Below are 57,671 nucleotides of genomic sequence, written 5' to 3'. Positions count from 1 at the left end.
TTTTGTTTTTGTTTTTTATGAGGGTGTACAGCAGCAGAAATAAATGGGTAACCGTCAATATCACGAACGGGAAAATATTTCTCTTTTTGCGTTTCATTACATCCCTCACTCCTATGTTCATCCATATTGCTTAGCTTTTGAACAATGAAGCTAAAATATGCAAAAAGAATCACATAGTGATGAGGATAATATGCTAAAATATATGTATCATCTTTATGCTATTCACTTATTTTAAAGCGGAAGGAAAACTGTAAAATCAATGGAAAACATAAGTCATTTTTTTCAGAAAAACGGTGTAAAAAGAATCGTTATATTTGCCATAATTGTCCTAGCTTTAATCACTTTAAAAAGTATGATCAATGTTATTTTACTCACGTTTATCTTTTCGTTTTTAATGGACAGGCTAGTTGGACTTATAACCAGAAAAGTCACAATAAACAGGAATTTCACCGTATTATTCTCATACCTGACGATTATCGGGTTGTTATCATATGGAATTGCCAAGTACCTGCCGGTTATCTTATCGGAGATTACGCAGTTAATCGAACAACTTCAGGCATTTTATCTCAAACCACATGATAATGTATTTTTCAATTACTTAGTCAGAATGGTTGAAGAGAAGGGGTTAACAGATTATATTGAACAAAGCGTCAATTTTCTTTTTAAATCCTTTACGGACATTAGTACGATTGGTGTACAAGTCTTTATATCACTTATCTTGTCCCTATTCTTTTTATTAGAGAAACCAAGATTAATAGATTTCACAAAAAAGTTTAAATATAGCAAAGTGGCTGCGTTTTACAATGAAATTGAGTTCTTTGGAAGAAAGTTTGTTTTAACCTTTGGGAAGGTACTTGAAGCACAATTTATGATTGCTATTGTCAACTGCGCACTTACGACTCTAGCGTTATGGATTATGGATTTCCCACATTTATTGGGATTATCTCTTATGGTCTTTTTACTCGGACTTATCCCTGTTGCTGGAGTGATTATCTCCCTTTTTCCACTTTGTTTAATCGCATATACAGTCGGTGGATTCGTCTATATTATCTATATTCTCATTGTTATCATGGTGATCCATGCGATCGAAGCCTATATATTAAATCCAAAACTGATGTCATCCAAAACAAATCTGCCAGTTTTCTACACGTTCATTGTTTTGATTTTCGGAGAGCACTTTTTTGGAGTTTGGGGATTAATCGTAGGGATCCCAGTATTCGTTTTCCTCCTTGATATACTTGGAGTTAAAAGTGTTGGTGTAAATGAAGAGATGTCTCAGAAAGATTAGGCTTCTGAGACTTTTTTCTTTCATCTGAAATTAAATTACTCTTGTAAGCAAATACTGGGAATTGAAGAATGTTTTTTGTTAAGATGATGGTGTAACTATTCATCATAATAGGAGGGTATCAAAATGTATGATGTTCTAATTATCGGTGCAGGTCCTGCAGGTGCAAGTGCTGGACTAATTACGGCAAAGGCTGGGAAGAAAACATTAATACTTGATAATGACAAGAGTGTCACAAAACGCGCATGGGTCGAAAATCATTACGGTGTAGCTGAAATTTCAGGTCCTGATCTCCTTGAGACAGGGAAAAACCAAGCGAAAAAATTTGGCGCAGAAATTATCCAAGAAGATGCAGCAGAACTTCAATCAAACGAGAACGGTTTTACAGTGAAAACAGAAAATGGTGAATACAGTGCAAAGCATGTCATTCTTGCTACTGGGTTTTCAGTAGACCTTGGCGAAAAAGCTGGTGTCCAAACAAAGGACGGTACAGAACCAAGAGTGAAAACAATCTTTGATGTGGATCAGGCAGGCAAAACAAATATTAACGGAATTTGGGCTGCCGGAACATGTGCGGGGGTAAGCGTACATACCATTATTACAGCTGGTGATGGTGCGAAGGTTGCGTTTAATATTGTAAGTGAACTAAATGGTGAACGCTATGTAGATCATGATGTATTAAAATAAAAATAATAAGAGGAGAGGGCTCTGACCCTCTCCTTCGCTGTTTCCCCTGCACTATGTATTTATTTTTATCATAACGAATTTAATCAAACGATTGATCAAACTCTGATTCCTTCCTGAAACCACTGAATTTTCTCTCTCAATTTAACAACTTCTCCAACTAAGACGATCGCCGGGTGCGTTATTTTAGCCTCTTGAACAATGGATTCAATAGTAGCTAAATCTCCTACTACCGTTCTTTGCTCTTCCGTTGTTCCCCATTGAATCACGGCTGCTGGAGTATGTTTAGATCTGCCAAAGTTTATGAGCTGTGTACAAATATGCTTTAAGTTTCCCACTCCCATATAAAAAGCAATCGTATCGCTTCCTTTGGCCAGTGCTTCCCAGTTGATGTTATCCATCCCTTTTTCCTGTCTGCCGTGACCCGTTACAATCGTAAAGGAAGCTGCGTAATCGCGATGTGTCACAGGAATACCTGCATAAGCTGGTGCGGCTATTCCTGCTGTTATACCTGGAACAATTTCATATGGAATATCCGCTTCTGCAAGCACCTCAGCCTCTTCACCGACTCTTCCGAACACACAAGGATCTCCACCCTTCAAACGGGTAACGATTTTTCCTTCTTGCGCTTTAGAGATTAATAATTCATGAATTTCTTCTTGTATTAGCGCGTGTTTTCCCGGTGACTTTCCTACAAAAATTAACTCCGCATCACTTTTCGCGTGTTTTAATAATTCCTTATTAATTAACCGGTCATATGCAATCACATCCGCTTTTTGAATACACTCAAGCCCATAAACCGTAATTAACTTCGGGTCTCCAGGTCCTGCACCTACAAGATAGACGATTCCCTTTTCCATGTCTTTTCCCCTTCTTTTTATAAAATAAACCAATAATTAGCTTTGATCTTCTATTTTCTTTAACCAATTTTCAACCATTTCTGGGCATGAGGCAAAATGAAAATGCGTGTAACCTGCAATTAAATTAAAAAGCATACAGCCTTCCTTTTTCTCCCCTCTCATCCCTTTCGTAATATAGGCATGCGGTACAGAATCATCCTCAGCGTGAAAAGAGGAGTAATGAAACTCATGTCCCCTGGCCTTTGTTCCCTCAGGCAATAAATAATTGCCTTCTCCGCCGGTCACTTCTCGGTATCCAAGGGCGGCTAATGTAGTCTGCATTTTTACTTTTCCCGGCAGTATTCCTGCCATTTCATATATCTCTCCATCGGTCGTTTGGATCGAATCTGTTAGGTACATGAACCCCCCGCATTCTGCCAGCGTTGGAAGGCCCGCTTGAATCGCCTTCTCAATAGAACGTTTAACCTCTTCATTCTTTGATAAAATTTCAGCAAACTCCTCCGGAAATCCGCCTCCTAAATAAAGTCCATGTATGCCATCAGGCAAGCACTCACCATTCAAAGGAGAAAAATAAACGATTTCAGCTCCTTGCGCTTCCAGTATTTCTAAGTTTTCTGGATAATAAAAATTGAAGGCCGCATCCTTAGCAACAGCAATCTTAACGGCTGCCTCTTTCTTTTTTATAAATAGAGAAGAAGGCTCTTCAATACGTAAAGGCTGTGCTTTTGATATTTCTAATAATTGTTCAAGATCGATGGTCTCTTCAATAAGCTCTCCTAATTTATCAAAAAATGAGTCTAGTTCTCCTCTTTCAATAGATGGAATTAACCCTAAATGTCTCTCAGGAATCTCAATATCAGATTCTCTTTTTAAATACCCAATGACAGGTACTTGGCATTCCTGTTCAATCGCAGCTTTGACCAATTTAAAATGACCCTCACTGCCGACACGGTTAGCGATGACCCCCACAATATTAGGTCCGTCAGCAAGGGTTTGAAATCCCTTTACAATCGCAGCAGCACTGCGGGCCATACTTGCACAATTGACTACAAGTATGACGGGGCTTTCCAGGATCATACTAATTTCTGCTGTACTTCCTGCATTACTAAGTGGATTTTTTCCATCATAAAAGCCCATTACACCTTCAATAATCGATATATCCGCATCTCTTTTCCCTAATTGAAAAATCTCTTTAACGGTTTGTTCAGGGAGCATCCAACTGTCTAAATTACGAGAAGGACGTCCTGTAACAGCGGTATGATAGGTAGGGTCAATATAATCAGGACCACACTTAAATCCTTGAACAGTTAATCCTCTTTTTTTCAATGCTGACATTAACCCAATCGTTAAAGTTGTCTTTCCAACTCCGCTGCCGGTTCCAGCAATCACTAGTCTATTTTCTGTCATGTGTAAAGCTCCCCTTCCCACTAGGGTGATTAGATATCAAGCCGACAGATATCGTTACATTGCCAGACTTCTTTTTCACAAGATTCAGCCCTTCTGCACCACTGTAAAGAAGAGCAGCAGGCTCACTCACACCATACGCCCCTGTATACTTAAAAACCGTATCCGATGGCTGCTCAATATGTATACTGTTCAGTTCTTCCGGTGTATACGTAATGAATTCCCAGCCAAACTTCTGAACAGTTTCTAACAAACCTTCTTCGTCTTTCTTAAGGTCAATCGTGCAAAGGGCCTTTACACTCTTAGTTGAAAAATTCAACTCTTGTAATGTGTCCATTATAACAGACTGAATTTCTTCCGGCTTTGTACCTCTATTACAGCCCATGCCAATCACAATCACTTTCGGACGAAATACTACCCCGTTATGTAATATTTCTTGTTCCTTTTGGGACAACAATCGATGGGTAATCACAAGCGCAGCATCAAACTCATGATCTAGAGCTTCTTCTACACTGCCATACAGCGTCATATTTGGAGGCAGAGGGCGATCATAATGCCACCAGTCTTTTTCACCGGACTCTTGAACAATCGCTATTTGTTCTTCATTTACTACAGACGCACTTACAGGTGTTAATTTCTCTGCTGAATCCCAGACCCAGCCGAATTTTTTACCAAATAAATCAACAGGTATTGTTTTTTGCACATCAGAGGCTGTCGTAATAATCGGATTTGCCCCAAGCATTTCAGCCACTTCTATCGTTAACTCATTCGCCCCGCCCAGATGGCCTGACAGCACACTAATGACATTTTCCCCTTTGTCATCAATAACGACAATTCCAGGATCGGTCTTTTTGTCTATTAACAAGGGGGCAATCATTCTAACGACCGCTCCTAATGAAATGATACAAACGATTCCTTTGTATTCTTTGAAAAGACTTGGAAGTAACAAGCGGACACTGCCATCAAACATCCTAATATCGCGCTCGAGTTCGTCCCCTTTTTCAAACTTTTTCATATAATAAAGGTCTGCCCCCTGAAAAGAGCCAAGAAGCTTCCTCGCTATTTCCACTCCATGCTTTGTAATCGCGACAATTGCATATGCCCCATTTGCCCCAACAGAAATTTCCTTTCCCTCTTCAAGAACAAGAGTCATCCTGTCACTCCTTTTCTAAAGCCATGCGTGAACTCCTTATCATATAGCTTCGAACGATAATCCTTTTTATGAATATTCTCATCAAGAGCCCAGCCTGCAAGAATCATCGCCTGTTTCCTCATTCCATTTACCTTCATTTGTTCATCTAGATGCTCCAAAGTCGTCCGCAGAATTTTTTGATCTGGCCATGTCGCTTTATACACAACCGCAACCGGCGTCTCTTTACTCCAGCCTGCATCGAGAAATTCCTTCACTACTTTTTTCGTTAACGTCGCGCTTAAAAATAAAGCCACCGTGCAATGATGTTTCGCCAAATCTCTTAATTTTTCATGTTCCGGTACAGGGGTACGGCCTTCTGCCCTTGTTAAGATTACGGTTTGCGTTAAGTCTGGAATCGTTAACTCAGCTCCTACCGCTGCAGCCGAAGCAAACACCGAACTAACGCCTGGGACTATCTCAACATCTATTGATTTCTCTTTTAAAAGAACCATCTGCTCCATAATCGCACCATAGACAGCAGGATCACCTGTATGAACACGTACGACTTTTTTTCCTTCTCTTACGCGGTTTTCCATAATCTCTACCATTTCTTCTAAATGCATTCCCGCCGTTTTTAACACTTCGCTCCCTGGCTTTGCTTGATCTATTAATTCTTCACTCACAAGAGAATCTGCGTACATGACCACATCTGCTTCTTGTAAAAGTTTCAGTCCTCTGACGGTAATTAAATCGGGAGCTCCTGGACCAGCTCCAATGATATATATTTTCATTATTTTCTCACCACCATTAACGTTAAATATTCAAGCTCTGCATGCTCCAATTCTTCCATGTTCCAGATGACCTCTTCCTGCGAGGTGACTTTTGTGACAACAGATGCTTTATCAAGCAAATCTAGCTCGCGAAGAATAGAAAGCATGATATCCATTACCTTTGCCACCTTTATAAAAATGATACAGTCATTTTCAACGATCGCTTTTTTCATAGTTTCATAGTCATCTCTTGCAGGAATAATCGCCACATGATCGTCTCCTTCGGCAAGCGGAATCCCAAGTCTTGAAGCGGCCCCATTGATTGAAGAAATCCCCGGTACCGTTTTTATTACGGCCTCCGGATGACGTTCTTTCATCAGATTCATCATATGGATGAAGGTGCTGTATAATAAGGGATCCCCCTCTGTGACAAATGCTACATCTTTTCCATCCTTTAATTTCTCCCAGACTACTTCTACCGTGTTTGTCCATTCCCGTTCTAGCGTTGCAGCATCCTTTGTCATTGGGAACACGAGTCCAAGCATTTCCTTTTCTCCTGGATTAACATAGACATCAATAATTTGATGAGCGTAGCTTTTGCTGCCTTTTCGTTTTTTCGGGTAGGCGATCACCGGGGATTCCTTTAATGTCCGAAATGCTTTCACGGTAATCAATTCCGGATCTCCCGGACCTACACCTAGTCCATATAATGTTCCGATCACGATACTTCCTCCTTGCGTTCTGCAGTAATAATATAAACTGGATTCAATCCTTCAAATCTAGTTAAATGAAGGATCGGTTTGCTTCTCGATACTTGAACGAGATTGATAGATACTTCAAAACCTCTATCCTTAAATGCTGTAACAGCCTCCATTAAGTTTTCAATCGTGACCGCATTTAAGACGATTTTGCCTTTCTGTTTTAACCTTCCGCAGCACACATCCAGAATTTTTTCCATTCCCCCGGCAGTTCCGCCGATAAAAACAGCATTTGGATCAGGAAATTCATCTAAAAACTCTGGAGCAAGCCCTTGTTTAACGGTTATATCCGTTCTGAATTTTTTCGTATTCTGATGGAAATTCTCCAAGTCATGTTCATTTTTTTCAATGGCATAGACTGCACCTTCCCGGCAGATTCTCGCTGCCTCAATCGCAACAGATCCCGTACATGTCCCGATATCCCATACAACACTGTCCTTTTGAATAGACATGGAACTTAGACTTAACACCCGCACTTCCTTCTTTGTGATTAACCCCTTATCAGGTTTGCGCTGGAAAAATTCATGATCCTCAATTCCAATCGTCCATTGCGGTGAATCCCCGACTTTCTTAAGAATCACGACATTTAATGGAGAGAAGGTTTGATCAATCATTTGATCTAATTCATACCAGCCAAACCTTTCATCTTCACTGCCTAAGTTTTCAGCTACAAACGCTTTATACTCATGGATGCCGAACTCTTGTAAATAGCGGGCAATTCTTGCTGGTGTATTTTCCTGATCTGTCAGCAGGACGACTTTTTTCTGTCCATCGACCTTCTGTGCCAACCCGGACATACTTCTTCCATGAACACTGATAAATTTAGCATCCTGCCATGACTCCCCCATCTTTGCAAATGCCAATTGGATCGAACTCACATAAGGATAAATCTCAAGGTTCACTTTGGAAGACAAATAGCCCCCTATTCCATAAAAAAGCGGATCACCTGATGCAAGGATTACTACTTTTTTCGTCTCTCTCTCAAGCCGATCTAATAACGACTTTAAGCCGCCCTTAATGGCGACTTTCTCTCCTTGATATTCTGAAAAAAATAACAGCTGGCGTTCACCGCCAATTAATACTTCACTTTGTGCTATCCATTTTTCATAGATAGGCAGCAGACTGTTTCTGCCTTCAGCACCAATTCCTATCATTTTAATATTCGTCGCCATCTTCTATTACCGCCTTTCCTAAAAACAGCCCCTTCAGAGTATACAAGCTGACTTCAATGGTGAGACCACCATTTACCTCCCTCAGGCTTGAACGACAGCAATGTTCACAAAGCTTTTCAAAAAAAGCATCGTATCCATGCTCCAGCATGATATCGCCAACCTGTGAAGCCGTATTAGCACCTCTAACCTGTTCAAGAAGCTCCTCTGGAGCACCAACACTTTCCGCAATCTCTGACAGAAAATTAAAATCAACTGGAGCACTTTTGGAGTGAACCATCATGACCCCTTGAGCTATCTTTGAAAACTTCCCCATCATCCCGACCATTGAGACACGCTTCACACCGAGACGTTTACATTCCTTTAGGGTAAAACCGACAAAGTCACCCATTTCAATAAATGCCTCTTCTGGGAGCTCAGGATATTCTTTTATCCCGTATTTCTCACTTCGGCCCCCTGTCGTGATGACAACATGATCACCACCGTTTGAACGTGCCACTTTAATTCCATATACAATCGAGGCCTTATATGAGGAAGTAGAGAATGGGACCACAATCCCCCTCGTTCCGAGAATGGAGATACCGCCAATAATGCCAAGCCTAGCATTCAATGTCTTCTTCGCAATCTCTTCACCCTTCGGAACTGATATCACTACCTTGACTCCTCTGTTTATCCCGAAGTCATTAAGTACCTCCGCAACGACTTCATGAATCATTTTTCGCGGAACAGGATTGATGGCAGCATTCCCCACTTCAATTGGCAACCCAGGTTTTGTCACTCTGCCAACTCCAATACCACCGTCAAGGGATATTCCTGGTTGATCACACCAACTGACGGTTGCTGTAATTAAAGCACCGTGTGTGGCATCAGGATCATCACCGCCATCCTTAATGGTCCCTGCAGTTGCACAGTTACTCTTAATCTCGCATTCTTCGATTGTAAAACTAGCAAACTTCCCAACTGGCAGGAAAATCGTTGCCTCTGTCTGGACTTCCTTCGTAATCAGAGCGGTCAAGGCTGCTTTGGCTGTAGCTGTTGCACATGCTCCAGTTGTAAAGCCTGACCGCATTTTTTTTAACTCTTCAGGTGTTGGAGTCGGAAGCAATCATAACACCTTCTCTGCCATAATCGTTATGGCATTTAAAGCTGCAACCGTAACCGTGCTTCCGCCTTTCCGTCCAATATTTGTAATAAACGGGACATCCAGCTTGGCCAGCTCTTCTTTTGATTCCGGAGCAGAAACGAAACCCACAGGCAGTCCAATGATAAGCCCAGGCTTAGCTTCACCTTCTTTGATTAAGCGAATTAGCTCTAATAATGCTGTTGGAGCATTGCCAATCGCGTAGATTCCTCCATCTGCTTCCTTTATAGCCTTTCGCATCGAGATGATGGCTCTTGTTGTATTGAGACGCTTAGCTTCTTCCACAACATCCGGGTCTGAGATATAAACTTTGAGGTCTCCGCCATACTTTTCAATTCTTTGCTTGTTCACTCCGCTTTGAATCATTTGCACGTCAGCGACGACACGTTTTCCACTGCGAATTGCCTGGATCCCTGCTTTAATCGCATCCCTGTGGAACAGAAGGCTGCGTCCTAATTCAAAATCTGCTGAAGCGTGAATTACCCGCTGTACAACTGGATATTGTTCTTCTGTAAAGGAATGCTCCCCAATTTCTTCATCAATCATTTCAAAGCTTTTTACTTCAATCATCTGCGGCTGCACAGTAATAGGTTTAAATTCTGTACGAAAATCCATTTATACTTCCTCCTTTATGAATACTGTTTGTTTTAAGTGCGCGATAAGCTCTTTGAAACTTGAAAACTTTGTTCCATAATCAATGTTTGGCCGTTTAATGAGGATCGTCTCGATCCCTAGTTGCTTTGCGGCTTTCAGTTTTTCATCTACCGATCCAACTTTTCCACTTTCTTTTGTAATCATGAGGGTGACACCGTACTGTTTATAAAGCGCTTCATCAAATTCCTTTGTAAAAGGTCCTTGAATCGCAATAATATCCTTCTGCGATATCCCCAATTCTTCACACTTTTCCATGTTATCTTTACGTGGCAGCATTCGGGCAATCATTCTCGTTCCAGGAAGACCTAGCAGCTTTTCAGCAAAGATATGTAGAGTTTTACTTCCTGTTGTCAGCATGATTACGCCTTTTTTTTCCGCAGCCAGCTCTGCTGCTTCCTCATAACTTGAAACGAAAGTGATCGCTTCTCCCTCAAAGCTTTGAGTATCTCTCTCATAGCGAATATATGGTATATTTGTCTGTTTTGCCGCTTCCATTCCATTTTTACTAGCTTCCTCTGCAAAGGGATGAGATGCATCCACTACAGCTTGGATATGATGTTTATTGATCATATCCATCATCTGTTCTGCTGCCAGACGGCCAACATGAACATCCAGCCCCTGCCTTTTCAACTCAATCGAGGCGTTTTCTGTTACAACCGTTGTTAAGATTTCATAGCCTGCTTCCTTGATCTGAACTGCCAGCTCTCTTGCGTCACTAGTACCCGCCAAACATAAAATCATATTTTCTCGGCCTCTTTTTCATGGTCATGGACGTGATCATGGTGATGATGATGACCGTGATCATGATCATCATGATGATGGTGATGATGGTCAATATGCTCCATCGCAGCTATTCGGTACTGGCAAGTGTCACAATTCATTTTTACTTCACCTTGAAGTGCCTCCTGAATTCGATCGATAATAATAGTTTGCAATTTTGGATGAAAGCCGAAGTACTCTGCCAGCTTGAATTCAACCTGAGGGAATTCCCTCCCAAAATTAAAGATCATCTCTTCAAGCCGTTTAATTAGAATTCCTGTAAAAAGGAAATACGGCAAGATAACGACTTTTTTCGCTCCTAGCTTTATGCAGCGTTCTACTGCTTCCTTCACTAGCGGGTCTGTAACACCCATAAAAGCAGGTTCTACGATTTTGTAATTTACTTTTTCCCACAGCAATCTAGTAATCTTGTATAAATCACTATTGGCGTCCGCATCACTGCCGCCTCGGCCTAATAGAATAACAGCAGAATCTTTGTCAGGCTCATTTACAGCTTCTCCTGCTTCTTCAAGGCGATGGACTAGGATTTCAAGAACTTCTTCATGAATTCCTATTGGTCTGCCATATGTAAAGGAAACTTCAGGATAAAGCTCTTTTGCTTCATCTATTGCAGCTGGAATATGAATTTTTGAATGACCTGCCTGAAGCAGCATGATCGGTATCACCACAACATGTGTTGCTCCTTTAGTTACACATGTTTCTATACCTTGTTCCACTGTTGGTGATTCAAATTCAAGAAAACATGTTTCTACCATGAGCGATGCTGGCAGTTGTGGCTTTAGTTTTTTGATAAATTGTCTTACTTGTTCATTTCCTTCCTTATCGCGGCTCCCATGGCCGACTAATAAAACAGCTTTCATGTCCTTTCCCCTACTTTCCATTTAATCTCCGCACGGTGCTGGTTCTAATTCAATGACCGGCGCAATATCGCGATGCTGATATCCTTGCACTTCTCTGACACGTTTGAAATATTTAAAAAACCGTTCATTCGGGTGCCCTTTTTCCTTATACTCTTGAATGATTGTATCAATCACACCTACAATTTCTTCAGGAGGTATCCCTTCAGCTACAGCCTGCGCTGGATGAGCCGTTCTCCCAACCACTTTTCCACCGAGGAACAAATCAAATTTCCCTTTACGATAGACCACTCCAATATCTTCATTTACTGCCCCGTAACACGCCATGCCGCACCCATTAAATCCAAGCCTTAATTCTTTTGGCAATTCGAGACCGCCCAGTTTCTGCTGAATTTCCTCAGCATATGGAATTGGATCACTCTTTTCTCCATCACAGAAATCACAGGCTTTCAATTGAAAGACATCTCCCGTTGGTGATAGCAATAACCCTGTTTCTTGAAGTTTACTGGTAATATCACTTGGGTCCTCTGTTGGAATCCTTAAGATGATTTGATGATGTGGTGTATATTCCATTGTTCCACGTTCACCAACGACTTCAGCAATCGCAAGCATCTGCTTTGGAGTAATTCTTTTATTCGCGACTCCAGGGCTCACTGCTAATTCAAAAATGGACTCCACTTTCTCATGCATAGGATTCATAGGTTGATCGTCTGTACTTTTATTAGGTCCATCAAGCTTGATCAAAGCCTCCATCGCTAGATCCAATGGGCTATCAACGTTTATTGCCTTCTCTACAGTCTGTTCCTCTTTCCCTTCATGCAGCGCCCATGGTTCATTTTCCCTTCTCAATCTTTCATGGGGCTTAAGCCGTTGTTCAGCCGTATCAAGCGTATATTTTCGTTGATACCCTCTAGGAGTGATTAATTTGTTGTCATAAAGAAAGGTCGAGGAGTTTCCAATTACAACCGTTGTCAGCATGCCAATATCATGATCAAGCATTTTTTCTAAGGTTGTAATCACAACATGCTGGCTATCTCTGTATGCACTTTTCACCAAGCCCACTGGCGTATTAGGGGAACGATACTGTAAGAGAATTCTTTGCGCTTCTGTAATTTGTCTCGTTCTTTTTCCGCTTTTCGGATTATAAAGGGCAATGACAAAATCAGCCTGTCCTGCCGCATCTATCCTTTTTTCAATGATTTTCCATGGTGTTAGATGATCACTTAAGCTAATCGTACAAGCGTCATGCATAACAGGAGCACCTAATAGAGATGCGCACGAGTTTATGGCTGAAATACCAGGAATTACTTCCACTTCTACCCCTTTTTCCTCTGTCCATCCTTTTTCAATGAGCACTTCATATATAAGACCTGCCATTCCGTATACGCCGGCGTCACCACTTGAAATTACAGCAACTACTTTTCCTTCTTCAGCGAGGCGGACTGCAGCTTGAGCACGGCTAACCTCTTCTGACATCCCCGTACTAATGACTTCTTGATGGGTCAACAATCCACGAATAAGATCAACATACGTTTTATAGCCAATAATACAGTCGCTTTCCTTAATGGCGTCTTCTGCCCTTTTCGTTATATGTTCAAAACTTCCTGGGCCAAATCCTACTACGAGTAGTTTTCCTTTCAACGATAACTCCTCCCTTTCCAGACGATTTTTAGTAAAACCTTGATGTCATCGATCCTTTACCGTCGATAGCTCTTTAGTAATTGAAATAGTTCCTCTTTCGTTTTCGGATAGTTTTCCCTTCTAAGAGGGCATATTTAAAAACTTATAAATAAAACGGTTCCTAACCTGTTCCTGTTGGATGAGATGTACTCCCCGTTACTGAAGGAATCTTCAATGCCGATAAAACAAAGGCAAATACTCCCGCTAACCCCAGCATCGCTTTTAATTCAGGATTTACTTTTATTTTCCTTTGCAAGGAGCGCATTCCGATTACGATAAACGGGAGAGTTAGACACCACCAAAGGAGCGCCCAGCCAATTGGTAAAAATCCCTCCATAATGTGCATAGCGTGTACATGCTGGAACGAATTGTTCCAGAAAAATACTGTTAAGCTGCTTACCACAGCAAATGATAGCCATAGCGATTTTTTCTTCATGACTGATTACCCTCCAATCTTTACCGGCTTTTCAATCCCCGATATCGACTGTTCGTTCACTTTAATAAACTTTTCAAAATCATATTGATATAGCACCGATTCTTGCAGTTCCATCTCTGGTTTCATACACTTTTGAACAATTTTACGTCCGATCGCTGGGGTGACAGCCTTATACCAAGTTCCCTCTGGATAGACGATCACGACACAAGCATCTTTGCACCTGCCATTGCATCTTGTCCTTGTTGTATGAATCAATCCATCTAAATTCAAATGAGATATTTCATCCCTTATTGCCTGCGTCACTTCTTCCCCGCCTTTTCTCATACAGCTTGATCCATTACAAATTAATACGTGACTGTTCGTACCGTTTAAATTCCATGTCGTCACTTTTCGTCACTCCTTTTATTTTTCCCATTAAAAAAGCACCTCTATAGGAAGAGGTGCCTGGAAAAATGCAAAAACAACATTCTTACACGCATCTCTGCCTATAACCCGTAGACATTGATACTAAAAACTTAAGGCAGGTCTCCTGACTTAGGGTCAACATTTCACTGCGCCTTCCCAAAAAAATCAGTGGCATTAGCAGTGAAACTCTCCTTTACAGTGGCGGGACCGTGACGGATTTTCACCGTGCTTCCCTATTAAGTGCGGTCTTGTAACCACACACCTCAGTTTTACGTTATTTAGTTTTCAATCCAAATAAAAATCCCTTAACTTTTCATAGTTAAGGGAAATTAATATGAGCTAATAAAGATGTATTTTAACAAAAACATACAACCATAAAGTCCATATCATCCTTCCCTCCGAAAAATGAATACTGTCGTCATTTAAAAGCAGGTTTCCTGGCTCATGCCTTATTTTACTCTTGTCCCCTTCCCGGGTTAATCCAGTGGGTGAATGACAATTTCATCAGCATTTACAGTAGCGGGGGCTGCAACGGATTTTCACCGTCTTCCCTATTATCTTAAGCAATGAACTTAAGCACTTTTAAATGATTATTAAATTTTTAAAAATTCTATTTTCTATACTAAACTATTATTTTCCAATGAGCAAGGATATTTTTTAATAGAGTTGTTTCGTACACTTCACAATCAGCTGATTTTTCACTCTATTATCTTGCCTTTTTAACTGCCTTTACTTCGTATTTTCCGCCTTCAGAATCAATGATATATTCTGGTTTTGGCTGACCCAGCTTTGCCTTATGTCCGGCAATATGAGCATCACTTTTTTCCCAGTTTTTCCAGTCCTCTTCAGACTCCCAGCGAGTCAATATTACCACTTCTTCATCACCGCGGCGTACTTTCTTCACCATTACGGTCATATCAATAAATCCTTTTTGTGTTTCAACGATTCCTTCTTTGCTAAAACGTTGAACAACTTTATCGGAATGTCCTTCACTTATCACCATTTTTCTCATTTGCACAAACATCGCTACATCTCCCATCATCATGTATAAAACCATTATAAATGAAAACGATTATCAATTTCAATAGATGGTTTTCATATACAATAAAAGCACTGTTCAGCGAACAACGGGTTCTTTTGAAATACAAAATATGCATTAACATTGCTTTTACGATATTAATTCGCACCAAAATTAAAAAGCAATTTATAGATAAGCACCGGTTAGCGATTTCTAGTTCTTCAAGGATTGCCATAAATAAGCTACTAAAATAAGGGGCGAAATTCCTCTTATTAAGGAATTAGCACGAAAAATAAATTAAATAGAGGGAAAAATTCCGCCTATTTGCTCAAAAAACATGAAAATGGACCATTTTCCTATGCATTAACGGTAAAAAATCCCCTTATATCCCCCGAACAGAGCCCTATTCTATAGGCTAACGGGAAAAACTCCCCTTATTAAGCTAACAGAAGTTACTCAATTAAGGATAAGAAAGAATTTCCTGTTTCATTATCTGCCTCTCAGACATCATCCCCACCCCTGATAGTTAAATATCATTTATTAGCATGCGAATTTTCATGCCGACAAAAAAGGGGGGCGAAATTCAGGGCAATTTACCGTTTATTTTATTAAATCCCATATACATCAACAAAAAAAAGCAGTCTAATTCAGTTGCGAATAGGACTGCTAATAGGTATGCTAATTTAGTTTTTGTATTCGAAATCCGAACCCACTGTTCAAAGAACAATGCTTTCATCTATTAACAGCAGTTACTGTCGTTACCTAATAGTACTAGACCATTAGAAGCTTTACTATAGTCCAGTGTGGAGTTTTCAGCATAAGGTTCAATCATTGGATCAAACGCAACTTTAATTTCATTGATAACTTCCACTTTATCATTTTCTTCCGGCTCATCCAGAGCCAGCCCAATTTGTGGTCCGCCTCAGCCGTAACCTCCAAAATAAACACGAATGCTGTCCATGCCTTTTTCCGCAAGAATTTGCTTCAAAAGATCACGGGCTTCGTTTGTGATAACCATACCATTCAGCCCTTTCTTAATTCAATAAAGAAACTATTTCTCTGTACCCTACTTTATCATGCTCAAGCCATGGAAGAACAGCAATTTGCTTAGCTAACCTTTCCTCAATTTTGACCATCCACTGCTCTTCAGCTCTTGCAAAACGTACAGAACAGACGCCATAAGGCGTCTGCTCTGTGGGCAAATATTCTTAATCATCGTAGCGATCATCGTCGTCATAGCGATCATCATCATCTTCGTCATCTAAATCATCAAAATCCTTTTCAAGAATTGCTCCGTTCCTTGCGTCCATTTCAATCTCTACTTCGTATTTGTCAGTTAATAATTCTAATTCATATTCTATTCTGCCATCATCACGGTCCATTTCAAAGGAATAGACTTTACCATTTACTTCTTTCTCAGCAATGGCGATTGCTTCTTCACGTGAAATGATCTTTTCTTTTGAATCTAATGTTGTTTCCTTAGCTAGAACTCCCTTAGAATCCTTCACACCAGCTGTACTTTTGCTATTTACGTTATCATCATCTATGCTGCCTGTGTTTACAACTGACAAACCTAAATTAGCTGCTCCAGCTGCTACCGCTCCGCCGAACACTAAAACTGCCAATAAAGCTCCAAAAATCAATTTCTTCTTCATTTTGTTTTCCTCCTATATCCTATTTATGATGTCTTACAAATACAATATAGTCTTTCAAAATGAGAACACTCAGAGCGTAACATTAGAAATTAATGAGAATTTCATAGCATGAAATTTAATCTTCCTCATCCCATGTGATCGATTTAACCTCCCCAGTGATCGCATGGATTTGCACAAGGCCTTCCCTGTCATCACCGCTTTCAACCTCAACAAAATAATAGGCTGCTCCATTAATATTTCTTATCTCAACATCATCTATCTCACCTTGAATTTGCGTTAGAGCTATTTGAACCGCTTCATTCTCAGATAATTTCTTTGGAGGTTCTTCTGTTTTGATTGATTCAGTGACTTTCCCTTGATCACCAGGATTCTGTTGAACTGGCTCTTTTTCATTCGGTTTAGGAGGAGTTTCCTCTATTTGCTCTTTTGATGGCGAATCAGTCTTCTTACTATCAGCAGTCTCTTTATCAACAGTCTCCTTGTTTTGCAGCTTTTCCAAAGATAAAACCTCTCCGCTATTTCCATCAATTAATACTTTATAAATGACGTCTCCTCTTTCCAAGTCGACATTAAACTGTTGATCCTCCATCGTAATATTCAGCACTTTCCCTGAATATTTCTCTTCGACCATTCTTTGCGCTTCTTCTTTTGTTAAAGCCTCAGCAGCCACAGATCCTTCTTGCCATTTTTGGACCCCAATTAGAATGGCAATTAGAAGAACGCCTGCCCCGATCATGAACAACCAATTTTTTCTCCCCATCATGACACCTCCAAACTTTTACTCCATTATGAATGATGAACATGAGAATTTGATTAGAAAAGTATGATTTCCCTCCCATATTGGCAGAAATAGATGTCTTACTTATCCTTCTGATGAAGAGAAACCGTTACGGTGGTCCCGATCCCTTCGACACTATCAATCGTAATTTCTGCTCCAATACTGTCAGCTAATTCCTGTGCTAATGATAATCCTAGTCCGGATCCCCCTTGTTTACGGCTTCTTGCTTTATCTACACGATAAAAACGATCATATATTTTAGGCAGATCCTCTTTGGGAATGCCAATTCCCCGATCAGAAATTTTAATAAAAGCTTGTTCATCCTTTTTGCCTACTGTAACGAAGATCGTTTCCTCACTATACTTTCTTGCATTATCCAAAAAGATATAAAGAAGCTGTTTTAATTTCTGCGGATCGCTTTCAACGCTAACATCATTGTCAATTTCCAACTGAATTTCCCGATCAAACCCTTTTTGAAAAGTCTGGACCAACTGTTCTACTTCTTTTGATAGTTGAAGGTGCTGAAGCTGAATGGTCCATTTCTCATTCGGCCTCGCCAATAATAATAATTGTTCAGTCATCTCTCTCATTCGTATCGCTTCAGAGTGTATGGCATCAACGGCTTCATCAAAGATTTTCGGTTCATCTTTCCCTCGTCTTTTCAACAAACTTGCATAACTTTCAATGACCGTTAACGGAGTTTTTAGTTCGTGAGATGCATTCGAAACGAATTGCTCTTGTTTTTCCGAATTGGTCTCGAGGATGTCTATCATATGATTAAAGGTGTTTCCCATTTCTACTAGCTCGTCCTTTGACTTACCCTGTATTCGAATGCGCTTGAATTGCCCGCTTTTTTGAATTTCTGTCATTGTGTTAATCAAGGATGTGATCGGGGTCGTGATCAAATTACTCAACAGCCTGCTTGAAATCACAACTGGAATCATCGCAACAACCGTAACAATAATTAAGACAATCCGAAGAATGTTTAAATTTTCGATAACGGACTTTAAACTCTTCGTGACTTGCAGATTGGCTACTTGCCCATCCACCCAGATAATGGGGATCGATTCAAAGGAATAATCCCGATTATTATATTGAATACGTTCACTTCGTTCCTCTTTATAATACTGAACCTTCCTATCCATTAAATCTTGTTCCGAAGGAGATGTTACGGGGGCTGGATCCTTTTGATCTTCTAAAACAATTCGAATCATCCCATCTATTGGAACATAGGCTCTTAATAAATCTTCAGGAGGAACTAGATTAATCCCCTCATTTATTCCAATCACTATCTTTTCTGTTTCTGCTTTCGTCTGTTCCAGTTCACTATTTATCATTAATCTGCTGAATAAGTAAAAGATAAATAAATTCATTAAAATCAGTAGCACAATAAAGAGAACGGCAGTATAAAGATTAATGCGATTTCGAAGCTTCATGTCGACTCCTTCATCACATATCCGACGCCGCGGACGGTATGTATAAGAGGTGAATAATCTGGCATATCAATTTTTTTACGAATATAACGGATGTATACATCCACTACATTTGTGTCTCCAAAGTAATCATATCCCCATACAGCCTCTAGTATTTGGTCGCGGTTAAGGACTTGTCGCTTATTTTTCAATAAGTACAGAAGTAAGTCATATTCTCTAGGCGTTAGTTCAACTTGTAATGTACCTCTGAAAATTTCCCGCATTTTTTCATTGACCTTTAAATCTGCAAGTTGAATCCAGTCGTCCTCTTCCTCCCGCTTCGGCGATACAGTCCGATTGCGCAGAGTTGCACGGATCCTTGCCAATAGCTCTTCTATTTGAAATGGTTTTGTAATGTAGTCATTAGCTCCTAAATCAAGGCCTGATACTTTATCTTCAACCGAACTTTTGGCAGTTAACAAAATGACTGGAGTATGCTGGTCGTTAACGCGAATCCGGCGTAATAATTCAATACCGCTAATACCAGGCAGCATAACATCTAAAAGAATCAAGTCCCACGGCCTGCTTCGGTATACTTCCAAAGCATCCAATCCATTGTCAGCCTTTCCAATCTCATACCCTTCAAACTCAAGTTCTATTTCTAACAGCCTTAAGATTTTCTCTTCATCTTCGACAATCAATATGGATTCGTTCAACGAAGTTCCCTCCCGTTACTGGTATTTGCGGCAGGAGCGCAAAGTTTATAGATCCTTTCAATCAAGGTTAGCATATTTTTTTCAGACAAGCATAAGAATCTTCTTAGAGGTCCAAGACTTGATACAAATTAGGAACCTACAAAATAACAAGGAAAGGTAGACCAAATGACCGGATTAATTTTTATTTTACTATTAGTGCTCTTTCTTCCTTTTTCTTCAAAGTTAATTGAACGGAATCTTGAAGTTTTCTTATTCGTAATGGGGGTCTGTGCAGCATGGGCCAGCCATGTATTGGACGCTAGCTTGATTACGAAAGCACTTATTTCTCCTCTTAAAATCACAATCGCAGTTCTAGTTGCCAGTTTTCTTTTTAAATGGCTTAAACACCCATTGGAAAAATCAGTGAGGTTTATTAGCGATGCTATCCCCGTCCCGCTGTTTCTTTCCTTAGTTGTAATCATTCTTGGTTTTCTTTCTAGCATTATCACAGCCATTATTGCATCCTTAGTACTCGTCATCATCGTTTCTATATTAAAAATCGATCGTACTTCTGAGGTTAAGTTTGTGATCATATCCTGTTTTTCAATTGGCCTCGGTGCTGCATTAACCCCGATAGGCGAGCCGCTTTCTACCATTATTATCAGCAAGCTCGACCAGGATTTTCTTTATCTTTTTAACTTAATAGGCAGAGAAGTCATTCTTGGTATTTTCATGTTAGGAATTGTTGCGGCATTATTTATTCAGCCTAAGCCGAAAAAAAGAGGACTTTCAACTGAAAATGATGAAGAAACATATCTGGAAATATTCCTTCGTACAGGGAAAATTTATTTATTCGTTATGGCTCTTACTTTATTAGGAAAAGGTTTTGAACCATTCATAAACACCTATATTATTGGGCTTCCTACCGATATCCTTTATTGGCTGAATATCATTTCCGCTGTGCTCGATAACGCAACACTTGCAGCTGCAGAGATAAGCCCTTCCATGAGTGAAGGTACAATAAAAGCGATACTACTCGGTCTCATTGTCAGCGGAGGAATGCTCATTCCAGGAAATATCCCAAACATTATTTCCGCAGGGAAGCTGAAAATTACCAGCTCCGAATGGGCAAAATTCGGTCTTCCATTTGGCCTGATCACCATGCTTATTTTTTATTTAGCTATTCACGGCGCAAAGTATTTTTGATACCAGTCAAGCAGGCATCTCTTATAGAAGATGCCTGCAGCTGTTTTAAGATACTATGATCACTTTATCTTATTCACTCTTTCTATTAACTCTTTTGACCATTTCCAGTCGGCAGCTTTTAGAGCATCTGTAACATGATGAACCTTGCTTGCCCCAATAATGGCTGATGTAACAGCAGACTGACTCAACACCCAAGCTAGTGAAAATTGGGATAAGTTCACTTCATATTGTTGTGCTAAATCTTGGTACTGTTCCACTAATTTAAAATTTTCATCTGTAAAATATTTCTTGATCAGTTCTTCCCCGCGAGCCTTCCTACTTTCTGGCGGAGCATCTGAACGATTTTTATACTTTCCTGAGAGCACTCCCCTTGCCATTGGACTATAAATCATAACCCCGACCTTTTCGGACTCACAAAATGGCAATAATTCTTTTTCTATTCCTCTAGAAAGAAGATTATATTCTGATTGAACAGATACGAATTTTTCCATATTTAATCTTTCGCTGATTCCTTGAGCCTTAGCAATTTGCCAGGCAGCATAATTAGAACAGCCTATATAACGTACTTTTCCCTGTCGAACGAGATCATTCAATGCTGACAATGTCTCTTCCATTGGGGTATTGGGATCAAAATAATGAAGCTGATACAAATCAATATAATCCGTTTGCAAACGCCTAAGTGACCGTTCTACTTCCCTTATAATATGTACTCTCGAATGACCTCTGTCATTTCTTCCCCTTCCTGTCGGCAAACCAACCTTTGTCGCTAGGACGACATCCTCTCTTCTTCCTTTAAGTGCCCTGCCGATAATTTCTTCAGATTCCCCGGTTCCATACTTAAATTCTTCATCCTGTCCTTTACCGTAAAAATTCGCTGTATCAATAAAGTTGATTCCATGGTCCAAGGCTGTCTCTAAGATAACTTTTGAGGCACTCTCATCAATCCATCTGCCAAACGCCATTGTACCAAGACACAGAGACGAAACCTCTAAACCTGTTTGTCCTAACTTCTTATATTCCATCATCATCACCTACCCTTTTTACCTTATTTTAACATGCAGGCAGCCAAACAAGAAATATTGTCTGAATTTTTAAAAATGAAAAAACATTAATGATCACCACTTTATATATGGATAAGCAATTAATACTAAAAAATACATATATATAAGATTATTACTTTGTTTCATTAAAGTGAGAAATCCCACCAAGGGAGGGTTCTGTTATTTTTCAACCTGTGATTACCCCATTTGGAATGGCCCAATTCATACTCTTCTTTCAAGAGATACCAACATGGGCGTATGTAATCGTCGCGATTGTTCTGTTCTTACTTTTATACTTAAGTATTAAAAAGGCAAGAAAAAGACCTTTGAAAGATAATAATCCTGTAAGCCTCTCAAATGATGATCCCATCACGTTGCAAATCCCGAGGCCAATTGTAGTACCTGGAAATGCCCAGCACATTGGCAGTCGAACAGAACAGCAGGATGCTTTCGGTTTTTCCGAAGTAAGTGACGAAGAGTTTTCCAGCAAGTATGGGGTCCTAGCCCTTTTGGCTGATGGAATGGGCGGTCTTGTTGGCGGGAAAGAAGCAAGTCATCTTGCAGTCCAAGCATTTTTGGCACATTATTTGTACTCAACATCATCCACCTTCATTCCGGAAAGACTAGTATCTTCATTAAAAGCAGCTAACGAAGCTGTATTACAGTTTGCACGAGAACATGAAGCAGCAGGAAATATCGGAACTACTTTCATCGCGGCAGTGGTTCTTAATCAACAATTGTATTGGCTGTCTGTTGGAGATAGCCGAATTTATTTGAAACAAGGAGAATCTTTCATACAGTTAACAACCGATCATAACTACGGAATGGAGCTGGATGAAAAAGCAGCAAATGGAGAAATCACTTTGGAAGAAGCTGCAAATGATCCTCAACGGGAAAGCTTAACTAGTTTTCTAGGATTAGAGAGTCTAGAAAGAATAGATGTAACGATTGACCCTGTCCCTTTAAGTAAAGGGGACTGTATCATTCTTTGCAGTGACGGTCTTTATGGATCGTTAACGAATCATGAAATAGTTGAAATATGCAGCTCCTTCTCCACTCAAGAAGCTGCGGAAAAACTGGTTGAATTGGCAGTGTCAAAAAATAAGCCCAATCAAGATAATGCTACAGTCGCACTTTTGACAATTGAATAGAAAAGGGAAAGAGGGGAATGAACGATGATTCGTTCAGTAAAGGAAAAAGGCATTGTAGTGCTTAAAAAATCACTTATCCTATTGGCCATGATCTTACTTTTTTCAAGCTCAGCTCCTGCGTTTGCTGAAAGCAGGTCAATTGATGAACTCCGAAATAGTGTTGTTCGTATTATTTGTTATGGAGCCGATGGCGAAACGTATATTGGGACTGGATTTGCAGTCGGAAAAACAGAGCCTGTCCGCCATATCGTAACAAATTTTCATGTGGTTGAACCTAATCTCGACGGTGTTGCCATCCTTCTTTCTAAGGAAGATCAAATAAAAGCATCCGTTATCGCATTTGACAAGGTCAAAGACATCGCTGTCTTAGAATTATCACAGGATTTGTATCAAAGACCGCCAATGGAGCTGGGCGACAGTGACCAGGTAAAGCCCAGTCAAGGAGTGTATGCTCTCGGATTCCCGGGAGATGCTGATTTAATCGATGACACTCCTTCCGGTGACCCTGATGATGTCACAATTACAAAAGGAATCATTAGTAAAAGCTCCATCCAGGGCGGCAGAGGAATTTTTCAAATAGATGTGAGTATCAATCCTGGAAATTCCGGAGGTCCATTGTTGAATGAACAAGGCCAAGTAATTGGGATTAATACATTCGTCGTAACATCTGCTTCGGGCATTAGCGGTGCAGTCAAGATTGATGAGTTATTTCCCATACTGGAATCACGCGGAATTGAGTATTTGACAGCTTCTAATTCTGATAGTGGTTCTACTAAACTATGGTGGGTATTAGGGATTGCTGTTATCGGATTGATCCTTTTAATCATGGTCATTGTATTTGTCGTGATTCTTATTAAGAAGCAAGGGAAAAAAGCTCGCGGGGGAACTCCAATTACCCCAGTGCAAAGCTCCCCCCATTCTGCGGTATCTAACCAAAAACCAGTATTAAAAGGACTATCAGGTTATTTTGCAGGTCAAACGGTTGAATTAGATCAAGGTGATTTGGCAATCGGACGTGATGCAAGGCAATGCCAGCTTGTCTTTCCTTCTTCATTTGAAGAGATTAGCAGAAAGCATTGTACGATTCGCTACGATAAATTCAGCCAGACTTTTACACTTGAGGATAGCTCTTCAAACGGCACATATTTGCACTCAGGTGAAAAAATCCCTGCGGGGAAGGTGACGCAGTTACGTTCTGGGGATAAATTCTACTTAAGCTCAAAGGATTATATGTTTGAAGTCCGTTGGGAGCACCGATAAATGCGATACTTCACAGCGCTGCTTTCAGATAAAGGCGGCAGAGATGTAAATCAGGATTTCGCGGCCTTTTGTGAATGTGATCATGGCGGCTGTTGGGCTCTTGCCGATGGATTAGGTGGTTACCAAGGGGGAGAAATAGCTGCGAAATTAGCAGTAGAAACGATTCTACAAGAATACCAGCAGCATGAACACCTTCACGCAATTAAGAACGGGATTGAAAAATCGCAAAATCTTCTCCATGAACAACAGAGGAGCTCTCCCGTAATGAGATCGATGCGTACAACAGTTGTTGCATTATCTTGTTTTAACAGTTTTGCATACTGGGCCCACGTGGGCGATTCGCGCTTATATCACTTTAGAGGGTGTCAACTAATCGCCCAAACAAAAGATCATAGTGTATGTCAGGCACTTGTTAACGCTGGAGAATTACAGCAAGATCAAATTCGCTTTCATGAAGATCGCAACCGTCTTTATCGTGTGTTAGGTTCTGATGGAGCGGTAAAAGCAACATTCCTGAAAGAAAAAATACAGATCTTAAATGGTGACGCATTTCTGCTATGTTCTGATGGTTTTTGGGAATATGTCACTGAAGAAGATATGGAGACTACAAGAATTAGAGCTTCAACCCCTCTTCAATGGCTGCAGCTGATGGAAGAAATTCTAAAAATACGAATCTTAGAAAATCATGATAATTACAGCGCTTTGGCTGTATTTGTTTCTGAATAGAATACAAGAATATGAGGTGAAATCATGGAGAAATATGATCATCTTTGTCTAGGTTGTATGGAGGATAAAGGTGCTGAATCAGTTTGTCCACACTGCGGCTGGGTAACAGGCACAGGGCCTGCAGCACCACAGCACTTGCCACCCGGTACGATTTTACAAGAAAAATACCTGCTTGGAAGGGTTCTTGGTCACGGCGGCTTTGGAATAACTTACTTAGCGTGGGATTTGAACCTGGATACGAAACTTGCCATTAAAGAATATATGCCGCGTGATTTTGCAACAAGATCACCTGACCAAACGATGGTTTCTGTATTTACAGGGGATCTCGAGTCACATTTTGAATATGGCTTAAAGAACTTTTTAGACGAAGCTAAAACACTAGCGCAATTTAACAACCACCCTGGCATTGTCGGTGTACGTGACTTTTTTAAAGAAAATCGAACGGCTTATTTGGTGATGTACTATCTGGAAGGAATTGATTTTAAACAATATTTAGAATCACAAGGAGGAAAAATCCCCTTTCAAACAGCTCTTAGAATTATGCTCCCTGTTATGGATGCACTGAGAGAAGTCCATTCAACAGGAACTTTACATCGCGATATCAGCCCAGATAACATCTATATCACCGCTGAGGGCCAGGTTAAGGTATTAGATTTTGGAGCTGCCCGCCATGCGATATCGGAGTTTAGTAAAAGTATCTCCGTCGTATTAAAACCAGGATATGCACCTGAAGAGCAATATCGAAGCAAAGGCAAGCAAGGTCCGTGGACAGATGTATACGCTGCTGCCGCAACTCTTTACCGTGCGATCGTCGGTCATACACCGCCAGAATCTCTTGATCGGTTAGAAGAGGATTCACTCGTCCCGCCATCCTCTGCCGGTGTCGATATTCCTGAAAAGGCAGAAGCTGCTTTACTAAAAGCCCTGTCTGTTAGAGCCGCCGACCGCTATCAGACAATGGAGGAATTTCAACAAGATTTTTTAACAAATATCAATGTGAATGACGACCCTGTTGCAGATGGTTCAGCAAATGAAGGTGATTCCTCTACGAGTGAAAAGATACCTTCTAAAATGCCGCAAAAAAAATCAGTATCAAAGTGGCTATGGATTGGCGGCGGAGCGGCGGCTATTCTGTTCTTAGCCGCTAGTATCGTAGGAGCCTTTTTCCTATTTGACTCATTCGCAGGTGGCAAAGACCCAATAAAGCCCGTGGAAACCAAAACAACTATTCCTGAGGACAAGGACGTTCCGGATGATGTTATCAAAGAATTATCAGTTCCAAACCTGATTAATATAACAGAAGAAGATGCCAAGGTTTTATTACAAGAAGAAGGTCTGAAGCTTGGAGAGATTACGTATGTAGAGAACTTGTATGTTAAAAAAGGGATTGTCACAAAACAATCAGTAAATCCTGAAGAAACAGCGACAGAAAATGATGTAATTAATCTTGAAGTAAGTAAAGGCATTGCACTGCCGCTGGATGAACAATCGATTAAATCGCAGCATCTGCAAGTTGTCTATGATTACTGGGATAAAGGATATGAACTGAATCAACAAAAAAACTATAATGAAGCACTTAAGCTATACACCCAAGCAAGAGACATGGCCGTTATTATTTACGATAGTGATGGCAACTTTGATGCTCAATATTCAATGGGTGTATTAAACAGAAATATCTCATTAATGAAGCGGGTTTTGGGATATTACGAGTATGCTCTTATCGATATCCAAAGCAGTGTTGATATACTAGAAGATTTACTAACAAAAGACCCCCTCTTTCAACAGAATCATGCTGAATTAGCTAATTCATATGGAGAGATGTCCTATATCCAATTTTTAAATAAAGCTCCAAAAGATGCAGTTGTCTCAGCCGAAAAAGCGATTGAACTAGATCCTACTCCCCTCCTCTTTAAAGTCAATCTTGCACACGCCTATTTATTCTCAGATCAATATGATAAGGCCGCTTCCCTATATACGAATCACAAAGACGAAAAAGTAAATGAAGGGCAAACCTTTAAAGACTTTGTTTTGCAGGACTTCACGCACTTTAAACAAATGAAACTCACACACCCTGATATGGAAAAAATTGAAGAGATTTATTCTAATCCTGATGCCGACGTATACTCTGATGAAGAAGAAATTGAGATCACGATCTATGCTAATGGTTTGGCATATGAGGCAGAAGATATTGCAGGTTATATGAGTACCATTGATCCAAATTCACCTATTTATGCGTCAACCGAAGATGGAATTAAAGACTTCTTCGAGTACAGTAACAATATTCAACTAGATTTCGAAAGCATCGAAATTTTAGAGATAAACGGAAATAACGCAAGTGCAAAGGTTGTTCAAACCCTGAGCTATTCGGATGGCAAGCAAAATTACAAAGGAACTAGTACATTGATCCATCATATGGTCCGATCTGATGGAATTTACAAATGGCTCATCACAACGACAGAAATAGCAGGAGGTTAAGATATGAAGCGGTGTGCAAGCGGACATTATTATGATGAAACAAAACACAGTTTATGTCCACATTGTGGGATAAATATCGATTTAAATCTTGGCGTGACCATGCCGAAGCGTCCAAGAAGCGGCGATAGTCTTTCGCAAACACAAGCGATGATACCAAACCATAGTGAGGATATAGGAAAAACCGTTGCGAAGCTGCCAGATGGAATAAAAGGAAGCAATGGAAAAACGGTCGCTTTGATTCGTAAAGATATCGGCCTTGATCCTGTTGTTGGATGGCTCGTTTGCATTGACGGTCCTGATAAGGGAAAGGACTATAGAATCCGAAGTGAACGAAATTTCATCGGAAGATCAGATAAAATGGATATTTGTATAAGCGGGGATGACGCTATTTCAAGAGAAAACCATGCCATTGTAAGCTACAGTCCGAAGAACCGGCTGTTTCGTATCTACTCAGGTGATTCACGCGGTCTCGTCTACTTAAACGACGAAGAAGTCATTACCGCAGAGGAACTTAAACGTTATGATGTAATCGAACTCGGAAAAACAAAGTTGATGTTTGTACCATTCTGCAGTGATCAGTTTGATTGGGATGATAAATGAACGTATTTTTCCCAAGAATAGTTGAACAGCACATAAAATCCCTCCAGACAATGTCCTGGAGGGATTTTTTTGTATTTTTATGCTGCTTTGTCATGCAATTGGTTTTGTTTCAGTTTACTATACTTGTAGATTTGGACAGCATACCATGACACTACTAACGCTGTAATAATAAAACCAATGGTTAATGATATTCCGTATCCTAAATGGAAGCCTTCCGGCGCTAGGAATATATACATACTTACCGCAGCTGTCATGAACATCGCTGGAACTCCACAAATCCAATGAAATTTATTATTTCGTAATAAATAAACCGTTCCTGTCCACAGCATAACTGCCGCCGTTACCTGATTCGTCCAGCCAACATATCTCCATAAAAATGAGTAGTCAATCGTTGACAGATAAAAAGCTGGGGCTGTTACAAGGATTGAAACAAGTAATACTTTTACTTTCCCTTCCATATTGAAAAATTTTGAAAGAGTTTCCGTGATAATCATTCTGCATGAACGAAGAGCTGTATCACCAGTTGTAATAGGCAGGATAATAACACCAATTACTGCAAGTAACCCGCCAACTGTTCCTAGAAGCGTCATGGAAATCTCATTCACAACCCCTGATGGCCCGCCTGCAGCAAGAGCTTCCTGCAAACCTGCTGTGCCATTAAAGAAAGTCATTCCAGCTGCTGCCCAGATTAAGGCAATCACGCCTTCAATAATCATAGCCCCATAAAATATCTTCCTGCCGTCTGATTCTTTCATCATGGTTCGAGCAACAATAGGACTTTGTGTTGAATGGAATCCTGAAATCGCACCACATGAGATCGTCACCATTAACAATGGCCAAATTGGCAAGTCCCCAGGATGTAGATTTTCAAATGTAAGATTTGGTATTGGTTTCCCCGATAACAGTAACATAACGGCAATTCCTACAGCCATGAATAATAAAATCGCACCGAATAGAGGATAAAGTTTTCCAATCACTTGGTTGATCGGTAGAATCGTTGCTACTAGAAAATAAATAAATATAATAACTAATGCTGCTGTGAAGCTAGCAGGAGTAAGCTGCGCAATTAGCTGCGCAGGTGCTGCTGTAAAAGCTGCAGCAACCAAAAGCATTAATACAATTGAAAATAAGTTTATGAACAGTTTCATATAACGACCTAAATATTTTCCTACTAGTGTAGGGAACTGTGCCCCATTATGCCGCATGGACATCATCCCTGAAAAGTAATCATGAACTGCTCCGGCAAAAATACAACCAACTACGATCCAGATAAAGGCGACTGGTCCATATAAAGCGCCAGCAATAGCTCCATAAATTGGACCTGTACCCGCAATATTTAATAATTGAATTAAATTTCCTTTCCACCAGCTCATTGGCATAAAATCCAGATTATCTCTTTTTGTATAAGCTGGTGTCGGTGTTTCATCATTAATTACAAAGACACGTTCCACAAATTTAGAGTAAAAGGCATAGCCTAAAAATAATAATAAAAGTGCTCCGAAAAACGTAGCCATGTTGTTCCCCCCAGATGTATATAAGCTAAATATTATGAAAATTATTTTAACAGTTATTTTAGAAAAGTAAATATATTTTCTGAAAAAAATTAAAATTCTATTAATGTAAGTGCTTTCACTGTTAACTCTAAGTATTTATTGATTATTTATTTTATGAATATAACAATATCCTTTTTATATCTCCTTATTTTTGGAAATAAAAAAAATCCCCTTTCCTGAAAAAGAGGATAACAAAAATTATTTATTCTCCCGTAAAATCGGAAGTGTACAGCATCTAAAAGAGCCTCCAGACTTAATGATTTCTGTAATATCTACCTCAATAACCTCAAAGCCTCTAGCCCGTAATTCTTTGTTCACATTTTTATTAACAGGTAAACTTAAAATTCGCTTATTGCCAATCGCTAGGACATTTGTTCCTAGTGTAAACTGCTCTTCTTTAGAAACCTCGATCAGCTCATATCTTGAACTGAATAGCTCAATATCCTCTTTCGTCAGTGCCTCTGGATATATTAATGCAACTTCTGGTGAAATGACATTAAATACACAATCTAAGTGGAGATATCTTTCTTTAAATGGGATTGCTTTTACATCGAAGCTCGTAAGTAACTCCTTTAAATGATCTATCGCTTTCTGTTCCGTTCGATTACTTAAACCAATATAGATCGTATCACGATCTATTATGACGTCTCCGCCTTCAATCTGGTCTCCTACAATATTGTAATAGGAGAACCCTTCATCTTCTAACCATTGCCTAAGGACATTCTCCTCCCCTTTTCTCACATCACTTGCCATATCGGCAACAAAAACCGTTTTACCAAGTGTAAAGCCGATATCGCGGGTAAATACCTGCTCTGGATACTTTTTGTGATAAGGCAGCAAAATTACTTCAACGTTATTTTCTTTTAGAGTCCTGACAAATCCGTCATGCTGCTCAAGGGCTTTTTCAATATGTATTCCTTCATTCTTAAAATGCTTTTGTGTTTCATTGATCACATCTCGAATCGTCATATACTGAGGCTGACATAAGATCACTCTTTGTAATGTATCATATTCATTATTACACATTGTTAAATGGTCATCACTTACGCTTGTATTCATTAACCTTCCTCCTTCACTTCCCATCTGAACATATTATTTCCGTAACAAAGGGTTTTATGATGAAGGAGAATAAAACAAAACAGCGGTTCGTAATCACAAGTATTGCAAATACGAACCGCTGCTATTTACCCTAAATCCACTTTTTTCTGTTTTTCAACTTCAGGATCCATGTACAGCTTTCTGCTTGGAATCGCTACATACACTTCTTCACTATCGAGAATCTCCATAATCTTGAAATTGATACTTTCTTTAATCTTCAAAAATTCACCCCAGTTCGTGGTTTTTGTGAAGAAATATAAAAAGATCCCCAGCCCATTTTCCATGTATTGATCAAAAGTGACAAAGATCGTTTCTTGGTGAATATCAGGATGGTTTCTTAATAAATGATCAATTCTTTCTACAACATTTTGTAACTTCTCTTTTGGCGTGTCATGCGTAACTCTTAAATTAAAGGTGATTTGCCTTTTCCCCATCTTACTCCAGTTGGTGATCGATTCGTTTGCCAGTGTTGCGTTCGGTACAGTGACAAGCGCTTGGGCAAAAGTTCTTACTTTCGTGCTTCGAAATGAAATATCTTCCACTGTCCCTTCCACACTTGGTGTCATGACCCAATCACCAATAGAAAAAGGTTTTTCCGTAATTATGACGACTCCACCTAAAAGATTAGCTAAAGCATCTTTTGCAGCTAATGAAATGGCAAGACCTCCGATTCCGAGTCCTGCAACAAAACCGCTGATATTATAGCCAAACTCTTGAGCAATGATTGTAAATCCAATCGCCGCAATCAAAAATCTTAGCGCTTTTGAAAGGAATGGAATTAATATTTGATCAATTTCTATATCGTATCTTCGATTCACTCTTGCAAAAAGCAAGCCTGATGCTGATGATAAATTAAACAGCCCCCAAAAAACGAGGAAAATATAAGCTGAACTAATTATTTTCAAAAATAATGTGTTTTCATGATTAAAATATGGGAACACATCTAACGAGACATAAATCCCAATAATGATAAACGCCCACTGTATCGGCTTTTCAAATGCTAAAAAGACATTTGACAAAAATTCAGTTGGTGTTTTTCTACTTAACTTTAAAAGCAGAGCAAATACATATTTAGCAAAGATTTTCCTAAATAGTAGGAATAATAAAAAGATCCCCATCGAAATTCCAAGTTCTATCCAAAAATTATAATGAAGAGTTGATTGCCAGTTCATAAATCACTTCTGCCTCCTAACGACATTTATCATATCACACGAAAACTGATGACTCTAATAATTGCTATAGGAAGATTTATTCGATTTTTTGCAAGCTATTCTTTCAAACATTTAGCTAAAATTGACTATATGCACTTTTAATCACTATACTTAACATAGAAATTTTTTACGATAGAGAGTGAATATGATGTCTCAAACAAAAAAAGCTTTACCTATCCTTTTTGCAATTATGTTCCTGGTGATGGTCGGTTTTGGAATTATTATTCCCGTACTCCCCTTTTATGCTGAGGAAATCGGCGCTTCCCCAACAGAACTTGGATTACTCATGGCCGTTTATTCATTAATGCAGCTCCTCTTCGCTCCAATCTGGGGCAAGGTATCTGACCGGATTGGCAGAAAGCCTGTCATTATAATCGGAATAGCAGGACTTTCTCTTTCTTTCTTTTTAATGGGGGCGTCCTCAACACTTGGAATGTTATTTGCAGCTCGATTTATTGGAGGGATCCTATCTGCTGCTAATATGCCTACGGTGATGGCGTATGTTGCCGATATCACAACAGAGGAAGATCGAGGCAAGGGAATGGGAGTCATTGGTGCGGCTACCGGATTAGGATTTGTGTTCGGACCGGCTATGGGTGGTGTTTTTTCAAAGATAAGCTTAAGTATGCCCTTTTTTATTGCTGGTTTTTCATCTCTTCTCACCCTTCTCTTAGTCTGGTTTCTTTTAAAGGAATCCTTAACGGAAGAGGCAAAACAATCACAGAATAAACAAGGTGCTTCACTAAAGCAGGCATTAGGTGGATCCTATTCCATCCTGTATTTCCTGCAATTATTCATTTCCTTGTCGCTGTCAGGTTTAGAAGCGACTTTCGCTTACTTTGGTGCTCAGAAAGCTGGTTTGGGAACAGTAGAGTTAGGCTATATTTTCATGATTATGGGAGTTGCGAGCGCCTTTGTTCAAGGAGGTCTTGTCGGGAGAATGACCAAGCGTTTCGGAGAAGGTGCTGTGATTCAAATCGGAATTGTCATTTCCGCTATTGGATTTGGATTAATATTATTAGTGGATGATTTCGCAACAGCGGCCATCTTCCTAACGATATTTGGTATTGGAAATGGCGTGATTCGTCCAAGTGTATCTGCTTTGTTAACAAAAGCTTCAACAGCAGGACATGGCAGTGCGACTGGATTTCTATCGTCCTTTGACTCGCTTGGGAGAATTATAGGCCCGCCGCTTGGGGGCTGGCTATTTTCCATTACCATTGGACTTCCCTATATTTCTGGCATCCTCCTCTCGGGCGTCGCGTTTGTTTTATATCGTCTATACACCATTCAGTCAAGAAAAGCAGCATTAGCCTTTGATAATTAATCTCCAACAAAAAAGTACCAGGAAACCCAGCAAGGTTACTTGGTATTTTTTTTATCCATAAAATATAAAGGGAATAGTCGAAATTTAGCGAATTTATTATAGAGTATTTTTATACATAATTAAGGGAGGAAGACAGTTGACACATTCAGAATTACGCCTCGTTGCAGAAACAACTAAATTTCATATTAATAATGTTGAGATGTTTGGCTACCTGGAACAAGCAAGAAGACCTTGGTATGCACATTGCCTTTCAATTGGAGTTGAAGGGGTAATCGTACATGTGGAAGCAGATTTTAAAAAGGAAATCTTTAATCAAGAAAAACTGCTTATTACTACATGGTTGGAACATGTAGGAAATTCAAGTTTCACCCTAAAACAGAAGGTTATAAATGAACAAGAGGAGCTTATTGTTACTGGTAAAACTGTACTGGCAACAATTAATAGTGAAACCCGAACAAAAGTGCCTGTACCAAATGAATTTCGTGCACTTCTTGACAAAGATGTCGTCCTATCAGCAAAAAACTAGTCCCATGGAGAGGATGAAAAAGGGATTCAACCTTCTAATCCTCTTTCTTAAATGATAGCCCTTTACATTACATTTCTTTTAACTTCATAATCTGTGTTTTCAAACAATAACGGTGACAAAACCTTTCTTTCGTTCTAAGATAAAAGAAATAAGGAAAAAGGGGCGATATAGATATGCAGGTGAAGGTTTTTGCCAATCTCCGGGATATCTGCGGCGGGGTTGTAATTGATGTGCGGCCGGATGGAAACCGGGTAATTGATATTCTAAACAAAATGGTGGAAATGTTTCCTGAAATAGAAGAAGAAATTCTTAATTCTGACCAAACACTAAAACCTTTTGTCCATCTCTATGTTAATGGAAGAAATATTATACACGCTGACAATTTACAGACAATTGTCGAGGAAACAGACCAAATTGCATTGTTCCCTCCTGTGGCAGGTGGTTAGATGGAAAGCGAGACTCTTGAATTTCGTGGTATTAATATCAGCCATCTTAAGCAATATTTCATTGAACTTGGCGGACAACCGTCAAAAGAAAATGATAATAGATTTATAGGAGATGGTTGGTACGGAGAGATTTTAAGTGAAGGAGAAGTCATGTTCACACCTGTGTTCAAAGTGAATACAGTGATCATTCTCTTTACCGCTGAAAATAAAGATGACCTAAAAAGCCTTCTAAAGAATTATCGCTATAAAACCACTAGAGTTGGCGGGTAGTCCGGTTATTCTTTTGGAGAAAAATATTAGAAAACGACCAAAATCGCCACCAGCAAATTTGTGGTAGGATTTTAGGTCGTTTTCTTATTTATATCTTTTTAGAATCTGTCTTTTTTAAATTTGACTAGATTCAGAACCGCTTCCTTCAGCAAGAATACCTAATTCACGAAGCTTTTCTTCAGGAACGACTCCATCTTTCCAACCGCGCACTTGATAATATTCATCGAGCATAACATCCATACGGCTGACACTTCCAGCACTATTCCCCGTTGCTGGCTCCTCTGTAAATCGTTTTGGAAGGAAATCATCTTCCCTCTTATTGAAACCTGCTAAATTATTGTAATAACGCTCAAGGTTGTAAATACGTTCTCCAGCGAGCATCACGTCTTCTGCAGTCATCGGAATGCCAGTCATCGTGCTATATTGCTCTGCATAGTGCTCAGCATTTTCAGAAAATGAAGAAAATTTACAGATATCCATAGAATCAGAGAATGATAGAAGGTCTTGGAATATCTTAAGCAGCTCGCCTTTTCCTTCAGCCTTTAAGCGGTCTGTTGGTTCAGGAATTCCCGCAATTTCACTCGCAACCGTATATCCTCGTAAGTGGCAGGCACCGCGGTTACTAGTTGCATAACCAAGTCCAATTCCTTGAATTCCTCGCGGATCATAGGCAGGAATAGACTGCCCCTTTACCGACATTGACAGCTCTGGTGCTCCCCACTGAGCAGTTGCTCGAGCCGGTCCTTCTGCTAAGACGCCGCCAAACCCTTCACGAAATGCAATTTTCTTTGTTAAATCGATCATTGCATCGGCATCTCCCCATTTAAGGGTTTCATCAATAATTCCTCGTTCGCTGGCTTCCATCGCAACAGAAAATGCATGACCAAGTTCAATCGTGTCGAGACCATACTCATTACATTGGTCAATTAAATATGCGATTGCCTCTGAATTACTAACCAAACAGTTCGTTCCAAGCGACCAGGATGATTCAAACTCGAAGCTTTCTACTCTTGTTTTGTATTTACCTTCTTTAACTTCTACCTCAATTTTACAGCTTACAGGACAAGCATGGCATGCATTATTGGCAACACGAAGATGTTGATGGACGTATTCCCCGCTATGCTTTTCTGCTTCATCCCAGTTGGTTGCTTGAGAGTTCTTCGTTGGAAGTGCTCCAACTTCATTAATTAAGTTCGTTAAGACATTTGTTCCATAGACAGACAATCCGCCTTTCTTTGGAGCAGTTAATCCGCCTTCAAGAATCGCTTTTACCGCTTTCTTATTTGCAGTATTGTACTCATCCTTTTGTTTAGGTTCAGGCATATTTCCCTTTTGTGCAGCCTTAATGACAACCGCTTTTAAGAGTTTATAACCAGCAACCGCACCTGTACCGCCACGGCCTGCTGCACGATCATGCTCATTAATGAATGCTGCATAACGTACTTTATTTTCGCCTGCCTGACCGATTGTAATAACGCTTAAATCCTTTTCACCATACTTATCTTTCATTGCTTTTACCGTATCTCTTGTGCCTTTTCCCCAAACGTCAGAGGCATCACGAAGTTCTGCCTGACCATTTTCAATGTACAGATAGACTGGCTTATCACTTTTTCCTTTGATGATAACGTTATCAACTCCAGCCCATTTTAAACGAGCAGCTGTCCACCCGCCAATATGAGAATCTGTAACCGTTCCAGTTAGAGGAGACTTTGTTACCACTGCCATACGGCCGCTCATTGTAGACCGTGAACCCGTTACTGGTCCAGTCATGAAGCATAAAAGGTTTTCATCTGACAAAGGCTCAACTTCTGGTCCATTATCCAGCATATACTTTACTCCCAGTCCGCGAGCACCAATATACTTTTTGGCGTCTTCTTCGTTGATCCCTCTGTAACTGACCGTTCCACTTGACAAATCGACGACAACTTCCTTGTTCTTAAAACCACCAAGATTCATCTTCATTGACACCTCTTTCATTAGAGTAAAAAAACTTTCAACATTAATCAATTCAACATAGTATATGAAAATTCCTTTTATTTAGAAATATACAAATGAATTTTGTCTTATATATAATAGTAGATAAGAGAGAGGGGATTCTATGGAAAATTTAGACCGATACTCACGTCAAACATTATTTAAACCTATTGGGGAGGAAGGCCAGCGAAAGCTTTTAAAAAGCCGTGTTGTTGTCGTTGGAATGGGAGCACTTGGAACGGTCATTGCTAATCATCTTGTACGTTCCGGGGTTGGTTATGTCCGATTTATCGATAGGGATTTAGTGGAATTATCCAACCTGCAGCGTCAATCACTTTATGACGAAGAGGATGCCGCTAACCATCTGCCTAAAGTTATTGCAGCAGAACAAAAACTCCGAAAAGTTAATTCAACAGTGAAGGTCGAGGCAATCATTGCTGACCTTAATCTAGATAATGCCGAGGAACTTCTTGGAGGTTTTGACGTCATTGTTGATGGAACAGACAACTTTTCCACCCGTTATTTAATTAATGACATTGCTGTTAAATTAAATATCCCATGGGTTTACGGGGGCGCTGTTTCATCGAGGGGGATGTTTGCCGTCATTGTTCCTGGAAAAACCCCTTGCTATCGTTGTCTATTTCCAGAGGTTCCTGCAGGGCTCGGTGAAACCTGTGATACAATCGGTGTCCTTTCACCCATCACAGACATCGTCGGTTCGTTTGAAGCAGTAGAAGTATTGAAACTATTGGTGGGAGCAGAACATAATCCAAATCTTGAACAGCTGGATATTTGGTATTCTTCCTTTTTACAAATGGATATCTCTGACGGAAAAAATCCTGAATGCCCAGCATGCGTTCATCACCAATATGACTTTTTAGACCGCTCTTCCATACAGCAGACTACATTTGCCATCCTATGCGGACGCGACACCGTACAAATTAATCCGCGGAATGTCGATTCTATTAACTTAGAAAATCTCGCTAAATCATTAAAAAATAGTGGCAAGGTTTCCGTTAATCCTTTCCTATTACGCTTTTTCCCGGATGAAAAAGCGACTATGGTTTTTTTCAAAGACGGCCGCGTTCTTATTCATGGGGTAGAGGATATCACTGAGGCTAGAATGTACTATTCACGGTTTGTGGGAGCTTAGCTTATCTACCTTCCGTAGATAGGTGAACCGTAAAAGCCAATTGGCTTTTACGGAATTTCCTATCCTAATTCCTTTTCATCTAAGAAGTTCTCACCCCTGGGTATCCCCTGCTGTTCTAACAAATCAATTATTTTTATAAGATGCGCTGGATCATCTACTACTACATAATTATTGTGAAATAGATTTCCTTTTACATTAAGTGTTAGTTTATAAGCATTGTCCACCCGGGGATGAAGTCCATAAAGTTCATGCCAGCGAATTATTTTTTCAATTTCATAGGATTTTATTGAAGGTGCAAAAAAATACCTGCCATTCAGGATAATTCCATTAGGCAAAATAAACAGATTGCCACGATGCTTAACGGCACTAATGATAACAAAGAAAAGATAAGCAAAACTGAAAAAAGAAGTACCTAACAGATCGGTTGTAATAACAATCCACAACAGCAAGGTTAACAAAATTAAAGCAGCAACCGTTCCCCATTTTACAAATTGATAGGATCTGGAGCTTTTTTTAATAGGTTCCATCTCTTTCCACTCTGCCGGAATTAAAATACTTCTAAACTCGTCCTCTTCTAAAGGAAAAAGTGAACTTTTCGAGAGTTCAGCAGCTTTTTTTAAATTTAAACGATACCGTACTAAATGGTATACACCGAGGATGAACAGCAGCGTACACAAGAGATTGATGATCACTTTTTCTCCCCCCTTCTACAAACAACGAATCATCATATATAATATTTATTACGGACAAGAGTATGATATAGTTTCATTTCAAACATGATTATATCGATTTATACATATAGGAGAGGATAAGAATGATCGATCTGCGTAGTGATACCGTTACAAAACCTAGTGAGAAAATGAGAAAAGCAATGTATGAGGCAGAAGTTGGGGACGATGTTTACGGCGAGGATCCAACAGTAAATAAATTAGAAGAAACTGCTGCAGCAATTCTAGGGAAAGAGAAAGCATTATTTGTTACTAGCGGCACTCAGGGAAATCAAATTGCTGGATTAGTACATTGTAGAGCCGGACAAGAGGTGATTGTCGAATCTCAAGCACATATCTTTCTTTATGAAGCCGCTGCGATGTCAGCATTTGCAGGAGTACAAACTCGGACCATTACAGGGAAACGAGGTGCAATGAATCCGCTTGATGTAAAGGCGGCCATCCGCGGAGAGGATATACACGAACCGGAAACAGGCTTAATCTGTATAGAAAATACCCATAATAAAGCTGGAGGTGCGATCGTTCCCCTAGATAATATGAAGGAAATCTATCGAATCGCGCAAGAACACCACATTCCAGTTCATTTAGATGGAGCTAGACTATTTAATGCTTCTGTTGCATCAGGAATTCCAGTGAGTGATTTTGCAGCCTGCACCGATTCAGTTCAATTTTGTTTATCAAAAGGATTAGGAGCCCCTGTCGGATCAATTATTGCAGGGGCTGAGGAATTTATCGCAAAAGCCCGCAAATGGCGTAAACGCCTTGGAGGCGGCCTTAGACAAGTTGGAGTTCTGGCAGCACCAGGACTGATTGCACTGAATGAAAATATCGATCGCCTTTTTGAAGATCATGAAAATGCTAAGCTGCTTGCCGAAGGTCTTGTCAACATCTCAGGAATTGAGCTGGAAACAAAAGTAGAGACGAACATTATCATAATCAATATTACAAAGGCAAATAAAACAACAGAAGAACTATTGAATGCGTTATATGAAAATGGAATTGCAGCTGGCGCATTCGGTCCTAATTTAATCCGCTTTGTCACCAACAATGGAGTAACAAAAAACGATATTGATAAAGTACTAGCTGTCATTCATAACATACTTTAAATAGTTGATCACAAAATCCTGTCAAAACGACAGGATTTTGTTTTGTATGAGAACTAATTAAACATTTCTGCCCATAAAAAGGGTCGTAACCAACAGCAATGGTAAAATTGTTATAATTCTCCCATAAATGATTAGTATCTCTTTAATGGTTTCCATCATTTTCGTGCACCGCTTAACACTGCTTTTTTGAGTTCTTACATCTATACACCTCTGTTAACTAAACTGAAATAGTGTTAGTATTTGAAAGCTTTCCATCTATTTATACATTTCCAGTTACAGTTGATCCTTTTTTTGTAATATACAGTAACCCTGGTAAAAGGATGAACGATACGAATAAAAGGACAATCGTCATAATATCCTTATTGCCATCAGTGATCCCAGAAGTAAACACGACCCCAAATAAGCTTGAAGCAAAAATGTTTCCTAGAAATCTCGATGTCATCAGCAACCCCGAGGCAATTCCACTTTGCTCTTTTGTTACCAATGAGTATAGCAAATTTTGTGACCCAATGCTGAGGGCTCCGTTACTAATTCCTATAATCGCTAAAATCATAAATAACCAGATTAATAAAGAACTTTGATTGGCAGTAAATAACAGCCCTACCCCAACAATGCCTACAAACGCCCCAAACAGCAATGGAATTCTGAAGCCTGAAAACTCTGTCCATCGGGTGGCAATCGGCGTCATGAGCATCGCAAATACCGAAATGGATAACATCATCATTCCTGCTGTTTTTGAATCTAGCATTAATACATTCTGAAAATAGGTTGGCATGAATAGAAGCATTTCAAAAAAGATAATCGTCGCTAAAATATACTGAACATATATAAGTGATACATTAAGATTTTTGGTTAAAAACACTACATTAATAAAGGGTTCAGATCTCTTTTTTTCATAAAAGTAAAATAGGAAAGTGACTACGATTGAAATCATAAGCATCCATATATTCAAACCCTCTTCTAACGTTAGTAAAAATACCATCCAGCAGGACATTAGTGCTGCAAAAAGAAAGATCCCAATAAAATCCCATTTGTATGGTTTAGCTTCCCCTCTATTATCAGCTGGCACATACTTCATTGCTAGAAGAGCTGATGCGATAATAACTGGAAAATTCACATAAAAAATAACAGGCCAGCCTCCAAATTGAATTAATAAACCACTGATGGTTGGACCAAATGCTGCGGATGTGGTCGCAAATACTGATAGCGTTGCGATCACCCGATGTTGGTTTTTTTCGATATAATTTCGAACCATTCCAATCCCGCATGGATATAGAGCAGATGTACCAACCGCTTGTATTCCCCTCATCCCTAACAATAAAGGCATATTAGGTGATAACGGAGCTAAAAACGATGACACGCCTACCAATAACAATCCAATTAAAAAAAGCTTCTTTCGGCCGTAATAGTCACTGAGTCTTCCAATGATCGGTAAACAAACAGCACTGATAATAAAATAGGATGCAATTAACCAGGATATTTCCTTGGACGTTAATTGAAAATCATTTTGTATGGATGGCAGTGCCACCGTAATCATCGTCGTGTTCAGCGGATTTAAAATAACTCCTAGTGCAACAGCTACAATTAATAGTGTAGGATTTTTAACGGTGTGATTGCCTTCTGACATGTTATCTCCTCTTTTTCTAAATGTTCTGTAAAAAATACTTTTAGTATTAATTAAAACAATAAAAGCCGGTCTTAGCAAATTTATTTTTTCTGTTTCCAAAAAACACCCTCAAAAAACATGTATTACTTTTCGTAACTTATGTAATGTTTGGAATATTTTGTATAATATAGGAGGATGAACGAATGAAGGTTTCATGGAAAAAGAAAGTACTGCCATCCCTTCTTGCTTTAACATTGGCTTTTTCTTTCGGATCAGCGGTACAAGCAGAAAAGGGGAATAATGGTAAAGGACAAAACAAAGAGAAAGTGGAAGAGAAAAAGGAGGAGAAAAACGAACAAAAGCCGGTTACGAAGCTTGAGTCAGTTGTAGCGGTTATGAGCCTGCTAGAAGAAAAGCTGGACTTAGAACCTGAGGATGACAGTGACCTTGATAGTAAGATTCCTGACTGGGCAAAAGAACACGTTCAACTTGCACTAGATTACGAGATTGTCAGCACGGAGGAAATAAAAGAATATAAGAAACCAGCTGCACGTCTCTTTGTCACTAAACTCTTAGTTAAGGCAACAGGAACAGAAATTGACGAAGATGAAATCGGTGATCTTTCTTATCATGACATAAAGAAACTGAGTGATGAAGAAAAAGCATATTTATCGTTCGCTCTAGAGGAAGACCTCATTATGGAATATGAAAATGAGAAAGCTTTTAAGCCTAATAAACCTGTTACACATGGTGAAATGGAGAACTTTATTAAATCCTTGTCGGACAAAATAGATGACGATGAGTTTAATCTTAAAGATGTTGATTTCCAATTTAAACAATTGTCTGATGGTAATGATGAGGGGAAATTTAAAGAAGCAGTCATAACTGGAAAAAAGGTTAAGACCTCGATTCCAAACCTAAAAAATAAAGACCTTTGGATCATCTGGAACAATGATAACAAGAAGTTGGTTGACCTTGATAGATTAGATGGCACACAGGATGATGGATATGAAACGGCTAAATTATTAGAGAAGGCAATTGCAGATGCGCTAAGACAGGATCGCCGTGTTGAAGTGTCATATGATCGTTCTAATTTGCGATTCATCTTTGAAACGATTAGCAGAAGACCTTTTCAGAATGCTCCATCCCTTCAATTTGATGGCGATAAAGATGTACTAAAGGCTCTCGGGTTAGATAACTCTCGAGCTGTCGGGTCTTTAAATGGTAAGGAATCATGGGCTATTAGTGTAGAATCACACTCATTTAAAGATGAAATTTATTACCTTAAAATTCTATTAAATGACACTTACTTCACTGAAGTAGAAATTTCAGTTGACGAAAGAGACTCAGAAGGGGAAATTGCTGAAAAGCTATATGAAGCATTGAAGACTAACTACAAAACAAAATCAGATTTTGTTATCGATCTTGATGATGAAACGGTTATTCTCACCATGAAAAATGCCAAAGATGTTGAAATTGAGCTGGTTATTACTGAGGACTAATCTCTAAAAGGCTCTAATTATAATTCGCCTGCTTCCATAATGCATAAAACGAGGAAGAGGCTCATTCAGACAATTAATAGAATGAATGAACCTCTTCTTTTTACGATACATTATTGATACCTGAGTTCAACTTCAAGCGGCCTATACTGATCGAACGTACGGACCCTCGTCATATTTTCGATTGTCAAATAGTCTATCCTTTATTCTTCTCTTCCTCATATTTCTCATTTACCATACGGTTCAAGATATGGTTAATACCAATGGTACGTTCCACTTCTAGGACAAATGCTATTCCTTTTCCCGGCTTCTGCAATTCTCCTTCTACCATAATCGCTTTTAAGACATCATCTGTCTTTCCGCGGTCGATTAATGTTAAAACAATCTCTTTTTCTGGCTCAATTTGAATAGAAAATAGCTTCGCCTGCTCATGAATGCCTGTTCCACGTCCATTTAAGATGGTTCCGCCTTCAGCACCCGCTTTCTTTGAAGCTTCTATTACCTTCTCAGAATATCCTTTGTTTACAATGGTGACGATTACGTCATATAAAACTGAACTCTCCATGTGAACCCCCATAGCTTAATTATTGTCGTAGAATTTTAACATATGTGCTATACCGGCAACCTTTTTGACGTCAACTACAAAACCGATCCCGTGCGATGGCTTGGTTAAATTTGCCGCCTTTTCAACCGTGGAAAGTATTTCATCTAGTTTATCAATTGGTATTAATGTTAAAATAACTTCTTTTTCCGAATCTAATGTGAAACCTAAGAATTTTCTTTTCTCATGAATCCCATGTCCCCGGCCAAAGATAATAGTCCCGCCTTTAGCTCCAGCTTCTTTTGTGGCTTTAACCACTTTAGAGGCCAGTCCTTTTTTTACAATGGTTACTAAAATTTTATGGTTTTCAATGATGCTATCCATCATGTTCTTGTCGGAATTCTCGATCATTTTCTTTCTCCTTTCGCCCGTAGATTAACCCTAGTGTTAACACTGAGATGATTGGCGCAAGGGCAACCATAGCTACCATACCGAAACCATCTAGCAGAGGGTCACGTCCTTCTAACACAGAGGCCATCCCAATAAACAATGCTACTATAAATGTAGCTGTCATTGGACCTGTCGCAACCCCGCCAGAGTCAAAGGCGATAGCCGTAAATGATTTAGAGGAAAAGAAGGTTAGTGACAGGGCTATTATATAGCCTGGAATGATAAAATACCAGATAGGAATGCCCAATAATAGCCTTACCATCGCGAGAGCAACAGACACAGCGACACCAATGGATAGTGTGTATAGAAGGATCTTTTGCGGGATATACCCACCAGAGGCTTTTTCAACCTGCTGGATGAGAACAGTAACGGCAGGCTCTGCGAAAACTGCAACAAAGCCAAGAACAAATCCTATTGGGATTAATATCCACTTATATGGTATTTGCCCTAACGCCTCCCCCATAGCCGTACCAATTGGCAAGAAGCCAACATGAACACCTTGTAGAAAAAAGGCTAGACCCCAGAAGGTAAGAAACATCCCGATAAAAATATCTTTTAACTTACCAAAAGGCAGTTTTAATACAAAGAATTGGAAAAACAAAAAAAATATAATTATAGGTAGAAGAGCAAGTGCAACCTCATATAATACATCACCGAAGCCTTCAAAAATGGGAATCATCATCCGTACACCGTCCCTAAAATTAATACGGACATAATTGGACCAATCGATGCTAATGCCACTAAACCAAATCCATCAGTGGAAGCCGATTTTCCTTTTAATACCGAGGCAACTCCGACTCCTAGTGCAAGGATAAACGGAACGGTCATCGGGCCAGTGGTAACTCCGCCAGAGTCAAAGGAGATTGGAACAAAATGGGCTGGTGTGAACGCAGCTAATAAAAAGACCACTGCATAACCACCGATTAATAGATAATTAATGGGGATATTTAAGATGATTCGGAGCATGGCTAACCCTACAAAAATAGCAACACCTAATGCAACCGTATAAATTAACATATTGCTAGAAACTGCACCATTAGAAACCGTATCCACCTGAGTTGACAGCACTCGAACGTCAGGTTCCGCAACAGTTGCTACAAAACCTAAAATGAAACCGAATAATACGACAATCCAGGCTTTTCCCATTTTCGGTAATGAAGAACCTATCATTTCACCGACAGGCAAAAAACCTAAGTTTACACCTAATAGAAAGAGAATTAAACCAACTGAAACCATTAAAACACCAATAATAAACTGAAGAAACATTTCAAGATGCATTCCAATTACAGCAAACTGCAAAATGATAATAATGACCGATAAAGGAAGTATTGAATAAATCACTTCCTTAATTGTTTCTTTGATGTTCTCCATCCCATCCTCCTCAATTTACTAATTTTCATTGAAAACGTTTTCTGTTATACTATTAGTTTACCATTTGATCAGAAGTAACCAAAACACTTTATTTTTATAATATTACAAAAATTGAGATTGAATGCTAAATTTGCCCATAATTATCACATGAACATGGGGACTAAGCTAGTTTTCAGTTAAAACACCCAAATATAATGGTAGTACTTGCATTATCCTTATGCTTACCAGCATTAACAAATAAAAAAAAACCGAGAGAGCGTACTCAACGGTACGTTCTCCCGATTCTTTGATAATTACTCAACCGTTACCGATTTCGCTAAGTTACGTGGTTTATCCACGTCACAGTCTCGGTGCAGGGCAGCGTAATAAGAAATTAATTGTAACGGTATGACAGAGATAAGAGGTGTTAATAGATCATTTACTTCAGGGATGACAAAACTGTCTCCGTCCATTTCTAATCCCTTCATGGAAATGATACATGGGTAAGCTCCACGGGCAACTACTTCTTTTACGTTGCCTCGAATGCTTAAATTAACACTTTCTTGAGTTGCTAAAGCAATAACTGGTGTGCCCTCTTCAATCAGAGCAATGGTTCCATGTTTCAATTCTCCACCAGCAAAGCCTTCTGCTTGGATATACGAAATTTCTTTTAATTTTAAGGCACCTTCTAAACCTACATAGAAGTCAATTCCACGGCCAATAAAGAAACAATTGCGGGTAACCGTTAAGAAATCACGTGCAATTCCTTCCAGTTCTTCTTTTTCATCACATAGCACTTCCATTGCATTTGCGACAATTCCAAGTTCTTTCACTAAATCGAAGCTTGGTTCATAGCCACGACGTTTTCCAGTCACTTCCGCTAAAATAGCCAATACAGCTAACTGTGCTGTATATGCTTTTGTTGAAGCAACTGCAATTTCAGGACCAGCATGTAAAAGAAGAGTATGATCCGCTTCGCGGGATAAAGTCGATCCTGGTACATTCGTAATCGTTAATGCTTTATATCCCATCTTCTTAATTTGAACAAGTACAGCACGGCTGTCTGCAGTTTCACCACTTTGCGAAATAAAGATGAATAGCGGTTTTTCAGATAGCAGCGGCATATTATAGCCAAATTCACTTGAAATATGAACTTCAACAGGAATCTTAGCTAATTTCTCAATGAACTGCTTTCCAACTAAACCAGCATGATACGAAGTACCTGCAGCAATAATATAGATGCGGTCTGCATCGTTCATCGCATCAATGATATCCTCATCGATTGTTAAGTGTCCTTGTTCACTTTGATACTTTTGAACAATTTTACGAATAACAAGCGGCTGTTCATCAATCTCTTTCAACATATAATGAGGATACGTACCTTTTTCAATATCGCTTGCATCAAGTTCAGCTGTGAAAGGTTCACGGTTAATAGCTTCTCCATCAAGCGTTTGGATCGTCACTTCATTCTGCTTAACAATGACGATTTCCTTATCCATCAGCTCAACAAACTGATTTGTCACTTGAAGCATAGCCATCGCATCACTAGCAACAACATTGAATCCCTCGCCTAATCCAACAAGCAAAGGGCTCTTATTTTTCGCAACATAAATGGTATCACTGTTTTCAGCATCTAAAAGGGCAATAGCATAAGAACCTTTTAACAGCTTTAGCGTTTTACGGAACGCTTCCTCAACATTCAAACCATCTTTAATAAATAATTCAACGAGCTGCACAATGACTTCCGTATCTGTATCACTTTGTAATTCAACACCCTGCAAATACTCACGCTTTAACAGCTCATAATTTTCAATAACTCCATTATGAACAAGTGTTAATCTAGTTGTTGAACTTTGATGAGGGTGAGCATTAACCGTGCTTGGCACTCCGTGAGTCGCCCAACGAGTATGACCAATTCCTGTTTGAGCCGGCACATCTTCATTCACGATTTTGCGTAAGTCAGCGATACGACCCTTCTCTTTAAAAACATGGACACCGTTCTCGTTAACGACCGCAATCCCGGCTGAATCATATCCTCTATATTCTAGCTTTTCTAAGCCTTTTATTAAAATTTCCTTCGTATCCTGATTTCCAATATATCCTACGATTCCACACATAACTTCTTTTTCCTCCCAACGTGGGGGCAAGAAGCCTAAACTTTATAAGGGCATACTTGCCCCCTTATCTCTGTTTAACTCATAGTAAGCAATCATCCCTCTCTTTGTGCATTAAGTTGCCTTAATGTTTTAAAGAGGGACTTGCGGTTGTGCTTAACCAACCGGGAGGTATCCGCCGAAAAATCGATAAACCTCCTCCTCGTCAACTAGTTACATTGCCGTCCAGTAACTAGTTCAGGCGCTTTTAAAGTTTTCCCTCTCCTGCCCACCTTTCTCTCTTTTTTACTTACCCATTTTTTTCAGTAAAATACCTTAAAAAAACAGGATAAGCCTACAATACACTACTGTAAATCTTTTCGTCAACTGAAAACATATGGAAGGGAATACTGACATCCCTTACAAATAAAATATGCATAAGGGGCCAAAAAAGTCCCTTATGCATAGAATGTCCATTATTCTTCTTTCAAGCCCATTTCTTCTTCAACTACAGCAGCGATACGATCAACGAATGATACACACAATTCTTCTGTTGGTGCTTCAGCCATTACTCTTACAAGTGGTTCAGTTCCTGAAGGTCGTACAAGGATACGGCCATTTCCATTCATTTCTGCCTCTACTTCTTCGATAATATTTTTTACCTTTTCATTATCAGTTACATGATGCTTGTCCGTAACACGGATATTGACTAACTTTTGCGGAAACTTCTGCATTTCATCCGCTAACTCTGATAAAGGTTTTTTTGTTACTTTCATAATATTAACAAGCTGCAACCCTGTAAGCAGTCCATCTCCGGTTGTATTATAATCTAGGAAAATGATATGACCTGACTGTTCTCCACCAAGGTTGTAACCATTCTTTTTCATTTCTTCAACCACATAACGGTCTCCAACCGCAGTCTGAACACTTTTTACTCCGTTTGCTTCCAGTCCCTTATAAAAACCTAAATTACTCATCACTGTTGAAACAACCGTATTTTGTTTTAATCTGCCTTGTTCATTCATATACTTAGCACATATGTACATGATTTGGTCGCCGTCTACAATATTTCCATTTTCATCAATCGCAATTAAGCGATCACCATCACCGTCAAAAGCCAAACCTACATCCGCTTCCTTCTCTTTTAAAAAGGCAGAAAGGGCTTCAGGATGGGTTGATCCAACTCCATCATTAATATTTAAGCCGTTTGGAGATGCTCCCATTGTAGACAAATCCGCCTCTAGATCTGCAAATAGATGGGCAGCTAATGATGATGTGGCTCCATTAGCACAATCCAAAGCAATGTGAATACCCGTGAAGTCTTCATCGACCGTTTGCTTCAGATACTGAAGATACTTTTGACCGCCTTCAAAATAATCATTTACTTGTCCAAGATTTGCCCCAATTGGTCTTGGAAGCTCATCCTTTTCCAAGTCCATTAATCGCTCTATCTCAAGTTCCTGCTCATCAGATAGCTTAAATCCATCCGGACCGAAAAATTTAATTCCATTATCAGCAACTGGATTATGTGATGCTGAAATCATAACACCAGCCTGTGCTCCAAGAGCCTTCGTTAAAAAAGCAACTCCTGGTGTTGAAATAACCCCTAAGCGCATAACCTCTGCACCAATTGACAGCAAGCCTGCAACTAGAGCCCCTTCAAACATATGGCCTGAAATTCTTGTATCACGGCCAATTATCACTTTCGGTCTGTCTTGATCTTTCGTTAAAACGTATCCTCCAAACCGGCCTAATTTGAATGCCAGCTCAGGTGTTAATTCACTATTTGCAACTCCGCGTACTCCATCTGTACCGAAATATTTACCCATTGTCCCAATCGCTCCTTCTAAAAATAAATTACCATACTTACGCTTCTTTCTGAGTAATCGATATCCGTGCAGTCTCCCGATCCAATTGCCAAGATATATCCTCAGGACCATTTACATTGATATCAACGGTATGATCGCCCTCCTCTAAAGCAGAGACGTCAACAAACACCGTAAAATCTGATGAGTTAAGCTGTTGAAGAACCTCTCTCATTCCGCTCACTGTAAGACTAGATGAACCGCTTGATGGTTCTCGAAAAGTTGCCATGTATTCTTCTGCCAATCCCTCTATTTTAATAGGCAGATTTGAAATTGTCTTATCTTCTGTCTCACTTACACTAACACTGACTGTCAGTTTGATTGTTTTAGGATTAACCTCAACAATTCCTTCAGATATAATAACAGGCTGAGTCAGTACAGTATCTTCTTCAATTTTACTAACATCTAATTCAACACGGACAGAATCCGTCCTATTTAGCACCTCTTCCGGCGCTATAATGGTTGCTTCAGTTTGTTCAAGCGTTACTGACTCTATGGTCACACCATCAGGCGGTGTTCCTGATTGCTCTAATCTAATAGGAACTGTTTTACTCGCCGCCTTGATCGGAATCGTTACTTCCACTTGATTTGGTTCTACAACCACATTTAATTTATTCAACTCGTTATCTAACACTAATATATCTGCTTTTTGCTTAATCGTTTCCTTTATTTCCCCTTTAGTATCCAAGGCAGCCTTAACATAACCAATTTTATCAATAATATCCTTTGCGCCAGTAATCGTCACCTTTTTCGGCTCAATAATGGCTTGATCAGAAATATAACCATCAGCTAACTGGCTTCCGCTGAACTCTGCCTCCACATTGAACTCTTCAGTCACTTTCTCTTGAACCGAGACCGTGGCACTATCAGGATTGATCGTAACTTTTAGATTGTCGGATATTTCCCTAATTTGAATTGGTACCTTCTGCGTACCAATTTTGGCATCAGTTAAATCGACATATACCTCAAACCCTCTTTGTATCCTTGCCTGTTGAAGACTTGTTTTTGGCCCAGAAAGTGTTAAGGTAACCGTTTCTGGAACTCCAGAAACAACGAGTGTTTCTGTGTCATAATAAATGGTGACAGGTACTTCTTCAATCGTTTCTGATTGCTGATCCTGCGGTACATTAACTGCAGTTTCATTTCTTTCATCTTGCACATTTTCAAACAGGAGAAGAGCCACAACAAGGGCAACAATTCGGATAAACCAGGGATTCTCAATAAATTTATTGATATATTTATCCATCCTTCTTTCCCCTCCAATTCCACCGGACTGTATTAGCCTGTTTTGGTTTTGCTTGAGGAACTAATTCGACGGATAACATCTCCTTAAATGTATCCAGCTTTAAATCCCGGTGAAGCTCTCCATTTTTTGTAAGGGAGATAGCACCAGTTTCTTCTGAGACAACAACCGTTAAACTATCCGTTACTTCACTAATTCCAAGTGCGGCTCTATGCCTTGTCCCTAATTCTTTTGAGATAAATGGACTTTCTGACAACGGCAAGTAGCAGGCAGCTGCTGCAACAGTATTGTTCTGAAGGATCACGGCTCCATCATGAAGCGGCGTATTTGGAATAAAAATATTAATTAATAGTTCTGAAGAAATATTCGCATTAAGCGGAATTCCCGTTTCTATGTAATCACTCATTCCAGTCTCTCTTTCGATTGAAATAAGCGCACCTATACGCCTCTTCGCCATATAATCGGTTGCCTTTACAATCGATTCAACTATTTTCCCCTGATCATCTTCCTCTGAATAGCCAGTCCGAGAAAAGAACCTCCCTCTTCCAAGCTGCTCCAGTGCTCTCCTAAGCTCCGGCTGAAATATAATAACAAAAGCGATAACTCCCCATAGCAGTACTTGTTCCATCATCCAATTTAACGTTTGCAAGTGGAATTTATCACTAATCAAGGTCACGATTAAGATGACAAAAATACCTTTAAGCAATTGAACGGCTTTCGTCCCTTTAATCACCATGATAAGTTTATATATCACGTACGTAACTAGGAGAATGTCAACGGTATTAATTAAAAATGATAAAATATTGAAATCTCCAATTGACATATGGTACTTCCTCCATAAATATATTCATAAAAGCGGAAGCGCCGTTCCTCCCCCCCTCAGGCACACAATAGTACTCCAGGTATGGGGCAGGCGCTTTTGCTAGAAATTCAAAAAGCCATTTTACTTCATATTCCTTATAATCATAATAGTATATCATAGATTAAGGAAACACCAATTAGTTACCTGCAGTTCAACTTCTACTGTTATTTAGTTAATAAATGTAAGGATGAAAAACAGCCACATCAAGTGACTGTTCTTCGCCTTTTTCATCATTAAAAAGGTTAACTATTTCACGAGCACCGCTTTTTAAATGGTACCATATCCATTCAAATATGGCATTTACTTCTTTAATTTCTCCTGTTACCTCACCAGCTGATGCCATATATTTTTCTCCATTGATAATCGTTACATTTCCTTCAACCTGGCCCTCAATTCTTATAGTTCCATTGCGCACCACAATATCACCGGTTACGACCTCGCCTTCAGGAACGATCACTGTATCATTTCTAACAATAAGATTAGGTTGTTTGGAAACGGATAAATCTTGTTCAGCATTCCACGTAGAAACTAGACTTCCCATCATTAAAACCATAAATAGTGAAGCTGCTGTTAATAATGGATGATGCCTGAACCATCTTTGTAAACCAACCTTCTTCTTTTCCTTTGGCAGTTTACTCATTACATTTGCTGTGAAATCGGATGGTGCTTGTATATGGGCAATACTCTTAACTAGAGCCATTGACTTTTCTAATTCATGAAAGTGTGTAAAACACTCCTTGCATTGCTGTAAATGTTCTTTTAATTCTTTCTCATCTTCTGCAGAAATCTCTTCATCTAAATACTCATGCATGTAGGCGATCATTTTTTCATGATTCATTATTTTCACCTCTCATTAAACATTTCTTAATTGCTGTCTTAATGCTTCCCTGCCTCGATGGATTCTGGTTTTGACTGTTCCTAACGGCATATCAAGAATCTCACTGATTTCATTTAATGAAAGTTCTTCAATGTACTTAAGAACGATTACAGTACGATACTTTTCCGGCAACTTAGAAATTTCCCTTTGAATGGTATCTTGGAGTTCAATACTTTCTACTTCTTCCTCTGGTAAAGTAGTTTCAGCAGGAACCTGGGAATACATCGTCAGCCCATCAGTGCCCGCCACTTCGGCATCTAAATAAAAATCAGGTTTCTTCTTCCTAATTCGATCTATACAAAGATTTGTTGCTATTCGATAAAGCCAAGTTGAGAATTTCAAGTTAATATTAAAGCTGGTGATATTAACATATGCACGAATAAATGCCTCCTGTGCCATATCCTCTGCTTCATGCCGATTTCCAAGCATTCGATAACAAAGTTGAAAAATCTTGTCCTTAAAAATTTCAACGATTTCAGCATAGGCGTCTTGATCACCCTTTAATACCTGCTTTATCCTTTTCTTAATAATTGCTTCCATTCACTTACCTCCGCTCTACTGCGGCTAATCGATATACGAACCGATAGCAGAAAAGGTTTCATTTTATTTTAAAGTTTTTTTCACAGTATCTATTTTAACAAATAATTACAGCCTTTGTTTAAAAAAAGCACATATGGGAATAAAAATAATGAAGCATCTATTGTATGAAGAGCTCTATTCGAAGATTTGATATTTTTATAATAAGGAGTGCTTCAAAATGAGTGGACAAAATCTATTAAGAGAAATTGAGCTTTGCAGAAAAAAAATGATCACTCTAGCTTCATCTGTTCCATTAACAGATACTAAGGTAGTAAAAACGAGTGTTAGACTTGATAAACTTCTCAACGAATACAGTACATTAAAACAAGAAAATAACCGGTAGACCGATCTACCGGTTGTTAAACTCACTATTTATAGTAGTTTTTCCCCAAATAGTGATCCCATCAGGGCAACTGCAACGGAAGCAGTTTTGTTCTTTTCATCTAAGATCGGATTAACTTCAACAAACTCTGCTGACGTGATCATTTGGGACTCTGCTAACATTTCCATAGCCAAGTGGCTTTCCCGGTAACTAATTCCCCCAATAACGGGTGTACCAACCCCTGGAGCGTCGTTAGGGTCAATCCCATCTAAATCAAGAGATAAGTGAACACCATCTGTTTTACCTTTTAAGTAAGCAATCGTTTCTTCCATTACTTTCGTCATACCTAAACGATCAATTTCATGCATTGTATATACCTTTATCCCTTTTTCCTTAATGAGTTCTTTTTCCCCTTCGTCCAATGACCTTGCTCCGATAATGACAATATGTTCAGGTTTAACTTTTGGCTGAAATCCTCCGACTTCTGTCAAAAGCGGGTGTCCAATCCCCAAGCTGACAGCTAATGGCATGCCGTGGATGTTACCAGAAGGTGAAGTCTCTGCTGTATTCAAATCCCCATGAGCATCATACCAAATGACACCTAAATTTTTATAATGCTTCGATACCCCTGCTAATGTACCAATCGCAATACTATGGTCACCCCCGAGGACTAGTGGAAAAGATCCAGACTCAACGACCTCATCAACTTTTTCTGCAAGAGCCAGATTCTTTTCTGCTACTAATTCCAGGTTTCTCAAATTAGACTTTTCATCAATTTTCACTTCGGGTCTGCCAATGGGAATATCCCCAAGATCATGTATTTCATCAAACAATTCTTTTAATCTTTCATATACTCCTGCGTACCTTATTGCACTTGGGCCCATATCCACTCCACGTCTCATTTGTCCAAGGTCCATCGGCATTCCAATAATTGATATACTCTTCATCCAGTACTCCCCCTATTAGCAGATACTTCTATTTTAAGCGCTATCATTAAAATGGTTCAACTGGACAATCTTATGTATATATATGCGGCTCCCAGCACAGGTTTCAACCAATAAAAAAACTCTTAGGAAAACCCTAAGAGTTTATGAGCCATGAAGGACTCGAACCTTCGACCCTCTGATTAAAAGTCAGATGCTCTACCGACTGAGCTAATGGCTCCTCGTATTAAGACGACTAAATCTTGATAGTACGGTAACTTATGCTTCAAAGCCCTAAAGTCTTTGTCGCAGATTTTAAAAGCTTGCCATTCGAGAAGCAAGGGCTAAGGAGCTGCAATCTTTTAAAATCCTCTACCAACTGAGCTAATGGCTCAAATTAATTGGCTGGGCTAGCAGGATTCGAACCTACGAATGACGGAGTCAAAGTCCGTTGCCTTACCACTTGGCTATAGCCCAACTAGAAAATGTAAATTTTGAGCAAAATAAAAGGGACTAATTTTAGTTTGTCCCATTTTTACTGTTTTATGTATGGTGGAGGGGGACGGATTCGAACCGCCGAACCCGAAGGAGCGGATTTACAGTCCGCCGCGTTTAGCCACTTCGCTACCCCTCCGTATATAGTTAAGCACTTTTATTAATGAAATCTGGTGCCGGCCAGAGGACTTGAACCCCCAACCTACTGATTACAAGTCAGTTGCTCTACCAATTGAGCTAGGCCGGCATATATTATTTTCACTCTATGAAAAAATCATGGTGGAGGATGACGGGATCGAACCGCCGACCCCCTGCTTGTAAGGCAGGTGCTCTCCCAGCTGAGCTAATCCTCCGTTGCACAGGATGTGCGAGTGCATGCGTTGCAACAGGACGTTGCGCTTCTAGCATACCTTCATTTGAATGGTGACCCGTACGGGATTCGAACCCGTGTTACCGCCGTGAAAGGGCGGTGTCTTAACCGCTTGACCAACGGGCCATATAAATAAGAGAGCTTCCAACCGGGCTCGAACCGGTGACCTCTTCCTTACCATGGAAGTGCTCTACCTGCTGAGCTATGGAAGCATATCATTAAGCTCATTACAAATTATAATAATATGGCTCCGCAGGTAGGATTCGAACCTACGACCGTTCGGTTAACAGCCGAATGCTCTACCACTGAGCTACTGCGGAATATTTATTATTACTTCTTAAAATCTTTATAGCTTAAATACTGTGTTTCAAAGTCCTGCAGTCTTTGTCACAGATTTTAAAAGCATGCCATTCGATGATGATTTGCTTCGTAGCTGCATTCTTTTAAAATCCTCTACCACTGAGCTACTGCGGAAAAAAATATATTTGCCCGGCAACGTCCTACTCTCACAAGGGGACAGCCCCTAACTACCATCGGCGCTGAGAAGCTTAACTTCCGTGTTCGGTATGGGAACGGGTGTGACCTTCTCGCCATCGCCACCGGACTATTAACAACAAATATTATTATAATGATTTTTGATATTTTTTCAAGCAATAATTTAAAAATTTATTCCTTCAAAACTAGATAACTTGACAAGCATCATTTAAATTGTCCAGCTGCGGCTCCTAACTCTTCGGTCGTTTCAATCCGTCCATGCAAATCCAAAAGCAGGATTTGCCCGGCCGGCTCTCCAACGCCTCTCAGAGTTGAACAGTCGCCTTCGCTTTTCTTATTGGTTAAGTCCTCGATCGATTAGTATCAGTCAGCTCCACATGTCACCACGCTTCCACCTCTGACCTATCAACCTGATCATCTTTCAGGGATCTTACTAGCTTGCGCTATGGGAAATCTCATCTTGAGGGGGGCTTCATGCTTAGATGCTTTCAGCACTTATCCCTTCCGCACATAGCTACCCAGCGATGCTCTTGGCAGAACAACTGGTACACCAGCGGTGCGTCCATCCCGGTCCTCTCGTACTAAGGACAGCTCCTCTCAAATTTCCTACGCCCACGACGGATAGGGACCGAACTGTCTCACGACGTTCTGAACCCAGCTCGCGTACCGCTTTAATGGGCGAACAGCCCAACCCTTGGGACCGACTACAGCCCCAGGATGCGATGAGCCGACATCGAGGTGCCAAACCTCCCCGTCGATGTGGACTCTTGGGGGAGATAAGCCTGTTATCCCCGGGGTAGCTTTTATCCGTTGAGCGATGGCCCTTCCATGCGGAACCACCGGATCACTAAGCCCGACTTTCGTCCCTGCTCGACTTGTAGGTCTCGCAGTCAAGCTCCCTTGTGCCTTTACACTCTACGAATGATTTCCAACCATTCTGAGGGAACCTTTGGGCGCCTCCGTTACTCTTTAGGAGGCGACCGCCCCAGTCAAACTGCCCACCTGACACTGTCTCCCACCCCGATCAGGGGTGCGGGTTAGAATTTCAATACAGCCAGAGTAGTATCCCACCGACGCCTCCACCGAAGCTAGCGCTCCGGTTTCCACGGCTCCTACCTATCCTGTACAAGCTGTACCAAAATTCAATATCAGGCTACAGTAAAGCTCCACGGGGTCTTTCCGTCCTGTCGCGGGTAACCTGCATCTTCACAGGTACTATAATTTCACCGAGTCTCTCGTTGAGACAGTGCCCAGATCGTTACGCCTTTCGTGCGGGTCGGAACTTACCCGACAAGGAATTTCGCTACCTTAGGACCGTTATAGTTACGGCCGCCGTTTACTGGGGCTTCAATTCAAAGCTTCGCTTGCGCTAACCTCTCCTCTTAACCTTCCAGCACCGGGCAGGCGTCAGCCCCTATACTTCGCCTTGCGGCTTCGCAGAGACCTGTGTTTTTGCTAAACAGTCGCCTGGGCCTATTCACTGCGGCTCTTCAGGGCTATGCACCCTAAAAAGCACCCCTTCTCCCGAAGTTACGGGGTCATTTTGCCGAGTTCCTTAACGAGAGTTCTCTCGCTCACCTTAGGATTCTCTCCTCGCCTACCTGTGTCGGTTTGCGGTACGGGCACCTACTACCTCGCTAGAAGCTTTTCTTGGCAGTGTGGAATCAGGAACTTCGGTACTATATTTCCCTCGCCATCACAGCTCAGCTTACACGAGAAACGGATTTGCCAATTTCTCTGCCTAACTGCTTGGACGCGCATATCCAACAGCGCGCTTACCCTATCCTCCTGCGTCCCTCCATCGCTCAAACGGTAATGAGGTGGTACAGGAATATCAACCTGTTGTCCATCGCCTACGCCTTTCGGCCTCGGCTTAGGTCCCGACTAACCCTGAGAGGACGAGCCTTCCTCAGGAAACCTTAGGCATTCGGTGGATGGGATTCTCACCCATCTTTCGCTACTCATACCGGCATTCTCACTTCTAAGCGCTCCACCAGTCCTTACGGTCTAGCTTCAACGCCCTTAGAACGCTCTCCTACCGCGGACACGTAAGTGTCCACCCACAGCTTCGGTGATACGTTTAGCCCCGGTACATTTTCGGCGCGGAGTCACTCGACCAGTGAGCTATTACGCACTCTTTAAATGGTGGCTGCTTCTAAGCCAACATCCTGGTTGTCTAAGCAACTCCACATCCTTTTCCACTTAACGTATACTTTGGGACCTTAGCTGGTGGTCTGGGCTGTTTCCCTTTTGACTACGGATCTTATCACTCGCAGTCTGACTCCCACGCATAAGTACTTGGCATTCGGAGTTTGTCTGAATTCGGTAACCCGATGAGGGCCCCTAGTCCAAACAGTGCTCTACCTCCAAGACTCTTGATCGTGAGGCTAGCCCTAAAGCTATTTCGGAGAGAACCAGCTATCTCCAAGTTCGATTGGAATTTCTCCGCTACCCACACCTCATCCCCGCACTTTTCAACGTGCGTGGGTTCGGGCCTCCATCCAGTGTTACCTGGACTTCACCCTGGACATGGGTAGATCACCTGGTTTCGGGTCTACGACCACATACTCATTCGCCCTATTCAGACTCGCTTTCGCTGCGGCTCCGTCTATTCAACTTAACCTCGCATGTAATCGTAACTCGCCGGTTCATTCTACAAAAGGCACGCCATCACCCAT

The 57,671-nt window shown here is 40.1% G+C and carries 53 protein-coding genes, 8 tRNA genes, 2 rRNA genes, 2 pseudogenes and 2 riboswitches (1 of these 67 running past the window's edge); of the genes and pseudogenes, 16 read left to right on the top strand and 49 right to left on the bottom strand.

What is annotated here, in order from left to right:
- On the bottom strand, positions 1-97 hold the start of the coding sequence (locus tag CZ487_RS01635) for a hypothetical protein (RefSeq protein ID WP_077210561.1). It extends 752 nt beyond the left edge of the window; 97 of the gene's 849 nt are visible here — the first part of the coding sequence; the start codon lies at positions 95-97; the stop codon falls past the left edge of the window.
- A 162-nt stretch (positions 98-259) separates the two neighbouring features.
- On the opposite strand from CZ487_RS01635, the gene CZ487_RS01630 reads away from it, so the two are divergent.
- Complete coding sequence (locus CZ487_RS01630) at positions 260-1,288, top strand: AI-2E family transporter (RefSeq protein WP_077210560.1); 1,029 nt, start codon at positions 260-262, stop codon at positions 1,286-1,288.
- A gap of 123 nt (positions 1,289-1,411) precedes the next feature.
- Positions 1,412-1,972, top strand: a complete 561-nt coding sequence (locus CZ487_RS01625; protein ID WP_077210559.1) for an FAD-dependent oxidoreductase — start codon at positions 1,412-1,414, stop codon at positions 1,970-1,972.
- Between the two features lie 95 nt (positions 1,973-2,067).
- Here the strand turns inward: CZ487_RS01625 and cobA are convergent, their stop codons facing one another.
- The 19 genes and pseudogenes from cobA to CZ487_RS01530 all read right to left on the bottom strand — a co-directional run bounded on the left by cobA (position 2,068) and on the right by CZ487_RS01530 (position 19,594).
- Positions 2,068-2,829, bottom strand: a complete 762-nt coding sequence (cobA, locus tag CZ487_RS01620; RefSeq protein WP_077210558.1) for a uroporphyrinogen-III C-methyltransferase — start codon at positions 2,827-2,829, stop codon at positions 2,068-2,070.
- A 36-nt stretch (positions 2,830-2,865) separates the two neighbouring features.
- A complete protein-coding gene (locus CZ487_RS01615; RefSeq protein WP_077210557.1) occupies positions 2,866-4,236 on the bottom strand; it encodes a cobyrinic acid a,c-diamide synthase CobB in 1,371 nt (456 codons plus the stop codon).
- Complete coding sequence (locus CZ487_RS01610) at positions 4,223-5,386, bottom strand: cobalt-precorrin 5A hydrolase (protein WP_077210556.1); 1,164 nt, start codon at positions 5,384-5,386, stop codon at positions 4,223-4,225. Before CZ487_RS01610 ends, CZ487_RS01615 begins: the two co-directional genes overlap by 14 nt.
- Positions 5,383-6,156, bottom strand: a complete 774-nt coding sequence (cobM, locus tag CZ487_RS01605; protein WP_077210555.1) for a precorrin-4 C(11)-methyltransferase — start codon at positions 6,154-6,156, stop codon at positions 5,383-5,385. The genes CZ487_RS01610 and cobM overlap by 4 nt, the downstream gene beginning before the upstream one ends.
- Positions 6,156-6,857, bottom strand: coding sequence for a precorrin-2 C(20)-methyltransferase (gene cobI / locus CZ487_RS01600; protein WP_077210554.1), 702 nt, complete (start codon positions 6,855-6,857; stop codon positions 6,156-6,158). Before cobI ends, cobM begins: the two co-directional genes overlap by 1 nt.
- Entirely contained in the window at positions 6,854-8,065 is a 1,212-nt protein-coding gene (locus tag CZ487_RS01595) for a bifunctional cobalt-precorrin-7 (C(5))-methyltransferase/cobalt-precorrin-6B (C(15))-methyltransferase (protein WP_077210553.1), read from the bottom strand. Before CZ487_RS01595 ends, cobI begins: the two co-directional genes overlap by 4 nt.
- Positions 8,049-9,167, bottom strand: a complete 1,119-nt coding sequence (locus CZ487_RS01590) for a cobalt-precorrin-5B (C(1))-methyltransferase (RefSeq protein WP_272914181.1) — start codon at positions 9,165-9,167, stop codon at positions 8,049-8,051. The genes CZ487_RS01595 and CZ487_RS01590 overlap by 17 nt, the downstream gene beginning before the upstream one ends.
- Entirely contained in the window at positions 9,168-9,818 is a 651-nt protein-coding gene (locus CZ487_RS01585; RefSeq protein WP_077210552.1) for a precorrin-8X methylmutase, read from the bottom strand. It abuts the gene before it with no gap.
- On the bottom strand, positions 9,819-10,598 hold the full coding sequence (gene cobK / locus CZ487_RS01580) for a precorrin-6A reductase (RefSeq protein WP_077210551.1): 780 nt from the start codon (positions 10,596-10,598) through the stop codon (positions 9,819-9,821).
- A complete protein-coding gene (locus tag CZ487_RS01575; RefSeq protein WP_077210550.1) occupies positions 10,595-11,497 on the bottom strand; it encodes a sirohydrochlorin chelatase in 903 nt (300 codons plus the stop codon). The genes cobK and CZ487_RS01575 overlap by 4 nt, the downstream gene beginning before the upstream one ends.
- A 21-nt stretch (positions 11,498-11,518) precedes the next feature.
- Positions 11,519-13,135: a precorrin-3B C(17)-methyltransferase gene (gene cobJ / locus CZ487_RS01570; RefSeq protein WP_077210549.1), complete on the bottom strand. Its 1,617-nt coding sequence runs from the start codon at positions 13,133-13,135 to the stop codon at positions 11,519-11,521.
- Between the two features lie 163 nt (positions 13,136-13,298).
- Positions 13,299-13,610 (bottom strand): annotated as a pseudogene (locus tag CZ487_RS01565) (energy-coupling factor ABC transporter permease); the annotation flags it as partial.
- A 6-nt stretch (positions 13,611-13,616) separates the two neighbouring features.
- The gene (locus CZ487_RS01560; RefSeq protein WP_077210547.1) at positions 13,617-13,997 is read right to left on the bottom strand and encodes a (2Fe-2S) ferredoxin domain-containing protein; all 381 of its coding nucleotides are present in this window, start codon (positions 13,995-13,997) and stop codon (positions 13,617-13,619) included.
- A gap of 115 nt (positions 13,998-14,112) precedes the next feature.
- Positions 14,113-14,296: riboswitch (cobalamin riboswitch) on the bottom strand.
- Between the two features lie 129 nt (positions 14,297-14,425).
- A riboswitch (cobalamin riboswitch) is annotated at positions 14,426-14,614 on the bottom strand.
- Between the two features lie 107 nt (positions 14,615-14,721).
- Entirely contained in the window at positions 14,722-15,039 is a 318-nt protein-coding gene (locus CZ487_RS01555; RefSeq protein ID WP_077210546.1) for an antibiotic biosynthesis monooxygenase, read from the bottom strand.
- 1,028 nt (positions 15,040-16,067) lie between these two features.
- Positions 16,068-16,235: a hypothetical protein gene (locus CZ487_RS26465; RefSeq protein ID WP_154676002.1), complete on the bottom strand. Its 168-nt coding sequence runs from the start codon at positions 16,233-16,235 to the stop codon at positions 16,068-16,070.
- Between the two features lie 6 nt (positions 16,236-16,241).
- Entirely contained in the window at positions 16,242-16,688 is a 447-nt protein-coding gene (locus CZ487_RS01545; RefSeq protein WP_084783104.1) for a PepSY domain-containing protein, read from the bottom strand.
- Positions 16,689-16,803: 115 nt separating this feature from the next.
- Positions 16,804-17,451, bottom strand: a complete 648-nt coding sequence (locus CZ487_RS01540) for a PepSY domain-containing protein (protein WP_084783103.1) — start codon at positions 17,449-17,451, stop codon at positions 16,804-16,806.
- A gap of 95 nt (positions 17,452-17,546) precedes the next feature.
- Entirely contained in the window at positions 17,547-18,902 is a 1,356-nt protein-coding gene (locus tag CZ487_RS01535) for a sensor histidine kinase (protein ID WP_077210544.1), read from the bottom strand.
- Entirely contained in the window at positions 18,899-19,594 is a 696-nt protein-coding gene (locus CZ487_RS01530) for a response regulator transcription factor (protein WP_077210543.1), read from the bottom strand. Before CZ487_RS01530 ends, CZ487_RS01535 begins: the two co-directional genes overlap by 4 nt.
- Before the next feature lie 165 nt (positions 19,595-19,759).
- Between CZ487_RS01530 and CZ487_RS01525 the strand changes: the two genes are divergently transcribed.
- A complete protein-coding gene (locus tag CZ487_RS01525; protein WP_077210542.1) occupies positions 19,760-20,779 on the top strand; it encodes a DUF1646 family protein in 1,020 nt (339 codons plus the stop codon).
- A gap of 59 nt (positions 20,780-20,838) precedes the next feature.
- Here CZ487_RS01525 and CZ487_RS01520 read toward each other — a convergent pair whose 3' ends face one another.
- A complete protein-coding gene (locus CZ487_RS01520) occupies positions 20,839-21,801 on the bottom strand; it encodes an aldo/keto reductase (RefSeq protein WP_077210541.1) in 963 nt (320 codons plus the stop codon).
- Positions 21,802-22,145: 344 nt separating this feature from the next.
- Here CZ487_RS01520 and CZ487_RS01515 point away from each other — a divergent pair, with 344 nt between their 5' ends.
- Genes CZ487_RS01515 through CZ487_RS01495 form a run of 5 tightly spaced genes read left to right on the top strand, consistent with a single transcriptional unit; the run spans position 22,146 to position 28,031 of the window.
- Positions 22,146-22,970: a PP2C family protein-serine/threonine phosphatase gene (locus tag CZ487_RS01515; RefSeq protein WP_237562783.1), complete on the top strand. Its 825-nt coding sequence runs from the start codon at positions 22,146-22,148 to the stop codon at positions 22,968-22,970.
- A 24-nt stretch (positions 22,971-22,994) separates the two neighbouring features.
- On the top strand, positions 22,995-24,230 hold the full coding sequence (locus tag CZ487_RS01510; protein WP_077210539.1) for a trypsin-like peptidase domain-containing protein: 1,236 nt from the start codon (positions 22,995-22,997) through the stop codon (positions 24,228-24,230).
- Complete coding sequence (locus CZ487_RS01505) at positions 24,231-24,956, top strand: PP2C family protein-serine/threonine phosphatase (protein WP_077210538.1); 726 nt, start codon at positions 24,231-24,233, stop codon at positions 24,954-24,956.
- A gap of 24 nt (positions 24,957-24,980) precedes the next feature.
- Positions 24,981-27,431 carry a protein kinase domain-containing protein gene (locus tag CZ487_RS01500; RefSeq protein ID WP_077210537.1) on the top strand — a complete coding sequence of 817 codons (2,451 nt, stop codon included), beginning with the start codon at positions 24,981-24,983 and terminating at the stop codon, positions 27,429-27,431.
- Positions 27,432-27,434: 3 nt separating this feature from the next.
- A complete protein-coding gene (locus CZ487_RS01495) occupies positions 27,435-28,031 on the top strand; it encodes an FHA domain-containing protein (RefSeq protein ID WP_077210536.1) in 597 nt (198 codons plus the stop codon).
- 77 nt (positions 28,032-28,108) lie between these two features.
- On the opposite strand, the gene CZ487_RS01490 is transcribed toward CZ487_RS01495, so the two are convergent.
- The 3 genes from CZ487_RS01490 to CZ487_RS01480 form a co-directional block, all read right to left on the bottom strand.
- Complete coding sequence (locus CZ487_RS01490; protein WP_077210535.1) at positions 28,109-29,545, bottom strand: carbon starvation CstA family protein; 1,437 nt, start codon at positions 29,543-29,545, stop codon at positions 28,109-28,111.
- A 237-nt stretch (positions 29,546-29,782) separates the two neighbouring features.
- Positions 29,783-30,643, bottom strand: a complete 861-nt coding sequence (locus CZ487_RS01485; protein WP_077210534.1) for a dimethylarginine dimethylaminohydrolase family protein — start codon at positions 30,641-30,643, stop codon at positions 29,783-29,785.
- A gap of 125 nt (positions 30,644-30,768) precedes the next feature.
- The gene (locus CZ487_RS01480) at positions 30,769-31,854 is read right to left on the bottom strand and encodes a mechanosensitive ion channel family protein (protein WP_077210533.1); all 1,086 of its coding nucleotides are present in this window, start codon (positions 31,852-31,854) and stop codon (positions 30,769-30,771) included.
- 184 nt (positions 31,855-32,038) lie between these two features.
- Between CZ487_RS01480 and CZ487_RS01475 the strand changes: the two genes are divergently transcribed.
- The 4 genes from CZ487_RS01475 to CZ487_RS01460 all read left to right on the top strand — a co-directional run bounded on the left by CZ487_RS01475 (position 32,039) and on the right by CZ487_RS01460 (position 34,462).
- Positions 32,039-33,220 (top strand): MFS transporter, encoded by a 1,182-nt coding sequence (locus tag CZ487_RS01475; protein ID WP_237562782.1) that lies wholly within the window; start codon positions 32,039-32,041, stop codon positions 33,218-33,220.
- A gap of 136 nt (positions 33,221-33,356) precedes the next feature.
- Positions 33,357-33,746, top strand: a complete 390-nt coding sequence (locus CZ487_RS01470) for an acyl-CoA thioesterase (protein ID WP_077210531.1) — start codon at positions 33,357-33,359, stop codon at positions 33,744-33,746.
- A gap of 173 nt (positions 33,747-33,919) precedes the next feature.
- The gene (locus CZ487_RS01465; protein ID WP_077210530.1) at positions 33,920-34,192 is read left to right on the top strand and encodes a ubiquitin-like small modifier protein 1; all 273 of its coding nucleotides are present in this window, start codon (positions 33,920-33,922) and stop codon (positions 34,190-34,192) included.
- Positions 34,193-34,462 carry a MoaD-like domain-containing protein gene (locus CZ487_RS01460; protein ID WP_077210529.1) on the top strand — a complete coding sequence of 90 codons (270 nt, stop codon included), beginning with the start codon at positions 34,193-34,195 and terminating at the stop codon, positions 34,460-34,462. It abuts the gene before it with no gap.
- A 114-nt stretch (positions 34,463-34,576) separates the two neighbouring features.
- On the opposite strand, the gene CZ487_RS01455 is transcribed toward CZ487_RS01460, so the two are convergent.
- Entirely contained in the window at positions 34,577-36,418 is a 1,842-nt protein-coding gene (locus CZ487_RS01455; RefSeq protein ID WP_077211817.1) for an aldehyde ferredoxin oxidoreductase family protein, read from the bottom strand.
- Positions 36,419-36,560: 142 nt separating this feature from the next.
- On the opposite strand from CZ487_RS01455, the gene CZ487_RS01450 reads away from it, so the two are divergent.
- Positions 36,561-37,589, top strand: a complete 1,029-nt coding sequence (locus tag CZ487_RS01450) for a ThiF family adenylyltransferase (RefSeq protein ID WP_077210528.1) — start codon at positions 36,561-36,563, stop codon at positions 37,587-37,589.
- A gap of 59 nt (positions 37,590-37,648) precedes the next feature.
- Here CZ487_RS01450 and CZ487_RS01445 read toward each other — a convergent pair whose 3' ends face one another.
- On the bottom strand, positions 37,649-38,281 hold the full coding sequence (locus tag CZ487_RS01445) for a hypothetical protein (protein WP_077210527.1): 633 nt from the start codon (positions 38,279-38,281) through the stop codon (positions 37,649-37,651).
- 122 nt (positions 38,282-38,403) lie between these two features.
- Here CZ487_RS01445 and ltaE point away from each other — a divergent pair, with 122 nt between their 5' ends.
- Positions 38,404-39,423, top strand: coding sequence for a low-specificity L-threonine aldolase (ltaE, locus tag CZ487_RS01440; protein ID WP_077210526.1), 1,020 nt, complete (start codon positions 38,404-38,406; stop codon positions 39,421-39,423).
- A gap of 66 nt (positions 39,424-39,489) precedes the next feature.
- On the opposite strand, the pseudogene CZ487_RS27385 reads toward ltaE, so the two are convergent.
- Positions 39,490-39,579, bottom strand: a pseudogene (locus tag CZ487_RS27385) (DUF421 domain-containing protein); the annotation flags it as partial.
- A 103-nt stretch (positions 39,580-39,682) separates the two neighbouring features.
- On the bottom strand, positions 39,683-41,050 hold the full coding sequence (locus CZ487_RS01435; protein ID WP_139339511.1) for an MFS transporter: 1,368 nt from the start codon (positions 41,048-41,050) through the stop codon (positions 39,683-39,685).
- A 182-nt stretch (positions 41,051-41,232) separates the two neighbouring features.
- On the opposite strand from CZ487_RS01435, the gene CZ487_RS01430 reads away from it, so the two are divergent.
- Entirely contained in the window at positions 41,233-42,531 is a 1,299-nt protein-coding gene (locus CZ487_RS01430; protein ID WP_077210524.1) for an S-layer homology domain-containing protein, read from the top strand.
- A gap of 193 nt (positions 42,532-42,724) precedes the next feature.
- Here the strand turns inward: CZ487_RS01430 and CZ487_RS27380 are convergent, their stop codons facing one another.
- From CZ487_RS27380 to sigW, 10 genes are all read right to left on the bottom strand, one after another.
- Complete coding sequence (locus CZ487_RS27380; protein ID WP_237562781.1) at positions 42,725-43,093, bottom strand: P-II family nitrogen regulator; 369 nt, start codon at positions 43,091-43,093, stop codon at positions 42,725-42,727.
- A gap of 15 nt (positions 43,094-43,108) precedes the next feature.
- Entirely contained in the window at positions 43,109-43,480 is a 372-nt protein-coding gene (locus CZ487_RS27375; protein ID WP_237562780.1) for a P-II family nitrogen regulator, read from the bottom strand.
- Positions 43,446-44,201 carry a DUF1538 domain-containing protein gene (locus tag CZ487_RS01415; protein WP_077210522.1) on the bottom strand — a complete coding sequence of 252 codons (756 nt, stop codon included), beginning with the start codon at positions 44,199-44,201 and terminating at the stop codon, positions 43,446-43,448. The genes CZ487_RS27375 and CZ487_RS01415 overlap by 35 nt, the downstream gene beginning before the upstream one ends.
- On the bottom strand, positions 44,198-44,890 hold the full coding sequence (locus tag CZ487_RS01410) for a DUF1538 domain-containing protein (protein WP_077210521.1): 693 nt from the start codon (positions 44,888-44,890) through the stop codon (positions 44,198-44,200). Before CZ487_RS01410 ends, CZ487_RS01415 begins: the two co-directional genes overlap by 4 nt.
- A gap of 293 nt (positions 44,891-45,183) precedes the next feature.
- Positions 45,184-46,986: a glutamine--fructose-6-phosphate transaminase (isomerizing) gene (glmS, locus tag CZ487_RS01405; protein ID WP_077210520.1), complete on the bottom strand. Its 1,803-nt coding sequence runs from the start codon at positions 46,984-46,986 to the stop codon at positions 45,184-45,186.
- A 452-nt stretch (positions 46,987-47,438) separates the two neighbouring features.
- Positions 47,439-48,791 carry a phosphoglucosamine mutase gene (glmM, locus tag CZ487_RS01400; RefSeq protein WP_077210519.1) on the bottom strand — a complete coding sequence of 451 codons (1,353 nt, stop codon included), beginning with the start codon at positions 48,789-48,791 and terminating at the stop codon, positions 47,439-47,441.
- A gap of 37 nt (positions 48,792-48,828) precedes the next feature.
- On the bottom strand, positions 48,829-50,073 hold the full coding sequence (locus CZ487_RS01395; protein ID WP_077210518.1) for a CdaR family protein: 1,245 nt from the start codon (positions 50,071-50,073) through the stop codon (positions 48,829-48,831).
- Positions 50,066-50,893: a diadenylate cyclase CdaA gene (cdaA, locus tag CZ487_RS01390; RefSeq protein WP_077210517.1), complete on the bottom strand. Its 828-nt coding sequence runs from the start codon at positions 50,891-50,893 to the stop codon at positions 50,066-50,068. The genes CZ487_RS01395 and cdaA overlap by 8 nt, the downstream gene beginning before the upstream one ends.
- A gap of 211 nt (positions 50,894-51,104) precedes the next feature.
- Entirely contained in the window at positions 51,105-51,770 is a 666-nt protein-coding gene (locus CZ487_RS01380; RefSeq protein WP_077210515.1) for an anti-sigma factor family protein, read from the bottom strand.
- A gap of 15 nt (positions 51,771-51,785) precedes the next feature.
- Positions 51,786-52,349: an RNA polymerase sigma factor SigW gene (gene sigW / locus CZ487_RS01375; protein WP_077210514.1), complete on the bottom strand. Its 564-nt coding sequence runs from the start codon at positions 52,347-52,349 to the stop codon at positions 51,786-51,788.
- 217 nt (positions 52,350-52,566) lie between these two features.
- On the opposite strand from sigW, the gene CZ487_RS01370 reads away from it, so the two are divergent.
- Positions 52,567-52,731, top strand: a complete 165-nt coding sequence (locus tag CZ487_RS01370; protein WP_077210513.1) for an aspartyl-phosphate phosphatase Spo0E family protein — start codon at positions 52,567-52,569, stop codon at positions 52,729-52,731.
- Positions 52,732-52,760: 29 nt separating this feature from the next.
- Here the strand turns inward: CZ487_RS01370 and rocF are convergent, their stop codons facing one another.
- The 11 genes from rocF to CZ487_RS01315 form a co-directional block, all read right to left on the bottom strand.
- Positions 52,761-53,657 carry an arginase gene (gene rocF / locus CZ487_RS01365; RefSeq protein WP_077210512.1) on the bottom strand — a complete coding sequence of 299 codons (897 nt, stop codon included), beginning with the start codon at positions 53,655-53,657 and terminating at the stop codon, positions 52,761-52,763.
- Positions 53,658-53,801: 144 nt separating this feature from the next.
- Positions 53,802-53,874, bottom strand: a tRNA-Lys gene (locus CZ487_RS01360).
- A gap of 161 nt (positions 53,875-54,035) precedes the next feature.
- A tRNA-Gln gene (locus CZ487_RS01355) sits at positions 54,036-54,110 on the bottom strand.
- 73 nt (positions 54,111-54,183) lie between these two features.
- Positions 54,184-54,267, bottom strand: a tRNA-Tyr gene (locus CZ487_RS01350).
- Between the two features lie 32 nt (positions 54,268-54,299).
- Positions 54,300-54,375 (bottom strand) — tRNA-Thr (locus tag CZ487_RS01345).
- Positions 54,376-54,405: 30 nt separating this feature from the next.
- Positions 54,406-54,481 (bottom strand) — tRNA-Val (locus CZ487_RS01340).
- Between the two features lie 68 nt (positions 54,482-54,549).
- A tRNA-Glu gene (locus CZ487_RS01335) sits at positions 54,550-54,624 on the bottom strand.
- Positions 54,625-54,637: 13 nt separating this feature from the next.
- Positions 54,638-54,710 (bottom strand) — tRNA-Thr (locus CZ487_RS01330).
- A gap of 33 nt (positions 54,711-54,743) precedes the next feature.
- Positions 54,744-54,818 (bottom strand) — tRNA-Asn (locus CZ487_RS01325).
- Between the two features lie 167 nt (positions 54,819-54,985).
- A 5S ribosomal RNA gene (rrf, locus tag CZ487_RS01320) occupies positions 54,986-55,102 on the bottom strand.
- Between the two features lie 234 nt (positions 55,103-55,336).
- Positions 55,337-57,671, bottom strand: a 23S ribosomal RNA gene (locus CZ487_RS01315).

Source organism: Robertmurraya dakarensis, from assembly GCF_900156875.1.
GTDB classification, from domain to species: Bacteria; Bacillota; Bacilli; order Bacillales; family Cytobacillaceae; genus Robertmurraya; species Robertmurraya dakarensis.
The sequence above is the reverse complement of the archived record's forward strand: the minus strand, read 5'-3'. Positions and strand labels throughout refer to the sequence as shown.

Excerpts from the sequence above, each read along its gene's own strand:
- CZ487_RS01630 (WP_077210560.1), top strand. The coding sequence starts at position 260 with ATGGAAAACATAAGTCATTTTTTTCAGAAAAACGGTGTAAAAAGAATC.
- CZ487_RS01625 (WP_077210559.1), top strand. The coding sequence starts at position 1,412 with ATGTATGATGTTCTAATTATCGGTGCAGGTCCTGCAGGTGCAAGTGCT.
- cobA (WP_077210558.1), bottom strand. The coding sequence starts at position 2,829 with ATGGAAAAGGGAATCGTCTATCTTGTAGGTGCAGGACCTGGAGACCCG.
- CZ487_RS01615 (WP_077210557.1), bottom strand. The coding sequence starts at position 4,236 with ATGACAGAAAATAGACTAGTGATTGCTGGAACCGGCAGCGGAGTTGGA.
- CZ487_RS01610 (WP_077210556.1), bottom strand. The coding sequence starts at position 5,386 with ATGACTCTTGTTCTTGAAGAGGGAAAGGAAATTTCTGTTGGGGCAAAT.
- cobM (WP_077210555.1), bottom strand. The coding sequence starts at position 6,156 with ATGAAAATATATATCATTGGAGCTGGTCCAGGAGCTCCCGATTTAATT.
- CZ487_RS01595 (WP_077210553.1), bottom strand. The coding sequence starts at position 8,065 with ATGGCGACGAATATTAAAATGATAGGAATTGGTGCTGAAGGCAGAAAC.
- CZ487_RS01585 (WP_077210552.1), bottom strand. The coding sequence starts at position 9,818 with ATGGATTTTCGTACAGAATTTAAACCTATTACTGTGCAGCCGCAGATG.
- cobK (WP_077210551.1), bottom strand. The coding sequence starts at position 10,598 with ATGATTTTATGTTTGGCGGGTACTAGTGACGCAAGAGAGCTGGCAGTT.
- CZ487_RS01575 (WP_077210550.1), bottom strand. The coding sequence starts at position 11,497 with ATGAAAGCTGTTTTATTAGTCGGCCATGGGAGCCGCGATAAGGAAGGA.
- CZ487_RS01555 (WP_077210546.1), bottom strand. The coding sequence starts at position 15,039 with ATGTTTGTGCAAATGAGAAAAATGGTGATAAGTGAAGGACATTCCGAT.
- CZ487_RS01545 (WP_084783104.1), bottom strand. The coding sequence starts at position 16,688 with ATGAAGAAGAAATTGATTTTTGGAGCTTTATTGGCAGTTTTAGTGTTC.
- CZ487_RS01540 (WP_084783103.1), bottom strand. The coding sequence starts at position 17,451 with ATGATGGGGAGAAAAAATTGGTTGTTCATGATCGGGGCAGGCGTTCTT.
- CZ487_RS01535 (WP_077210544.1), bottom strand. The coding sequence starts at position 18,902 with ATGAAGCTTCGAAATCGCATTAATCTTTATACTGCCGTTCTCTTTATT.
- CZ487_RS01525 (WP_077210542.1), top strand. The coding sequence starts at position 19,760 with ATGACCGGATTAATTTTTATTTTACTATTAGTGCTCTTTCTTCCTTTT.
- CZ487_RS01520 (WP_077210541.1), bottom strand. The coding sequence starts at position 21,801 with ATGGAATATAAGAAGTTAGGACAAACAGGTTTAGAGGTTTCGTCTCTG.
- CZ487_RS01510 (WP_077210539.1), top strand. The coding sequence starts at position 22,995 with ATGATTCGTTCAGTAAAGGAAAAAGGCATTGTAGTGCTTAAAAAATCA.
- CZ487_RS01505 (WP_077210538.1), top strand. The coding sequence starts at position 24,231 with ATGCGATACTTCACAGCGCTGCTTTCAGATAAAGGCGGCAGAGATGTA.
- CZ487_RS01500 (WP_077210537.1), top strand. The coding sequence starts at position 24,981 with ATGGAGAAATATGATCATCTTTGTCTAGGTTGTATGGAGGATAAAGGT.
- CZ487_RS01495 (WP_077210536.1), top strand. The coding sequence starts at position 27,435 with ATGAAGCGGTGTGCAAGCGGACATTATTATGATGAAACAAAACACAGT.
- CZ487_RS01490 (WP_077210535.1), bottom strand. The coding sequence starts at position 29,545 with ATGGCTACGTTTTTCGGAGCACTTTTATTATTATTTTTAGGCTATGCC.
- CZ487_RS01485 (WP_077210534.1), bottom strand. The coding sequence starts at position 30,643 with ATGAATACAAGCGTAAGTGATGACCATTTAACAATGTGTAATAATGAA.
- CZ487_RS01480 (WP_077210533.1), bottom strand. The coding sequence starts at position 31,854 with ATGAACTGGCAATCAACTCTTCATTATAATTTTTGGATAGAACTTGGA.
- CZ487_RS01475 (WP_237562782.1), top strand. The coding sequence starts at position 32,039 with ATGATGTCTCAAACAAAAAAAGCTTTACCTATCCTTTTTGCAATTATG.
- CZ487_RS01465 (WP_077210530.1), top strand. The coding sequence starts at position 33,920 with ATGCAGGTGAAGGTTTTTGCCAATCTCCGGGATATCTGCGGCGGGGTT.
- CZ487_RS01460 (WP_077210529.1), top strand. The coding sequence starts at position 34,193 with ATGGAAAGCGAGACTCTTGAATTTCGTGGTATTAATATCAGCCATCTT.
- CZ487_RS01455 (WP_077211817.1), bottom strand. The coding sequence starts at position 36,418 with ATGAATCTTGGTGGTTTTAAGAACAAGGAAGTTGTCGTCGATTTGTCA.
- CZ487_RS01450 (WP_077210528.1), top strand. The coding sequence starts at position 36,561 with ATGGAAAATTTAGACCGATACTCACGTCAAACATTATTTAAACCTATT.
- ltaE (WP_077210526.1), top strand. The coding sequence starts at position 38,404 with ATGATCGATCTGCGTAGTGATACCGTTACAAAACCTAGTGAGAAAATG.
- CZ487_RS01435 (WP_139339511.1), bottom strand. The coding sequence starts at position 41,050 with ATGTCAGAAGGCAATCACACCGTTAAAAATCCTACACTATTAATTGTA.
- CZ487_RS01430 (WP_077210524.1), top strand. The coding sequence starts at position 41,233 with ATGAAGGTTTCATGGAAAAAGAAAGTACTGCCATCCCTTCTTGCTTTA.
- CZ487_RS27380 (WP_237562781.1), bottom strand. The coding sequence starts at position 43,093 with ATGGAGAGTTCAGTTTTATATGACGTAATCGTCACCATTGTAAACAAA.
- CZ487_RS27375 (WP_237562780.1), bottom strand. The coding sequence starts at position 43,480 with ATGATCGAGAATTCCGACAAGAACATGATGGATAGCATCATTGAAAAC.
- CZ487_RS01415 (WP_077210522.1), bottom strand. The coding sequence starts at position 44,201 with ATGATGATTCCCATTTTTGAAGGCTTCGGTGATGTATTATATGAGGTT.
- CZ487_RS01410 (WP_077210521.1), bottom strand. The coding sequence starts at position 44,890 with ATGGAGAACATCAAAGAAACAATTAAGGAAGTGATTTATTCAATACTT.
- glmS (WP_077210520.1), bottom strand. The coding sequence starts at position 46,986 with ATGTGTGGAATCGTAGGATATATTGGAAATCAGGATACGAAGGAAATT.
- glmM (WP_077210519.1), bottom strand. The coding sequence starts at position 48,791 with ATGGGTAAATATTTCGGTACAGATGGAGTACGCGGAGTTGCAAATAGT.
- CZ487_RS01395 (WP_077210518.1), bottom strand. The coding sequence starts at position 50,073 with ATGGATAAATATATCAATAAATTTATTGAGAATCCCTGGTTTATCCGA.
- cdaA (WP_077210517.1), bottom strand. The coding sequence starts at position 50,893 with ATGTCAATTGGAGATTTCAATATTTTATCATTTTTAATTAATACCGTT.
- CZ487_RS01380 (WP_077210515.1), bottom strand. The coding sequence starts at position 51,770 with ATGAATCATGAAAAAATGATCGCCTACATGCATGAGTATTTAGATGAA.
- sigW (WP_077210514.1), bottom strand. The coding sequence starts at position 52,349 with ATGGAAGCAATTATTAAGAAAAGGATAAAGCAGGTATTAAAGGGTGAT.
- CZ487_RS01370 (WP_077210513.1), top strand. The coding sequence starts at position 52,567 with ATGAGTGGACAAAATCTATTAAGAGAAATTGAGCTTTGCAGAAAAAAA.
- rocF (WP_077210512.1), bottom strand. The coding sequence starts at position 53,657 with ATGAAGAGTATATCAATTATTGGAATGCCGATGGACCTTGGACAAATG.